The sequence below is a fragment of the Arsukibacterium ikkense genome (assembly GCF_000987775.1).
Classification (GTDB): Bacteria; Pseudomonadota; Gammaproteobacteria; order Enterobacterales; family Alteromonadaceae; genus Alishewanella; species Alishewanella ikkense.
The window spans coordinates 115,344-173,014 of record NZ_LAHO01000010.1 but is presented as its reverse complement, the minus strand read 5'-3'; the positions used below and the strand labels follow the sequence as shown (position 1 = coordinate 173,014).

Genomic DNA, 57,671 nt, shown 5'->3' with positions numbered 1-57,671 from the left:
ATACTTCACCCGGCGCCATGCCATAAATAGCCTGCATACTGTAGTGCAGGGCCACCGCATGGCCGCCATTATCCCGCACCACACCTTTGGGTTTACCGGTGGTGCCGGAGGTATATAAAATATACAGCGGATCGGTGCTTTTTACCGGCACGCAGGCCGCCGGCGCGGCGCTTTGCAGCAGGTGTTGCCAGTCGAAATCGCGCCCGGCCTGTAACTGTGCTGGTTGCTGCGGCCGCTGCCAGATAATACAACTATCAGGCTGGTGCTCTGCCAGCTTAAGCGCATTATCCAGTAGCGGTTTGTAGGCAATGATCCGGTTAACTTCAATACCGCAGGAGGCAGATACCACCACCTTTGGGCTGGCATCATCAATGCGTACTGCCAGCTCATGGGCCGCAAAGCCACCAAACACTACCGAATGCACGGCACCCAGCCGGGCTACTGCCAGCATGGCAATGACGGCCTGCGGGATCATCGGCATATAAATCACCACCCGGTCGCCTTTTGCAACCCCTTGTGCTTTTAACACTCCGGCAAACAGTGCCACTTCATCAGTGAGTTGCTGATAAGTAAATTGCTGTTTAGTTTGGGTAACGGGCGAGTCATAAATTAAGGCAATTTGCTCACCACGGCCTTGTTCTACATGGTAGTCCAGCGCCAGATAAGCGGTATTCAGTACGCCATCGGCAAACCATTGGTATTGCTCGCCTTTAATATGCAAAATTTGGCCGGGTTGCTGATACCAGGCCAGCCGGTTAGCTTTGTCGGCCCAGAATTGTTGTGGCTGCTGGCAGGCGGCCTGATATTCGGTGTGATAAGACATGCGCATGGTCCTTGTGGCTGCGGTTATGCTGTACATTACAGAAAAATTGCCACGCTGCCACTTAGACTTATGGCTAGTCAGGCCGACTGCTGCCTGTTTTTTTGATTCAGATCATGCTGCTGCTTTGCATGCATTTAACTTTGCCGCGAAGAGCAATAACGATTAGACTCGTGGCTAACAGAGTTTTTTAATTACATTTTTGCCAGACTAAGGCCCGTATTTAATGCCTGTACCAGTAAACAATAATGTGGCGTTTTTTCAGTTAATTGCAGATATCTCAACCAGCTTTGTGTTGAGCCCTGCCACAGAAGTTGATACCGCAGTAAATGATGCGCTGGCGCGGATTGGAACTTTTTTTGATGCCGATCGCAGCTATGTGTTTCAGTTTAATGCTGCCATCAGCCACGCCGACAATACCCATGAATGGTGTGCGCCCGGCATAATTGCCCAGCAAGCCATGCTGCAGCAATTAAGCGTGACCACTTTCGGTGGCTGGATGTCAGCGCTGCAATCCGGCAAGGCTGTGCAAATCAACGATATCAGTCAGTTAGACGCTAACTCGGCGGAGTACCAGTTACTGGCGGCGCAGGGGATCCAGTCGGTGCTGATGCTGCCGTTACTGGCACAAAATAGCTTACTTGGTATGTTTGGCCTGGATATTGTGCATAACAAACAGCGATGGACCGAAGAGCAGGTTGCCGCCTTAAGCCTGATTGCCGGTAACATTAGCGGCAGTTTTCTGCGCCAGCGGGCTGAGCAGCAAATTACCCAGCTGGCATTTTTTGATCAGTTGACCCAACTGCCTAACCGGCGGCTTATCCTGGACCGGTTACAACAAGCCCTTGCTAACAGTAAACGCAATAACTGCTTTGGTGCCGTATTGTTTATCGATTTAGATAACTTTAAGCACTTTAATGACAGCCACGGTTTTGAGCAAGGTGACGAATTACTGAAGCACGTCGGTAGCGCTATTCAAAACGTATTGCGGGAAGGCGACACCGTTGGCCGCTTTGCTGCTGATGAATTTGTGCTGATTTTAGAACAACTGGCCAGCAGCAGTCTGGAGGCGGTCGATGCGGTGAAAGTCGTTGCTAAGAAATTGATGCAGGCTGTGACTCAGCAATATCAACGGCAACATATTCGCTACCACAACAGTGTCAGCATTGGTGTCAGTATCTTTACCGGCTACCAGCAAAGCCCGGATATGCTGATTACTCAGGCCGATATGGCGATGTATCAGGCCAAAGCGGCGGGCCGCAATTGTATCTACTTTTTTGACCCTACCATGCAGCAAAAAGCCAGTCAGCGCACGGAGCTGGACAACGAGCTGCGCCAGGCGATTAATGAGCAACAGTTTGAACTGTTTTATCAGCTGCAGGTAGGGCGTGCCGGGCAGGCGCTGGGCGCTGAGGCACTGATCCGCTGGCGCCATCCAACGCGGGGGCTGGTTGGGCCGGATAATTTTATTGGGTTTGCCGAAGAAAGCGGCCTGATTGTGGCTATTGGTAACTGGGTGTTGTTAAGCGCCTGTAAGCAGTTGCGGCGTTGGCAGCAACAGGGGCTCACGGCAGATCTTAGCGTAGCGGTTAATATCAGTGCCAGTCAGTTCCGTCAGCCGGATTTTGTCAACACAGTACAGCAAATTCTGCAGCAAACCGGTGCTAATCCGGCAAAGCTGAAACTGGAACTGACTGAAAGCCTGCTCATCACAGATATTAACGATGTTGTTGATAAAATTCAGCAGCTAGCCGCAACAGGTATCGGTTTTGCGCTGGATGATTTTGGCACAGGCTACTCGTCACTGGCTTATTTAAAGCGCTTGCCGTTAACCCAGTTAAAAATAGACCGCAGCTTTGTCCGTGATATTTTAACCGACAGTAACGATGAGGCTATTGCCAGGATGATTGTTGCCCTGGGTAATACCCTGGGGCTGGAAGTATTGGCTGAGGGTATCGAAACCCCGAGTCAGTTTGTAGCGTTGCAACAGTTAGGCTGCTATCAGTATCAGGGTTACTTATTTGGTAAGCCATTACCTGTGGCCGAATTTAACGCCGCACTGCTAAGTTTGCCTACACCGGCTAGTTGAACTTTTCTATATTTTTCAAGACTATTATTTCATTCTGTATGCTAAGGAGTCAGCATGGCCAGCAGGCGTTCCAAACCTACATTTACGCAACTGGCCCTCGCGGGTTTGGGTTTTGCGTTGTGCTGGGCAGCGTTAACTGAAAACCGGGGGTGGTGGTTTTTTCTGCCACTGTGCGGCGTCATTTTGCTGTGGCTGTATTTGTTGAACATGCAATTGCCGGCACTTCGTTGGCGGGCCTTACCTGGCTTTATATTATTTTTTTTCAGGCAATTAGTGCTGGGTGCTGTTGATGTTGGTTGGCGGGCGCTGGCCATTAAACCGCACTTTGCACCACAGTGGCAACGTTACCCCATCCGTTTAACTGAGCCGGCCAGCCAGCGCCTGCTGGCCAGCATGATCAGCTTGTTGCCCGGTACCTGTAGCGCTCAGATTGAGCTGCATCAGCAACAAGCCAATCAGCTTCTGCTGCACGTACTGGATCAGCATGCCGACTGGCAGGCTGGGGTTATCGCGCTGGAGCAGCAACTGGCGTTGTTGCTTAAGCGGGAAACGGCAAAAGAGTACACAGTATGATGGCCCTGGCTCTGGCATTGTTATTCACCATGTTACTTGGGCTATGGCGGGTAATTAAAGGCCCTGCGTTGTTAGACCGCTTATTGTCAGTGCAATTATTTGGTACTACCGGGGTGGCACTGTGTCTGGTACTGGCGCAGGCGCTCGGCCAGCCGGCATTGCGTGATGTGGCACTGGTGCTGGCGGTACTGGCTGCGGCGGCGCCGGCTGCACTGGTGCAACGGTTAAAAAATCAATCTGCTGATAACAGTAAGCCGACAGAGGATCAGAGATGAATGCCATGAACGAACTTAGCGTATTCAATGCAGTGCTAAGCAGCCTGTTGCTGTTTATCGGCTTAATGTTTTTTGTCGCTGGCAGCCTGGGCATGTTGCGTTTTCCGGATAGTTTCAGCCGGTTACATGCCGTAACCAAAGCTGACTCGCTTGGCCTGGGCTCGGTGATCGCCGGATTAATGTTTTACAGTAACTGGTGGCAGAATCTGTTAATGCTACTTATCTGGTTGCTGGTACTGGCCTCTGGCACTGTTTCGTGTCAATTGCTGGCGCGCTTTTGTAAAGCACAGCAGGATCAGGCATGAGTTTACTGCTGTTTGATGCACTGCTGTGTTTGCTACTATTAGCCCTGGCGCTGGCCAGTATGCTCAGCCGCCAGTTGGCCCATGCAGTGATTTTATATATTGCCTTTGGTTTACTGATGGCCCTGGCCTGGGCCCGACTGGCTGCACCCGATCTGGCGCTGGCCGAAGCCGCTATTGGCGCCGGCCTTACCGGCGCCTTGTGTTTTAGCGCGCTGGCCAGACAGGGGCCGCAACTTAATATGAAGGATTTAAGCTGGCGGCAGCGGCTATGGCCGGCACTGTTTGTGGTTATCATCTTAAGCGGTTTACTGTCTGCAGTTTTGCAAATACCGCTGCAGCCTGGCCCTTTGCTGGCGGTGGCCGAGGCTGAACTGGCAGACAGCGGGGTCAGTCACCCGGTTACAGCGGTACTGCTTAATTTCCGCTCCTGGGATACTTTGCTGGAACTGCTGGTATTGCTGTTAGCATTAGTTGGCACTTTGCAGGTGGCGCCGGCCCGGGCGCATAGTGGCAGCTGGGCCCTGAGCCGCAGTTGGAGCCAGCTGCTGGCACCGCTGGTGTTATTGCTGGCCGGTTATGTACTGTGGGCGGGAGCCAGCCAGCCTGGTGGCGCCTTTCAGGCCGGCGCTTTACTGGCCGCCGGTGCCGTGGTACTGCGGTTAAATCAGCAGCTTAACTGGTTGCACTGGGGCAATGTCTGGATCAGGTTGCTGGCGGTGTCGGGGGTAGCGATGTTTACGTTGTCAGGCTTATTCGCTCTGTTGCTTAGCGGCTCTGCGGCTACTGCCATCTGGCTGCAGTGGCCGGTGGCGCTGGCAGGTAGCATTATTTTACTGATCGAGCTTTTTGCCAGCTTAGCCATTGCAATCAGCCTGACCTTGCTGGTGATGGCTGAGCAACCCGTGCCGCGGTGTATCCTTGCCGGGCCAGGCACAGGGGAGGGTGTCAAATGACTGAGCTTGGCAACCCGTTATGGTTATACGGCTGCAGCGCCTGCGTGTTAATTGCTATTGGCAGCTATGGTTTTATTATTGGCCCACAAACACTGCGCCGTATTCTGGCATTAAATATTATTGGTGCCGGCATCTTTATGCTGATGGTGGTACTGGCCTATCGTGGCATGGTGTCTGCCGCAGATACTGCTGAGGCCGTCGTCACAGATGCAGTGATGCAAACCGATGCTATTTTACATGCGCTGGTGCTGACCGGTTTGGTGGTGGCGGTCAGTGCTACGGCCTTTGCGCTGGCGTTACTGGCGCGGTTAAAGCAGCGCCTGGCAAAGGATCCGCCCGGATGATAGTACTGTTACTGGTTTTGCCGTTGCTAAGTGCCTTAGTGATGCTCGTCTGGCCCAGAATTGCGCCACTGCTGGCGCTGGCTTCGGCAGGCGTTTGCAGCATTCTGGCTGTACAACTGTTATTGCTGGTTAATGCACAGGGGAGCCAAACCCTGCTGTTAGCCGGCTGGCCCGTTGGCCTGGCTATTCGCTGGCAGGCTGACGGCCTGAGCGCTTTGCTGATCTTACTGACCGCAGTGCTGCAGTTGCTGGTGGGCTTTTATGCTTTCGCTACCCGTAAACGCGACAGCTTAGCCCAGGCCTTCTGGCCGCTTAGCGGCCTGTTGCAACTGGGGTTAACTGCGTTGTGGCTGTCCCGCGATTTATTTAACTTATATGTCTGTCTGGAACTACTGGGGCTGGTTGCCGTGGCGTTAGTCAGTTTAGCCGGTGATAAAGCCATTAAACCGGCTCTTAACTATTTGCTGTTGTCACTGTTTGGCTCGCTGTGTTATTTGCTTGGCGTTGCTATCTTGTATGGCGGCTACGGTATGCTCGATATCGATAGCCTGGCAATAAGCTGGCAGGCCGACTGGCTAAGTACAAGTGCGTTGCTGCTAATGAGCCTGGGTTTAATGTTAAAAGCCGCGATCTGGCCATTGCATGCCTGGTTGCCTCAGGCGCACGGCGCCGCGCCGGCACCGGTAAGTGCCTTACTATCGGCACTGGTGGTTAAAGGGCCGCTGTTTATTCTGTGTCTGCTCTGGCTGCAGCTGGCCAGCAGCCAGCAGGCCTTGGCGATTGCGCCGTTGTTTGCCGGCTGCGGCCTGGCGGCGCTGTTAGTTGGAGGCTGGTCAGCGCTACGAACCCCGTTTGCTAAAAATCTGGTGGCATACTCCACAGTCGCGCAACTAGGCTATGCCATGCTGGCGCTGGGCTTGCTGTTACAATTTAACCAACCGCTGTTCTTTGCGGCCTTGTGGCTGTTTGTGCTGGCGCATGCGCTGGCAAAAGCCGCCAGTTTTCTGGCGATAGGCGAGCTGAGTGCCACCCTGGGCGGTAAGCGCTTAATGGTGATAAAGGGCGCCAGCCAGACTATGCCGCTGGCGATGTTTGCCTTTGCTGTTGCCGGTGGCAGTTTAATTGGCTTACCGCCCAGTGGCGGCTTTCTGGCGAAGTGGGCCATGCTGCAAGGCTTGTGGCTGCAGGGTGGCCAGCTGCTTTGGCTGCTGGCGATTTTAGTAGCGAGTCTGTTATCAGCAGCTTACGTGTTCCGGGTGGTGGTGCTGGCGTTCGACCGCGCCGATCCGGTCGCGCCGGATTTTTCGCCGCAGCTGATACCGCAATGGCTGGCACTGTTGCCGGCACTGGCGGTGTGGGCTATGGCGCTGTTTAGCGAACCTTTGCTGCTGATGTTGCAGCAGGAGGGGCTATGAGCCCGTTCTGGTTAAACTACTTACCGCTGGCCATTATTTTAAGCTCGCTGCTGCCGGGTTTAATTATTTTCACCTTGAAAGAGCAGCAGGTAAAACTGCGGATAAGCCTGAATTTGCTGGGCGTTGGCATTAAGCTGATATTGGTACTGTTAATGTTACAGGCGGTAAAAGCAGGCCAGAGCTTTTACTTTAGCCTGCCTTTTTTGCCCGGTGCCGATTTAGTGTTGCAAGGTGATGCTCTGTCACTGTTGTTCGTCGTACTGTCGTCGGTATTGTGGCTGGCTACCACCGTTTATGCCATTGGTTATCTGGAAAACTCACCACTACGCTCCCGCTTTTTTGGTTACTTTAGTTTATGTGTCAGTGCCACGGTCGGCCTGGCGCTGGCCGGTAATCTGGTAACGTTTTTGTTGTTTTATGAGTTGCTTACCCTGGCAACCTTTCCACTGGTGGTGCACCGCGGCACGCCGCAGTCATTAGCCGCCGGCCGGCGTTATCTGGCCTATACCCTGCTGGGCGGTTTGTTATTGCTGCTGGGGGTGGCGCTGCTGCACAGCCTGGTACAAAGCCCGTTGTTTAGCCCGGGCGGTTATGTTGAGATAGCAGTAGCCGAGCATAGCACTCTGTTAAAACTGGCGTTTTGCCTGATGATAGCCGGCTTAGGGGTAAAAGCCGCTTTATTGCCATTACATGGCTGGTTGCCGCAAGCCATGGTCGCACCGGCGCCGGTCAGTGCCTTGTTGCACGCGGTGGCGGTGGTAAAGGCTGGTGCTTTTGGTATTATCCGGCTGGTGTATGACGTGTTTGGCGTGGACAGCATGCAACTGCTGCAGTTAGCCCAACCGTTAATGTGGCTGGCTGCCCTGACCATTTTATACGGCTCGTGGCGGGCGCTGGCGCAGCAGGATATTAAGCGGCGGCTGGCCTATTCCACCATTAGTCAGGTGTCTTATATTACCCTTGGGGTGGCGATGCTGGGGCCGCTGGCCGCGGTGGGGGGGCTGGTGCATCTGGTACATCAGGGCGTGATGAAAATTACTTTATTCTTTTGCGCCGGTAATTTTGCCGAAACCCTCGGTGTACATAAAATTCGTGAACTAAACGGCGCCGGCCGGCGCATGCCGCTGACCTCAATGGCCTTTACCCTCGGTGCACTAGGGATGATCGGCATTCCACCTACCGCTGGTTTTATCAGTAAATGGTATTTAGGGCAGGGCGCCGTGGCCACCGATAACAATCTGATGTTGCTGGTTTTTGTGGTTTCTGGCCTGCTGAATGCTGCGTATTTTTTGCCAATAGTTTACCGGCTGTGGTTTTTACCGCAGCGTGGCAACTGGCCGGCAGAGCAGCGCTGGTCGGCGAAGCTGGAAACACACTGGATGCTGCTGTTGCCAATGTTGTTCACCGCTCTGTTAATTGTGCTGATGGGCGTTTTTGCCAGTACCAGCTTAAGCCCGTTAAGCTGGGCTGAACTGATTGTCGAGCGGGAGTTCAGTTATGATTGATTTATCAGCCTGGCTCTGGCCCGGCGCCGGGCTGGGGTTGGCGACTGAGTTACAGCAGGTATGGTGGGCATTCAGCCTGACGTTGTGGCTGATAGCGGCGGCCTTTAGTCTGTCGTTTCTCGCCGGAACGGCACATCGTGGCCGTTACTGGCTGTTTTTTGGCTTAAGTTTTGCGGGCAATTTGCTGTTAATTGCGGCGCTGGATGCCATCAGTTTTTATCTGGGTTTCAGTTTAATGAGCCTGTCGGCCTATGGCCTGGTGGTACATAGTGGCAGTAAAAGCGCCCGTCGCGCGGGCCGTTTGTATTTACAACTGGCGATTATTGGCGAGTTATTGCTGTTTGCTGCGCTGGTGCTGCGGGCCTCTGCTGCTGACGGCCAGTTCGACTGGCAGAGCTGGCAGCAGGTGCCACTGGATCATCTGACCATTTTGCTGTTTATCACCGGTTTGGGGTTAAAAGCAGGTTTCTGGCCGCTGCACATCTGGCTACCTCAGGCGCACCCGGCAGCGCCGGCACCGGCCAGTGCCGTGCTGTCAGGCTGTATGATTAAAGCTGGTGTGCTGGGTATGCTGTTATTTTTACCCTCAGGCGATCCGTTGCTGCAAAGCTGGATCCCTTACCTGATATGTCTTGGGTTTGGCTCGGCTATTTTCGGCGTGCTGGCCAGCCTGTTATCCCGTCAACCCAAGGTAATTCTGGCCTATTCGTCAGTCAGTCAGGTTGGTTATATAGTTGTGCTGGTGGCGTTGTCCTGGGCTGGCAGCCCGGCAGCGGCAATGCTGGTGCTGCTGGCCTATGCTGCGCACCACGCCTTTGCCAAAGGCGCGCTGTTTTTGTACGCCGGGCTAAGTGCCAAACAGCGCTTGCCACGATATTGGCAGCTGTTGTTCTGGCTACCGGCACTGTCCTTAATGGCGCTGCCGCTAACCGGCGGCGCCGCGATAAAAAGCGCATTAAAAGGCCTGGTAACAGAGGTTGCTTTACCGCTTTGGCTCAATGCCAACAGCTTAACGGCCTTGCTAAGCCTGGGAGCCGTGTTAACCGCCATCTTATTTTTGCACCTGGCACAGGCATTCCAGCGCCAGCAGCGCCAGTTTACAGCAACACCTGCGCCAGGTTTGGCATTATACTGGCAAGCTGGTTGTATAGTGATATTGCTGCTGACACTGTTGTTGTTACCCTGGTTGTGGCCGCCATTGTTGGCGTTAAGCCTGCAAACGCTGGCCTGGCCAACGATCTGGGCGCTGTGCTGGCCGCTGTTGCTGGCGTTTTTAATGGTAAGTGTGGTGCGCTGGCGTCATTGGCAGTTACCCGCCAGCTGGTTAGATCGCAACAGTGTGGTATTGCTCTGGTCATTGTGGTTGAAGCGGTTATACCAGCCACAGCAGCAGTGGCAAGCGCCGGTGTATCGGCTTAACTGGCGGGCGTGGGAACGGGCGATAAACCGGGCAACACCCGGCACGGTAGTTGGCCCCAGTGCCATGGCTTTACTGGGGTTACTGCTGCTGGCCAGTGTCTTATGGTATTTTACCTGAGCCCGCTATCTGTGCGCTGCCGCTTATGTTAGCTGCGGCCCTTTTATGGTGATGTAGTCCACCATATTCTGGCGAATCGCACCCTGTAAATCAGTGGTCAGGGCCTCGTTGGCTGTTGCATAATCACAACGCAGGCCGGTAATAGCATATATCTGGTTGCGGCCGTTTACTTTACTTAAATACAGCGCCATATCAGCAATTTGCAATGCCCGCTCCCAGTTAAGCTCACTCTCATCGATTCCGGCAAACGGCAGGTGAATAAAACCGCCGCTGGTGCTCACGGCAATTGTGTTGCCATCGCATACTATCGGTTCGCTGGCAATTACTTCAAGAATACGCTGACAAAAGCCGGCTACCTGCTCGGGTATTATATTGTCCAGATACAATAAAAACTCCTCGCCGCCCCAGCGGATCACCAGATCCTGCTCGCGGCATACCTGCGTTAAGCGATCACTGAGTTGTTTTAATACTTCATCGCCAGCAGCGTGGCCATGGTTATCATTAATCTTTTTAAAATAATCGATGTCCAATAGTAAAAAGCCATTGGCGTGTGGAGTAGCATCGCTCTGTCGCCGGCCATACTTAGCCCGGCGTTGCATTTGTTCTTGCAGGGCGCGGCGGTTAAATAAACCGGTGAGGGGATCGCGCAGCGACTGAAACTCAAGTTGTTTATTGGCTTCCCTTAACTTACGGTTCGACTGGCGGACTTTACGATACAGCTGATACAGTAACACTGCAGCGAATATCAGTACTAACGCGAACAAGGCGGTTAGCTGTTGTTGCAGTTTCTGGTTGTCCAGCAGTTGCGCTTTTAAGTTGTTCTCCTGCTCTAAAATGGTGATCAGCTGGCTTTTCGCCTTAGTGTCGTATCTGTTTTGCAGCTCGTTAACGCTTTTTTCGCGTTCACTGGTAAGGATCTCCGCCCGCAACTCCAGTTGTTGCAGTAAGGTTTGCGCCTGCAGTTGATACAAACCGGCTTTTTCGTAAGCTCTGGCCAGCCATTCCAGCATGGGCTCATACTGGGCCTTGGTTTCATTGTTTTTAAAGTAGTCCAGCGCTATTAACATGTTAGCCAGGCCACTGTTATGCTCGCCAGTCATTACGTCGATATAACCCAGATTAAAGGCAATAATCTGGCCGTTATACTCATCGCTTAGCTCGCCAGCCCGGGTTGCGGCTGTCTCTAGTACCTGCTTGGCTGCATTGTAGTTTTCCTGCTGAATATAAATAGAGCCGAGATTATTTTGAAAGGTTAGCTCAACATTGGGGCGGTCATGTTCTTTGGCCGCAGCGAGGCCAAGTTGGTTAATGGTTATCGCAGCACTAAGGTCTTTTTGTTCGGCAACAATAAAACCCAGCATTAAATATAAATCAGGTAAAAAGCGGGTGAATTGATATTTTATCGCGTCAGCTATCAGTTCTTCAGTCAGCACTTTAGCTTCAGGCCATTGTTTTAAATCTGCATACACCTGGGCAATCAGGTAATTTAAAATAGAGCGGCGGCGCAGGGTAAATTGATCGTCAGTGGCGATAACGGCATCCAGCGCACTGGTAAAATGTTGCAGCGCACTTTCATACTGGCCGTCAGCTCTGAACAGCCGGCCAAGCAAATTATGGGCGTAGTACCGCACCCGCGGTAGGCTGGCTTGCTCTAAAAACATTTCAAGCCGGTCAGCTTTTATAACGGCGGCAGATATTTCGCGCTGATAAAACGTAAACTCAATTTCGGTAGCATAGATTTCGCTAAGCACATCAGGATCATTGCTGCGTTGTGCTATCAGTAGTAATTTTTTGAGCAAGGCGTCGGCTTGTGCTTGCTGTTGCTGATACAGTAGCGCGCTGGCCTGGTAAGACAACAACCTTACCTGGCTGGCTATATTGTCGCTGTCTGTCTCGTCTTTATAGTGGCTGTTAAACAGCACGTCCAGGAATTCGTCAGCCGCCTCAACATCATCACGAGCCAGTACCAGATACTTATCTAATTGTTGTTCTAACTCAGGATCAAGCGATGATTGGGCAATGGCAGGGCATAGCGTCAGGCTAAGCACTACCAGCAACAGGCAAGACAAACGGGTCAAGCTAAAACCACACAGGGCTGAGTAGAGAAACATATGCCGGTCCCAAATGACATTAATACCCTGAAGATAGCGTATTTAGCAGCTAATTACAGCTGCTAGTTGGTTTTGCCCTTACAAACAGCGTTAATAATTTCAGCCGCTTAGCACTATTAGCAGCGGATTAACCGCTTGCTAACGGCTTTACTCCTTGTTGCTAATGGCTTTGGCGGCGCCAGTTTATATTTTTGCTGGCAACGGCGGGCCCTTTATGGTGATGTAGTCCACCATATTCTGGCGAATCGCGCCTTGTAAATCATTGCTCAAGGCCTGGTTGGCCGTTGCATAATCACAGCGCAGGCCGGTAATGGCATACACCTGGTTGCGGCCATTCACTTTACTTAAATACAGCGCCATATCGGCAATTTGCAGCGCTCGTTCCCAGTTAAGCTCGGTTTCAGTAATACCGGCAAATGGCAGATGAATAAAGCCGCCACTGGCGCTTACCGTAATGAGTTTGCCATCATATAGCACCGGTTCACTGGCAATCAGCTTCAGGATGCGCAGACAAAAGCCGGTTAGCTGCTCAGCAGCGACGTTGTCAAGATATAATAAGAACTCTTCGCCACCCCAGCGCACTACCAGATCCTGCTCGCGGCAAGCCTTCGTTAAGCGCTCACTCAGTTGTTTCAGAACTTCGTCACCCGCCGCATGGCCGTAGTCATCATTAATTTTTTTAAAAAAATCGATATCCAGCAATAAAAAGCCATTTTCCCGTTCACAGATATCAGTTTGGCGCCGGCTAAAACTGACTCTGCGTTGCATCTGCTCCTGCAGGGCGCGACGATTAAACAGCCCGGTTAACGGGTCACGTAATGACTGATATTCCAGTTGTTTATTCGCTTCTTTTAAGCGGCGATTAGTTTTCCGTACTTTAAACATCAGTTGCAGCAATAAAACGGCGCCAAACAGCATCACAATTACAAACAACAAGGTTATCCGTTGTTGTAGTTGTTTATTGCGCAGTAACTGGTGCGTCAGGTCGTTGTCTTGTTGCAAAATGGTGATTTGCTGCGCTTTGGCTTTATTGTCATAGCGGCTTTGCAGATCACTGATCACTTTGTCACGGTCTGAATTCAGTATTTCTTCCCGTAGCGCCATTTGCTCAGCTAAGGTGTCTGCTCTTTCCTGATGCCTGTCAGCCAGCGCATAGGCCTTGGCCAACCAGCCAAGGGTATCCTCAAGCTGGGTTTTCAGTTTTATTTCCCGGAAATAATTGATTACCTCCAGCATCGCTGCCAGGCCCGAAGCATGATTACCTTCTGCTACATCAATATAACCAAGGTTAAACCGGATCAGATGGGTATCGCTAGGCGTTTGCATATCGGTTGCTTGTTTCAGCGCATCATTTAGTATTGTGCGTGCTTGGCCAAAGTTGCCGGCTTTAATGTAGCCGGCGCCTAAGTTATTTTTAAACACCAGTGCCAATCCAGCATGCCCTTGCCGTTGCGATTCTGCCAGGCCTTGCAGATTCACTTGCTCGGCCAGCACATCATCGTCCTGAAAACTGGCAATATAACCATAAAGCAAATAATACTCTGGCAGCTCTGTGTCTAGCTGGTAGGTTTTGGCATCAGCAATCAGGTGTTCAATCAGTTGCCGGGCTTGTGCGAAGTTTTTTAATTCAGCATGAATGCTGGCTATCATCTGATGTAAAAACATGGTTCTGCGCTGGGTACGCTGGTCCTGTGTTTCAGTGACTGCTTGCAGCGCGTCAACAAAATGTTTAAGTGCCAGTTCGTACTGGCCATCTTCTCTGAATACCCTACCCAGCAGGTTGTGCGCATAATAGCGGCTGCGGGGATTGCTGGCGCTGATGCCTTGCTGGTGCAGCAACTCTGCTTTTAGCACCGCGTCGTTAAATTGCTGGCGCAAGGCCAGTACTTCGATCTCTGTCGCCTGAGCATCGGCTAAAGCATCAGGGTCATTTGTTGCGCTGGCGAGGGAGAGCGCCTGCTGTAGCCAGGTATCGGTTTGTTGCTCATCCGTGGCGTATAAATAATGCACTGTTAAATAGCTATAAAGCCTAACCCGACTGGCAATGGAGTGTTCAGCTGAATCGTGCTCCTGCAGTTGCAACAATAACGCTGCGGCCTGCTCATAATCATCTGCAGCAAGCTGCAGATAATGATCAAGTTGTTGATCCAGCTTATCTTGTAGTGCAAAAAGTGTTGGGCTTAGCAGCAGAGCAAGCAGCATGCTGAGCATGACAATCCGCTGGCTTAGTAACCGGCAGTCATTTGACAGAGACATTATCATTATAGTTATTGCTCAGATCACTTAATTCTGTTGTTCGTTTTAATAAAATATCGTGCAAATTACCAGCGGTATTTATCGTTAAATGTACTCTATCATGTGATTTAGCATGAAATTTTTCAAATGCTTAGCGTTATTGTTGCAACAAAACCGCTATAATCAAGATCCTGAATTTAGGTCGGAAAGGCTATGAGTACCATAGAATACCTGTTTGTTATGTTGCTGCTGGTGGCTACCAGTTCGTTTTTTTCAGTATCTGAAATAGCGCTGGCGGCATCACGAAAAATGCGCTTGCGAATGATGGCCACCCAGGGCGATGTCAGCGCTGAAAAAGTATTAATGCTGCAGGAACATCCTGGCAACTTCTTTACTGTGGTGCAAATTGGCTTAAATGCGGTGGCCATTTTAGGCGGTATTCTCGGTGAGTCGGCTTTTACACCATATTTTTCGTCATTACTGGCTATGTTCACTGACGCCAGCTGGGTGCCGGCAGCGGCCTTTACCTTATCGGTATTCTTTGTAACGTCGCTGTTTATTTTGTTTGCTGACTTAATGCCCAAAAGGCTGGCGATGATTTCTCCGGAAAAAATAGCGGTGAAAATAGTCCGGCCTATGTTGCTGTTAATTGTGCTGTTAAAGCCGCTGGTCTGGCTATTTAATGGCCTGGCCAATTTGTTTTTCAGCTTGTTTAATGTGCCCACCCTACGTAAAGACGATATTACTCCTGACGATATTATGGCGATGATGGATGCCGGCGCCCAGGCGGGTGTGCTGCAACAGCATGAACACCAGCTGCTGGAAAACGTATTTGATATGGAGTCACGCACGGTAACCTCCGCCATGACGGCACGTGAGAGCCTGATTTTCTTTACCAATAACGAGTCGCAAGACAATATTAAAGCGAAAATTGCCGAGCACCCGCATGCTAAGTTTATTGTCTGTGATGAAGTGCTGGACAGGATTGTGGGCTATGTCGATACCCGTGATATTTTAATGCAGGTATTGCACGACCAGCCTATCTCACTGAAAAAAGAGGGCATAGTACGCTCACCACTGATTATCCCTGATACTTTATCGTTGTACGAAGCGCTGGAACACTTTAAATCTACCGGGGTCGATTTTGCCATTATTATGAATGAGTACGCGCTGGTGGTGGGGATTATTACTTTAAAAGATGTGATGAGCATCGTGATGGGCGAGCTGGTCAGCTCGGAAGAAGAACAAATTGTCAAACGTGATGCCAACTCCTGGTTGGTCGAGGGCTTAACGCCCTTGGCTGATGTGATGCGGGTGCTGGATATCGACAGCTTTCCCAATTCAGAAAATTACGAAACCATTGCCGGCTTTATGATGTTTACCCTGCGTAAAATACCCAAGCGCACCGACTTTGTGTTGCACGGTGGCTACAAATTTGAAGTGGTCGATATCGACAGCTACAAAATCGATCAGCTGCTGGTTACCCGCATCGATAACCTGGAGCATTAAGCTGGCAGTGTGCCTGTCAGCTAAGCTCAGGCACCGCTGGCCGGCTCAGTTTTCTTCGCCGGTGCTGCACTGGCATCCGTTGGTTGCTCAGCCAGCTCCAGCATTTTCTGCCGGAAGCTATCCAGCCCGGCCATCACTTTGGCATAGGTTTGGTCAACGCCGGCTTCTACTTCGCCCTCGTAAACTTTTAAGCCTTTCAGAATGCTTTTGGCATCAGCAAAGCCTTTTTCAATACCGCCGCCAATCACTTTTAAAAAGTTATCAAGCTGCTCTTCTTCTGAGCGACCCGGGTTCTGCTCTTTATAGCGGCTGTAAAAGCCGGTAGCAAAGGCGACAATTCGCTCTGCTGTTGCTTCTGGCGAAGTATCAATGCCTGAATCATATATTTTCTGCGCTGCATTTTCGCCAAATATGGGTTCCAGCTCAGCGTTGATGCCGTCCAGCGCCGTTTTATACAGCAAGCTTAGCGAGTCATTATTGCTGCGCAGTGATACTTGCTCGTTGGCTTTTAAAATGGCGATATTCTGCGCCTGACGGGCTTGCTCGGCATTATTGGTAATGCCCTTATTGGCAACAGCGCCATTTTCGTCGTTTTTGACGGTCTGGTTTTGTTGCGCGGCAGACGATGCAGAGCTGCTTTTCGCTACAGTGGCGGGTGTATTGGGTGAAATAGCCATAGTGATGACCTCTTGCTGAGTAATATGTTAGTTAAAATATAGCTTAACGAGAGTATCGGCGGCGTTTGCCGAAACTTTAACGTTTTTTTGCATAAAAAAACGGCGCTCTTTTATCAGGCGCCGTTTTAGATGGTTCTGCTATAACTAGCGTTTAACCGGGATGTTGCTCTGCGCTGACGACCGGCCGTTTAGTGGTGATGGAATCCAGACCATGGCTACCCGGACCTTGTTCGGTGCGCCACAGTTTATAAGAGAAATATAAACCTAACGATGCCAGGGCGGTGTAGAACCACATGCCGGGAGTGTAACCATCAATATTTTCTGGTCCTGCCAGATAAACGTCATTTAAGTAGCCCACCGCTAATGGCACTATGGCCCAGCCAATTTGCTGACAAAAGGTCATCAGGGCGTAGGCACTACCGAGGCGGCGGCTATCAACGATATAAGCAACTGACGGCCACATTACTGCCGGAATAAGTGAAAACACCATGCCCAGCAGCAAAATGACTAATAACAGGGTGAGTGGCACCACAGCGCTGCCAATAAAGGGGATCATAATGCCAACGTCCGGCCCCGCTGGTAAATAGGTTACCATTAAAAACAGCGGTAGCATCACCAGCGAGCCCACCGCCATAAACAGTGCCCGCTTGCCGACTCTGTCTACCCACAGGCCAAATAAAGGCGTGGCAATTATAGCTGCTACTGGCAATAAGCTGCTTAAAATACCTGCGGCTTCGCGGTCCAGGCCATGTGCTTGTTGAAAGTAATCTATCGCAAAACTGCGAAACGGAAACACCGTGGCATAGAACACCACACATAACGCCACTATGTACCAGTATGAGGCGCTAAACGCATACATACTTTTAAATTCCAGTTTGTCGGTGCTATCGGCTACGCCGAGATCGTAACGACCTTCGGCCCGTCGCTCTAAAATCCAGTATAAGATAGCTGCCGTCACTGAAATGCCGGCAACAGCGGTGGCCAGCCATAACGGGTCCTGCCAGTTCACATATAGCGGGCTGGCAAAGCCGGTAGACCAGTCAGCAGAAGCCGATCCGAGCCGCGAGATAGATAAGTTAATGCCAAAGGCAAAGCTTAGCTCTTTGCCTTTAAACCATTTGGCCAGCACTGTGGTAGCTGCCACGATCAGGGGTTCTGCACCCAGGCCCAGCATAAAGCGGCCGGCGAACATGGTTTCAAAGTTGGGGCTGAAGGCCGTGACTGCTGCGGCAACCAGGCATATTAACGCAAACAGGGTAATGGCTTTTTTGGTGCCCCAGCGGTCAATAATATAACCACCGAGCAGCAGCACACATAAGGCGGCAATATTGTAGGCGGTCGATAACCAGCCAATTTGCTGATAGCTGAAGTTACGCTGCTCCCGCAGTAAATCAACAATGGGCCACAGCGAGTCGTAAATATAATAGTTACCAAACATCGCCAGGCTGACAAACAATAATACCATCCATCGATAAAACGATGAGGGTTGCGGTAGCGCCGACAACGGGGTTGATATAGTGGAAGTACTCATGCAGGTTGCGTCTCGTTATTAGTCAGTGCTCTGGCACTGTAGAATTATGACGCTGACCACTCTAACCGAGGGGCAGGAGCTTAGCAATAACTTAACAAAAAGCCTGAGGTTTTTAAGCTAAGGGTGTTTGCCATAACTGACCACTTTGCCACTGGCGCCTCAGCACTATGGCCAAACTTATACTGCGCAGCGCCATAAATATCGCCAGCGCGGCCCACAGCGCATGGTTTTGCCAGCTTTGCAGCAGGTAAAAACTGCCGGCAAAGCCCAGCAGGGCGATAACCATGCTATTGCGCAGCGTCTTACCCTGAGTTGCGCCAATAAATACCCCGTCCAGCAAATAGGCCCAGCAGGCCAGTAGCGGCAGTATGATCATCCAGCCCAGATACAGCGCAGCATGCTGCTGCACCTCAGGTATGGAAGTCAGTATGCCAACAAACATATCGCCAAACAGGCCGTAGCTTGTGCTGAAAACGGCTGCCAGTATCAGGCACCACAGCGCCAGCAGGCCCAGGGTATTACCCAGCAGCCGGCTGTCGCCGGCGCCAATGGCTTTGCCCACCAGGCTTTCGGCGGCGTAAGCCAGGCCATCCAACGCATAGGATACCAGCATGAGAAAGCTGAGCAGCACCGCATTGGCGGCCAGCGTATTATCGCCATAAGCGGCACCCTGAAAGGCAATAAACACAAACACGCTTTGTAAGCACAAACTGCGCAGAAAAATATCGCGGTTCAGCGCAAATAAGCGCGTTAAGCCGGCCAGTTTTGCCAGCTCTCTGCGCATGCTTAGCCGTAAATCCCTTGCGGGCAGACGGTGCAGCAATAAATAGCCGCCCAGCAGCAAGCCCGCGTAATCGGCTACCACTGAGGCTGCAGCGATACCCGCTACCTGCCAGCCAAAGCCCAGTACAAACAGCAAGTCGAGCATAATATTAATCAGGTTGGTGAAAATCAGCATCCACATCGGGTAGCGGGCATTTTGCCGGCCTAAAAACCAGCCCATCAGCACCAGATTAACTAAAGTTGCCGGAGCACTCCAGATCCGTATGCCAAAATACAACTGGGCCTGCTGGTTTACCTCGCTGCTGGCGTTACTCACGCTAAAAGCCAGCTGGGCCAGAGGCCACTGCAGCAGTAACAGCAGGGCGGCCAGTAGCAGGGCGACGAGCAGGCTCTGGCTTAAACAGCGCAGCTGGCCGGCGTGGTCACTGGCGCCATATGCCTGGGCTGTCAGGCCGGTGGTACTCATGCGCAAAAAGCCCAGCAGAAAAAACAGCAAACTGATTAAACTTGAGCCAAGCGCCACACCGCCCAGATACCAGGCATGCGCTAAATGGCCACTGACTGCGGTATCAACCAGTGCCAGCAATGGCACTGATAAATTCGACAGCACCATCGGCAGGGCAATGGCCGCCACTTTTTTTTGCAGCGGCGCATTTAAAAATAATGACAGCAAGCCAGGTACCTGTTTGGCTGGGAGTTGAGGCAATGATACACGGCTTATGGCTTGATGCCAGAGGATAAAGTACTGACCTGGCAACTCGTAACCTTAAGGTAAAGTCAGTACAATGCGGCTTTCTGTTGGCGGATATCGCATTGTGATTGAGTATAAATCGGCCGCGTTTTATCGCAGTTGTTTTGCGCTGTGTCTGGCGGCGGTGGTAGTGTTTGCCAATTTGCATTTGCTGCAGCCACTATTGCCGCAGTTAAGCCGCGAATTTCAGCTAAGTCCGTTGCAGGCCAGCCTGAGTTATACCATTGCTACGGCGGGGCTGGGCTTGTCCTTACTGGTGTATGCATCGTTATCGGACGCCTGGGGCCGCAAGCCCTTATTGTTGTTGACCCTGCTTGGTATGACAATAAGTACCCTGGCGCTGACTCAGGTAGAAAGCTTTGGTGCTTTACTGTGCTGGCGCGCCATTCAGGGCATTTGCCTCGGTGGCCTGCCAGCGATTGCCATTGCCTGGATGGGCGAGGAGTATTCAACACCGGCGCTGGTAACGGCCGTGGGCTATTACATCAGCGCCAATTCGTTGGGTGGTATTGGCGGCCGCTTACTGGCCGGCGGTCTGGCCGATGTTGGCCACTGGCAGTGGGTATTCTGGCCCATGACGGCGCTTAGTGCGCTAAGCTGCTATTTTATATGGCGTTATTTGCCTGCTTCAAACCGCTTTACCCCACAGCGTTTTCAGTTGTGGCAGGCCTTGCAAGATCATGCTTTTCATTTGCGCCAACCACTACTGTTGCTGACCTACCTGATTGGCGGTCTGAATTTTCTGGTATTTTTAAATCAATATACTTTTATCAGTTTTGTGCTGGCGGCACCGCCTTATCTGCTTAGCAGCAGTATGTTGGGTTTACTGTTTATTACCTATTTTACCGGCACTATTGGCTCTGCATTATCCGCTAAAATTGGCCAGCGCTACTCTGCGCCGCTGGCGATGATGCTGGGTATAGTGCTGATGATGCTGGGCACGCTGGTCACCTTGCAAACGCAGCTGGTATTTATTGTCATTGGCTTTTTTATCAGTGCCTTTGGCTTTTTTCTGTGTCATTCGCTGGCCAGCAGTTGGGTAAACCAGCATGCCAAGCGGGCTAAGGCCAGTGCCAGCGCGCTGTATCTGGTGTTTTATTATGTGGGTGCCAGTATTGGTGGTTTTTACCTGCAACCGTTCTGGCACTGGCTGGGCTGGCCCGGCGTAGTGTTGGCGTCGCTGCTGATGTACAGCCTGACCCTGGCGCTGGCGTTGTGGTTATGGCGGCGCAGTAAATGTCGGTTTTAAAAAATAAGCTGCGGCATTTAAACCTTTCTGATCATCCTGTCGACTAACCTGACAATATTTAGCCAATATGGCCGGTAAATCTAACAAAGGGCAGTTATGGCAATAGAGCTGGCGCAGGTAATTGCCGCCGCCAAACTTGGTGATAAACAGGCGTTTTACCAGCTGTACCAGCAGTTTGTGGGCAGAGTGTATGCTATTTGCTGGCGCTTGCTGGCACATAAACAGCAAGCGGAAGATGCCAGCCAGGAGGTGTTTGTTAAAGTGTGGCAGCAACTGCCAGCTTTTCGTGGTGACAGCAGTTTTGCCACCTGGCTGCACAGTATTGCCACCCGCACAGCTATTGATGCATGGCGTCAGAGCAAACATTTACGCCTGACTGACAGCAGCGACCAGCTTGCTGAGAGCGCTCAGCCAGAGCTGGCAGCCGCAACGGTTGCCTGCAGTGGCGAGCAGGCACAACTGGAGCAGGCCATCTTGCGCTTACCGGCGCAGGCCAGAGCGGTATTTGTGCTGTTTGCCATTGAGGGCTATCAGCATCAGGAAATTGCCGGCTTGCTGGGCATAGCCGAAGGCAGTTCTAAAGCGCAGTACCACCGGGCCAGGCAATTATTACGGGAGTGGTTAGCCGATGAATGAGCAGCAACTTGAGCAAGCCTTGCACCAGCTGGACAACGAGATTTCGCCACAGCGTGACTTATGGCCTGGCATAGCGGCCAGGCTGCAAAACCATGTGACAGCGTGCCCTGAACAGGCGCCAGCCACACAGCGCGCCAAATCAAAATGGCAAAGCCCGGCCAGTGCTGCGGCAATAGTGTTGGTGGCGCTGCTGGGCTGGCAGTTTGCGACGTTAGCGCCGCCAGCTCAACACACTGCGGCTATGCCATCGGCCGAGCTGCAGTTACTACAAGTTTTTGAGCAGCAAAAAGCCCGCCAGCTGGCGCAAATAGTGGCGATAGCCGACGGCTTTGATAACTGGCAACAACAATTGATTATCTGGGATCAGGCCATCGCTCAGGTGCGTCAGGCCCTGCAACTTTATCCGGATGAACCGCGGCTGTTAGCGCAGCTGCAACAGTTATACCAACAGCAACTGGCGTATATCGAACGCGCCACCTTGCAACAACCGTTAGTAATAAGTTAGCTATTGAAGGAGAGTCAGATGCAAAAAATCACCCAATACTGGTTAAGTGGGCTTTGCAGTATACTGCTGCTCGGTGCCAGTCAGTTGGCCCTGGCCGATGCGCGCGAAGTGGTGAACGAAAGCCATAACGTCAGTGCCAATGAGAAGATTTATATTGAAGTGATGAGTGGTGAGATCACCATTAAAGCCGTGCCGGGCAATAAGTTCAGCGTTAGCGGTAAGCTCGATGGCAAAGCCACTGGCTATTTGCTGGAGGTGAAAGAGGGTTTTAGCCGCTTTGAAATGACCATGCCGCGCCAGGTAAATTATGGCCGCAACGACCAAAAATTTCTGGCTGAGCTGAGCTTTGAAGTGCCGGTTGGTAGTCATGTCGAATTTAAAGGCGTTAACGGCAACGTTAAGGTGTCCGGTATTCAGGGTAGCAGCCAGATAAGTTCGGTCAATGGTGAAATTAACGCCGGTGATTTAGCTAATATTGTTAAACTGACTACCGTTAACGGCGCAATAAAAGTCAGGGCAGCCAGTGGTAATGTTGAGCTGAACTCAGTAAATGGCAAAATTGACGATGAAGGGTCCAGTGGCCGGCTGCGCTACGAAGTGGTCAATGGCAAAATTAAAGGACGCAGCAGCGCGGAAGAAGTTAGCATCAGCACGGTTAATGGTGACGCTGAGCTGGATCTGACGGGTACCAGGCAATTAAAGCTCAGCACAGTAAATGGTGAAATTGCTGCCAAACTGCGCGGTGTCAGCAGTCCAAGGATCAGCGGCAGCAGTGTCAGTGGCGATATTGAGTTAACGCTTGATAGCAAGCTGTCGGCCCGTGTTGATTTAAAAGCCTCGGCTGGTGGCAAGATCAGCAATAAGCTGAGTAAGGATCAGGCGGTAAAAGCTAAATATGGCCCGGCCCGCAGCCTGCAATTTACCCTGGGCAGTGGTGATGGCAGTGTCGATATCAGCACCGTCAGCGGTGATATTAAGCTGGAAAAGCTATAATTGTTAAGTTGATGACAAGTCAGTCATTTCAGTGCAAGGCCGCGAATGCGGCCTTGGTTTTGCTGTTATCCCCATTTCTTAAGCAAACAGTGTCGGATGCTGATTAAGGAAAATACTGCGGATAATTAGTGCGGTTAAACGGTTTCAGATTGTACTGAGGCTGCAAGAAGGTGACTAAATCTACCAATTCATTAACGGTCATCAAATCATTATAATTGCGCATTAGCGATTGACCTTCTTCATCAGTGTACCCTTCACGCTTAAAGCCCGGTGCAATCTTATGGGAGGGGTTAATGACTGAGGTAACAAGCTCACCGTAAGTTTTGATCTTACTGACATCGCCGCCTAACGGCACCTTCTTCGGCAGCTGTTGCGCAATATCATTGTCTGCTACGCCCTGCAGAGTGTGGCAGGCAAGGCATTGATAAGAAATAAATACTGCTTTACCTGCTTCAGCATTACCTTCGGGCAAGCTGAAGCCTCTCGCCGATTCAGGCCCTTCTGTGCAGGCGACAAGCAGCAGGGTCAGAGGTATTAACATCAACCGGATTGTTTTCATCGTGTTCTCCATGCAAGGTGGTGAGTATCCATTTACTACTGGTTAGTTAATAACCAGCCTAGTCTATCCTGATGAAAGTTGCTTGATAGGGATCAATCTTTGTGGGTTTACTGCGCACATAACATGGGGTTATTGGCGCGTCTGTCAGGTTTGCATCGAAAGTTAAAAAATCAGCTTTTAGCGTGGAATTGTAATATTACTGCCATTAATACCTGCCACACTGGCGTTGTTACACCTTCCTTCCTGGATATTTTTCACTGAAATAGTGATGGGTCACTCAGCTAGTGATGGGAGCTTCGGCTCCCAATTTTTTTCAGGCTTTTCCAGGGCGCGCTTTAGCTACTTACTGCCAGTGACTAACCGGGTAGGGTAGCTTTGGTAAATCAGTTGCACAGTGTCACTGATAGCCTGCTGGGGGTTGGCCATTGCTTTACTGGTCAGGCGCCCTTCCAGCAACCCTTGCCACACCACCCGCTTGGCGCTGGCATCAACCACATCAATAGTTACAGTGCCGACTTTATAATCTTTTTTTTCCAGCTGATTGCCGAATAATGGCACGCCAAACATAAAACTGCTGTTTCTGCCGTAGTGACCAAAACCGGCATTAACCGAAAACGGCGAGCTGCGCACGTCGGTGCGGGTTTCAACATTGCTCATATAATTAACCAGCAGGTTGGGGTTTTGTTCGCTGTACTGATAACCGAGCGCGGCCATCTCAGCGCGGATTGCTGTTCTAAAGTGCTGGTCCAGTAAGGTGGTGTAGGCTTTAACATCTGCGTCATCCGCTGCGACTTCGCCAGTCAGTGGTTCAGTGGCAGCTCGCTGCGCTGCAGGCTCGGCCTGGTAAAAACCGTAAGTTTGATACTGCTGAAAATTAACGTTGCGGTCAAAATCTACTGTTGCCTGGCGCGGGCTGGAGCAGGCGCTAAGCGCCAGCAGTACCGTCAGCGCTGTGCCGCATACGCGAACTAAAGTATTGTTAATATTAGCCATAAATACCTCTGAAAGCCCTAATCAATTGCTTAAGTGTATAGTAACTAAGACCCAACGCTAAACAATAAGTTTAGTTAAGTTGTAATGCTAGTTGGCGATTAAACCGTATTGCTGGTCCAGTACGGCGATAATTTCAGCTTTTGGGTCGGCCGACAGCACAATTTTGCGACCAATGACTTTCTCGGCGATAGCCAGATAGGTACGCGAAATATACAGCATCACTTCGGTGGGTAGGGCGTTATTACAGGCCAATGCCGCGCGCTCTGCCATCCGGTCTTTATTCAGCAGAATATCCGGATCGGGAAAGTGGTTTAGCAGCCACTGCCGGAAACCCTCTTTTGATTGCTCGACAATGTTACCTTCTCGCCAGCTGGCGCCGTCCCAGATGCGCGAGCTGTCGGGGGTGCCCACTTCATCCATATAGATGAGTTTGCTGTTACCTGCAGCATCTTTGACATAGCCAAATTCAAATTTGGTATCAACAAACATCTGGTCCAGTTTGGCCAGTGCATCACTAATAACGCCAAAGCCTTGCTTTAACAGCGTTTCGTACAGGTCAATGTCAGCGGTTTGCTCAAAACCAAAGGCTGCACTGTGCCGTTCAATATCGGTGCGTGAAATATTGACATCATCTGCTTCTGGTACCCCGGCCAAACCGGTCAGAATGCCCTTGGTTGATGGCGTAATTAAAATCTCGGGCAGTTTTTGGTCTTTCTGCAAACCTTCGGGAAGGGTAATGCCACAAAATTCGCGTTCGCCCTTGCTGTAAGCCCGCCACATCGAGCCGGTAATATACTGGCGGGCAATGGCTTCAATTTTCAATGGCCGGGCTTTTTGGACTATCCATACCAGCGGGTGCGGTATATCCAGAATATGGCTGTCGGCCAGGTTATGCGCTTTAAACAACGAGAACCAGTGGTTTGATATCGCATTTAACGCTGCACCTTTACCGGGCACCCCATTTAAGCCATGTTCGCCATGCCAGATACAGTCGAAAGCAGAGATACGATCGCTGATAACCATAATAGCCAGCGGGGTATCGGCGGCTACCGGGTAGTTTTTCTGCCGGATAAGCCGGGCACTATCGGCAGCGGTTAACCAGTAAACGCTACGCACTTTGCCGGAGTGCACCGGTAAATCTGTACGAATTGGCAGATCGTCGTTCACCGCCAGAACCTGGGTTGCAAGAGTCATGGTTACTTCTTCTGAGGCTGGGAAAAGGCGCGCAGATTGTAGCAGATACTTTGGCGTAACTGAATCGGTCTGCGCGCTTGTTTACCAAGCCATTTGGCCACTTAAAAGCGATAGTTTGCCTGCACAGCCAGCAACTGCCCTTTATTACTGTACTGGCCCTGATAGCCACTGTGATATAGCGGCTGATCCTGTACATTATACTCGCGCTCGTTTACCGAGACATCGCCGCTAAACATATAGCCATAAGCCAGATCCAGGCTGAGTTTGTCGTTTACCTGCCAGTTGGCGCCGACAGTAAGCCATACCCTGTCATCGGTCGGGATCCGGGCAGATTTGTGATGTTGACTAATGGGGTTTTGGTCAAATGCCACCCCGGTTTTTAGCGTCAAATCTGGGCGATACGCATAGGTTGCTCCGACTGCGAGCGACCAGCTATTGCGCCAATACTGCGGAATATAGCCAATGTAGCCGCCACTGTTCAGGTTAGCACTTTGCTGGGTACTGAGCGAAATGCTGGGGTTGGCATCAGTACTAATAATATCGATGCTTTGAAATTTGCTCCACTGTGTCCAGGCTGCACTAAATTGTACCGACCAGGCCGCCGTTAACTGCTGATCCAGACTAAAGGCCGCGCTGGCTGGAGTGGTAAGCGCCAGTTGGCTGGCTTCAACCAGCGAGTTGTTCGCCGCCAGTTTGCCGGTGTTTAAATCAATAGCCGGTAGGTTGGGGGCGACAACCAAATAATTCGGATTACCCGCGACACTGGCCCCGGTGATTGGCGTATTACTGATAACCGAGTTGCCTTTTAAGGTGTAACGGACGGCTGAGTGCCAGGTAAGTGCCAGCCGGGTGCCTGGCAGTGGCTCACCATGGATACCCAGAGTGTAACCAAAGGCAATATCACTACCTGCCACCTCGAAGTGGCTGTTGCAGTAAGCACCGTTATATATCGCTGCGCCAAATATGGCATTGGTGCTTGCTGCACCAAGTTCACATAAGCCGCTGTGATCTTTATACTTTGATAAGGTACCTTCAGCATGATTAATCGAAATGCCGGCACCAACAGACCATCGCTCATTCAGCTGATAGCCAATAGCCGGTTGCAGGCTTAGTACCTGCACTGCCGTTTCATCAGCGAAGTAGCGACCGACAAAATCGTCCTGGTAATCAGACGATAAACCAAAGGGTACATAGAAACCGATGCCCCAACTTAGTTGCTCAGACAGCTGATTGGCGTAAAACACAAAAGGCACCAGCTCATTTAAACTATTTGCCCCTTCGGTTCGTCCAACTACCGACTGACCATTGGCACTTTGCGCGCTGGCATGGCGATAATTGGTTTTGGCGCTGATGAGGTTTAACCCGCCAACGACTTGGGCGCCATCAAGGGCGGTCAGTGCGGCAGGATTAGAATAGACCAGAGTGGCATCGGTAATTTGAGCGCCCCGGCCAGCATAAGCATTGCCCATGCTACTGACTGATTGTTCAAACAATTTGTAACCTTCGGCAGAAACACCGGCACTGCTGATAGCCAGCACTATAGCCAGGCTCAGGCGGTTTTTTGGTAACGTCATGCGCTTACTCCGTTGTTAACGTTAGCGCATTATAAAGAGGTCTGACCTTAGAGTATATGCACTACTTGTCGCTCAATGGCCCATTTGCTGCAATAAGCGTTGGTTTTTCGCTAATTTTTAGCGTATCTCGCCACCTGCTGAGAACGGGTAATATTTAATTACATATTAGTAGAATTTAACTGATTGAAATTAAATAATAAAAATATAAAATTCAGCATGGCATAGCCTCTGCATTAGTCGCCACCAGTAGTATTATTAAATTTGCAATGCCGTTGGCCTGTGGACTGGCGGCAACGATATAAAAGGATGATATAAAATGAAAAAATTAGCTTTGGTTGTGGCGATGGTGGGGGTGGCAATATTTTTGACGGGCTGCAATCAGGCCAAAAGCAGCACCAATACCGATACGGCAGAAGTAATAGCGATCCCGGTGGAAGCCGCCTTGGCGCGCCATGGTGAAATAAGCAGCAGCTACCATACCAATACCACCCTGGCTGCCCGTGCCGAAACCGATGTCATTAGCAAAAGCAGCGGCATAGTGCAGCAAGTGCTGGTGGAAGAGGGCGACTATGTGCTGGCCGGCCAGTTGCTGGCGGTGCTGGAAAACGAGCGGCAGCGTTTTATGCTGGCCAAAGAGCAGGCGGAATTAAGCCGGTTGGACAGCGAGCTGCAACGTATGGCTGAAATGTACCAACGCAAGTTAATCAGTGCCGATGTCTATGAAAAACTTCGCTGGCAGCATGATGCAGTAAAAGCCTCAGTGGATTTAGCAGAGTTAAGTGTTCGCGAAACGGAAATTCGTGCACCCATTGCCGGGATAGTAGCCCGTCGCTACGTGAAAACCGGTCAGCTGATCAGCCAGATGGCGCCGCAATCCTTATATCACCTGGTGGCGAATGCCGAGCTGGAAGCAGTAGTGCATATCCCTGAGCAACAACTGGCCCAGGCCAAAGCGGGCCAGGCCGCCATTTTACGTTTTGCCGGTATGTTGCCGGTTCAAGCCAATGTCAGCCGTATCTCACCGGTGGTGGATGCCCAGTCTGGCACCGTGCGCACCACCTTAATCATTGATAACAGTAAAGGTGAGTTACGCCCTGGTATGTTTGCCCAGGTTGAACTGAAATTTGATGTAAAACCCGAGGCATTACTGCTGCCAAAGCGGGCCATTGTCACCATTGATAACCAGCATAGTGTGTTTGTTGTAGACACCGAAGGCAAGGTAAGCCGCAAGCCGGTGCATTTGGGCTACAGCTCTGATACGACTGTCGAGATTATGGAAGGTGTGGCTGAGGGCGAGCAGGTGGTAATTGCCGGTCAGGGCGCATTGAAAGAACAAAGCCTGGTAAAAGTGGTCAGCACCCGCGAATTTTAAGCCATAATGCCCGGTTTGGCCGGGCCAGTTATCACAGTAACGAATAAATAATAATAAAATGCTGAAAAGGAACGATTATGAAACTGGTTGATGTCGCGGTCGCGCGCCCGGTCACAATATGGATGTTTACCTTCGGGATCCTGTTGTTTGGTTTAGTGTCTGCCGGGCGACTGGCTGTTAATTTACTGCCTGATTTATCTTACCCCAGCTTAACCATTCGCACAGAATACCTTGGCGCCGCGCCGGTTGAGGTGGAGCAGCTGGTCAGCAAACCTATCGAAGAGGCGCTTGGCATCGTTAAAGGTGTACACAAGGTACAATCGGTGTCTCGCTCTGGCCGCTCTGATGTGGTGCTGGAATTTGACTGGGGTACCGATATGGATCTGGCTATGCTGGAAGTGCGGGAAAAACTCGACGTACTGATGCTGCCGCTTGATATTGAAAAACCCTTGTTACTGCGTTTTAACCCCAATTTAGATCCTGTGGTTCGCCTGGCACTAAGCCGCGAGGGCGGTATGCGCAACGAGCGTGATCTGGTGTCATTGCGTACCTATGCCGAGGAAGATTTACGTCGCAAACTGGAGGCCATGCCCGGTATCGCCGCTGTGCGGCCCGACGGTGGCTTAAACCAGGAAATTCAGGTGCTGGTTGACCCAAACAAGCTAAGCCAGCTGCAACTGGATATTGGTTTAATCAGCAGCCGGCTGGCGCAGGAGAATATTAATTTAGCCGGTGGCCGGCTGGAAACGCCAGGCTACGATTTTCTGGTGCGCACCATTAACCAGTTCGCCGATTTAGCCGCTATTGAAAACCTGTACCTGGCAACAGTGGGTAACTCACATATTCGTTTAAAAGATGTGGCAACTGTGGTTGATGCCTTTGCTGATCGCAAAAGTGTCACTTACGTTAATGGTAGCGAAGCGATCGAGGTCGCCATTTATAAAGAGGGCGATGCCAATACGGTTAAAGTCGCGGAAGATTTACTGGCGCAGCTGCCTGCCCTGCGCAAAGGGTTGCCGCAGGATTACAGCCTGACGCTGGTGTATGACCAGTCGGCGTTTATTAAGCAAGCTATTAATGAAGTAAAATCAGCCGGTATTATCGGCGGTTTACTGGCGATGCTGGTGCTGTACTTATTCCTGCGTAATGTCTGGGCGACCGTAATTATTTCGGTATCTATTCCGGTATCGATTATTGCCACTTTTAATCTGATGTACGGTCAGGGTATTACTTTAAATATGATGAGCCTGGGCGGTATTGCGCTGGCGGTAGGCCTGCTGGTTGATAACGCTATCGTCGTGCTGGAAAATATTGCCCGCCACAAAGAGCAGGGTAAGTCTGCTGCTGAAGCGGCCAGAACCGGTACTGGTGAAGTGGCCATGGCCATTACCGCGTCAACCCTGACCACGGTAGCGGTATTTTTCCCGCTGGTATTTGTCGAAGGCATTGCCGGCCAGCTGTTTAAAGATCAGGCGCTTACCGTTACCTTTGCCCTGTTGGTATCGCTGGTGGTGGCGCTGACGCTTATTCCTACCATGGCAGCCCGCCAGCGTCGGCAGAACATGGTTGCTGATGCTGAACCTGCAATAGCCCGGGTAAAAGGCAGCCGCTGGTACCACATGCTGGGCCGCGGCATAGTGTGGGTCCCTAAAATGATTGGCAAAGGCCTGTATTTTATGTTGCTGGGCCTGGTAAGCCTGTTTACTTTGCTGTGGCGTGCCATCAGCCGGGTATTAGGGTTGCTGTTTAAACCGTTATTGTATGTGGTAAAAGCCAGTCTGGATGGGTTGACCCGTGCTTACCGGCGTTTTCTCAGTGCTGCGCTGCAAGCCAAAACACTGACTATCGGCACCACCTTATTGCTGGCGGGCTTATGTTACAGCTTATTACCACGCTTGGGCGCCGACGTGATCCCCGAGCTGAGCCAGGGGGAGTTTTACGTCGAAATTCAGCTGCCAATAGGCAGTGCCATAGAACAAACCGATGCGGCAATAAAACAGCTGGCGGCTGTTGCGATGCCGCTGGCTAATGTGGCCCGCAGTTATGGCCAGGTTGGCACTGGCGCTCAGATGACTGTCGATCCGGCCATTGGCGGCAGCCACTGGGGCCGGCTGAATATAGTGATGCAGCCTGGCAGCGATCAGCAGGCCGAGCAGCAGGTGATGGATGTGCTGCGCCAGCATATTGCCGGTATGGCCGGGGTAAAAGCCCATTTCGACCGGCCAGAACTGTTTAGTTTTGCTACGCCGCTGGAAATAGAACTGACCGGTTATGAGCTGCCAGACTTAAAACTGGCGGCAGATCAACTGGTGGCCAGCCTGGCGGCAGAACCGCGCTTTACCGATGTAAAAACCAGCTTACGGCCCGGCCAGCCGGAAATAACCCTGTATTTTGACCATGCCCGCCTGGCGCAACTGGGCATGACTGCCCAGCAGGTTGCCAAGCGGGTGGCAGTGTATGTGGGTGGTGAAGTGGCCGGTCAGTATTCGGTTAACGACCGGAAAATTGATATCCGGGTGCGGCTGGCCGAACAGTTCCGGCAAAGTGAGCAGCAACTGGCTGCATTAATTATTAACCCCGGCAGTGCCCAGCCGCTGCCACTTTCCGCGGTGGCCGATATCCGGCGCGAACTGGGCCCCAGTGAAATTACCCGGGTGGCGCAGCAACGGGTGGCGATTGTCAGCGCTAACCTGGCCTTTGGTGACTTAGAACAGGCCACTAACAGTGCCAGGGCTATTGTCGCCGCGCAGAATCTGCCGTTTGGGGTCAGTGCGGTGGTCGCCGGGCAAAGTGAAGAAATGCAGCGGGCTTTCAGTTCGCTCACCATGGCACTGTTACTGGCGGTATTTCTGGTGTACTTAGTGATGGCGTCGCAGTTCGAAAACCTGCTGCAACCGCTGTTAATTCTGTTTACCGTGCCGCTGGCTGGCGCCGGCGCAGTACTGGGGCTATGGCTAACCGATACCCGGTTATCAGTTATCGTATTTATTGGCCTTATTATGCTGGCCGGTATAGTGGTCAATAACGCCATTGTGCTGATAGACCGGATCAACCAGCTGCGCCAAAGTGGTGTTGCGTTAACCGATGCCATTATTGAAGGTGGCGCCAGCCGTTTGCGGCCGGTGCTGATGACCACCCTGACCACGGTGCTGGGGTTGTTACCGATGGCACTGGGCGGCGGCGATGGCAGCGAGATCCGTGCGCCAATGGCAGTGACAGTGATTTTCGGTTTGCTGTTATCTACCCTGTTAACCCTGGTGTTTATTCCGGTGTTATATGGCCTGGTAAGCCGCCAGCAAGCCACTGTGGCTACTGCGGTTAATCCTGAACCGCAGGAGGCCGTATGACTGAGCAGCCCTTAGCCATTACCCGTCTGGCACTAAGCCGGCCGGTTACTGTTACCATGTTATTTATTTCACTGCTGTTATTCGGTGGCCTGGCCAGCCGCCTATTGCCGCTGGAAATGTTCCCCGGTATTGATATTCCACAGCTGTACGTCAATGTGCCTTATAACAATGCCAGCCCGGCTGAGGTAGAGCGGCTGATCACCCGGCCGCTGGAAGAAGCGTTGGCTACCGTTAGCGGCATTAAACAAATGCGCAGTTTCTCCAATGAAAACAGCGGTGAAGTGTCGCTGGAATTTAACTGGAGCGAAAATATCAGCAGTAAAAGCCTGGAAGTGCGCGAACGGATAGACACGGTGCGTCACCTGCTGCCGGCCGATGTTGAGCGGGTACTGGTATTTCAGTTTAATACCGATGATATGCCAATATTTCAGCTGCGGATATCATCGGAGCGTGACCTGGCCATGGCGTACGATTTACTGGAGCAACAAATCAAGCGGCCGCTGGAGCGGGTGCAGGGTGTGTCTAAAGTGGAGCTGTACGGCGTGGAAAAACGCCAGGTGATTATCCGGCTCGATCCTGACAAGTTAAAGGCGTTAAATGTCGACGCCAATGCCCTACTGGCGCAGCTTAGAGGCAGTAATTTTGCCCTGACAGCCGGTGAGCTGCGCAACAGTGAGCAAAGTATTTTAGTTAAGCCGCTGGGTGAGTATCGTCAGCTGGCGGAAATTGAGCGCTTGCCGGTACGGCCGGGTTTAATGCTGCGTGATGTGGCGAGTATTGGGCTGGAGTTACCTAAACGCACTGACGGCCGCCATTTAGACCAGACGTACGCCGTGGGCATGAATGTGTTTAAAGAATCAGGCGCTAACCTGGTTGATGTGGCAAAAGCGGCAATGGCGGTAGTGGCTGCGGCGGACACTAACCCGGCGTTTAATGGTATTAGCCTGTATGTGATGGACGATGTGGCCGATGGCGTGACCAAGTCGCTGAAAGACTTACTGGCAGCTGGCGCTATTGGTGCGCTGTTGTCTTTTATCGTGCTGTATTTATTTTTGCGCCATCTTACCACTACCCTGGTTGTGGTGCTGTCGGTACCCAGCGCTATTATTATTGCCCTGGGTGCCATGTACTTTATGGGCTATAGCCTGAATATTTTAAGCATGATGGGCTTAATGCTGGCCATTGGTATGCTGGTAGATAACGCCGTGGTGGTCACCGAAAGTATCTTTCGGGAGCGGGCAGCCGGTGGTGATGTTAAAGCCGCTACTGAGCGCGGCGTGCGGCGGGTTAGTTTAGCGGTGCTGGCCGGTACCGCGACTACCGCCATTGTATTCTTACCCAATATTATTGGCCAGAAGATGCAACTGACCATCTTTTTAGAGCATGTGGCCATTGCCATCTGCTTATGTCTGGCCATTTCGTTGCTGATGGCGTTAAGTTTAATTCCGCTGTTAAGTACTAAATTAAAGGTCGCACCTGTTACCCATAGTAAAGGCAGTAAGCTTGATCGCCTGTATAAACGTTGTCTGCAAGCGATAATGAACTGGCCAAAACTATCAGCGCTGGGGGCCTTGTTGGTACTGGTTAGTATCTTCGTGCCCATGGGCTTGATGGGATCGGCCAATGAAGACAATGGTGATAACGCCCGGCTGTTTGTCAATTACCATATTCAGGGTAATTACAGCCTGGAAGAAGTGCGCGCTGAAGTAAGCAAGATGGAGGCTTACCTGTACAGCCGGCAGGACGAGCTGTATATCGACTCAGTGTACAGTTATTACACCCCCGGCTATGCCATGTCGACTATTTTGCTGCGCGATGACCAACCGTTAGCGCTGGAACAGCTGAAAGACAAAATTCGCAGTGACTGGCCGGCCTTAGTGCGGGCAAGGCCTGCCTTTGGCTGGGGCAGTGGTGGTGGCATGCAGTTGCATTTACTGGGCAACTCGACCGAAGTGCTGATGGAACTGTCGGAAATGCTGCAACCGATGTTGCAGGCACTGCCAAGCCTGGAAGATGTGACTTCCGACCTGGCCCGCGGCCAGCAGGAAGTGCAAATTTTACTGAACCATCAGCAACTGGAGCGCTACGGCATCAGTGCAGAGCAGGTTGCGCAACGTGTGGCGCTGGCGCTGCGTGGTGTCAACTTACGTACCTTCCGCAGCCCCGAGCAGGGTGAGTTATTATTGCGTTTAATCTATGATGAAAAAATCAGCCAGTCGCTGGCCGAGTTAGAACAACTGCCGGTAACCGAGGCTGATGGCGTTGCGATTACCCTGGCGCAACTGGCGCAGCTGAAGGTGGTGCCCCGCCTGACATCAATTCGCCGCTTTGACCGTGCCACCGGTATTGCTATCCGGATGAACCCGGCAAAAGACATTGGCATGGATAAAGCACGTGCTGATATTGAGCAGCTGATGAAGAGTGTGGCACTGCCTGAAGGGTATCGCTGGTCGTTTCGTGGTAGCTTTCAGCGCCAGGACGAAGAACAACAGGTTATGATAGTCAACATGCTGCTGGCGGTGGCGATGATTTATATCGTAATGGCGGCCTTGTTTGAGTCTTTGCTGTTACCTACCGCAGTGATTGGCTCGCTGCTGTTTTCGCTGGTCGGGGTGTTCTGGACCTTCCTGCTAACCGGCACCGGTATGGGCGTGATGGGCATGATTGGCATGCTGGTACTGATGGGTATAGTGGTCAACAATGGCATTGTGCTGGTCGACCGGATTAATCAGGACCGGGTATTGCTGCCCCTGCAGGATTTAAAAACCACTATTATTCATGCCTGTGAAGCGCGCTTAAAGCCGATTTTAATGACCGTATCGACTACAGTGCTGGGCTTATTGCCGCTGGCCATGGGCGGCACCCAGATTGGTGGCAATGGCCCGAGCTATGCGCCAATGGCCATTGCCATTATAGGTGGCCTGTTATTTTCCACCCTGACCAGTTTGTTGCTGGTACCCTTAACCTATTACGGTTTACTGAAATTACGCGGTGCCTGCGGCCGTCTGGTTAGCCGCAGCCGGGTGCTTAGCGACAAAGTGTTGCTGGCCGCTAAACCCGGCCAGCCACCCCAGGCGTAATTTGGTATTGCAGCCGGCGGGCAAACCTCATACAATGCCCGCCGTCCTTAAGGGAGTAATCGGCCTCGCTGTTACAGCGGGTGATTTGGTCAACATACTTGTGCCACCTGCACATGGCCCTATCTTAAACGATGAGACTTAAGACATAATCAGAGCCCAAAGCGGGAGCTGTGGTTATGTCTTATGTTATTCCCGCTGAGAGTTGTAATGGACGCCTTACTTTCCTCTTTTACTGCAGTCGCTATCGCCGAAATTGGCGATAAAACTCAATTATTATCCTTATTTTTAGCCGCACGTTTTCGTAATAAAACGGCGATTATTGCCGGCATTCTGCTGGCAACTCTGTTAAACCACGCAGCGTCGGCCTGGCTGGGCGTCTGGCTGGCGCAATTTATCGCGCCGGCAATTGGCCCCTGGCTGCTGGGGGGCTCCTTTATTGTGGTTGGCCTCTGGCTGCTTATCCCCGATAAAGATGACAGTAATGAAACCGGCGTACTGAAATACGGTGCCTTTACGGCCAGTTGTATTTTGTTTTTTCTGGCCGAAATTGGCGATAAAACCCAGATCGCCACGGTGATTCTGGCGGCTGCCTTTGAAGAGTCGGTATGGATGGTGATCTGGGGTACCACTCTGGGGATGCTGGCAGCTAACGTGCCGGTAGTGTATGCCGGCAGCTGGCTGCTGCAAAAAGTGTCGCTGGACTGGGCACGGCGTATCGCATGCTCAGTGTTTATTTTACTGGGGGTGATAACCATTATTACGGCATAAGCAACGTAACCGGTTACTATCAGCCAGGGTTCAGCCAGGATCGGTTCTGATAGCATGCTGTATTACAGCAATAACGCCATACCACTTGTTGCAATAAGCAAAAGTGCTTTACTTAGCAGCAACCACAGAGGTCGATAATGATAAAGTCAATACTATTTACGGTGGGAGTATTCGCGCTGCTACCCGCTTTGCTGCAGGCGGATACCGTGCTAACCGAGCAAAATCTTAGCCGGCTGGAAGCGGCCTTACCCAAACTGGCGAAAATTAAGCAGGATGATGTCAGCGCTTTGCATAACGTCAGGTTGCAGCGCCACTGCGACTGGCCGCGCCATGCCAACGAGGTGCGGGCCCAACAGCAGGGTAAAAGCTACCTGGCCGAGGTAGATAAAATACTGGCTGAGCATCAGTTAACGCCACCATTATTTGTTGAGCTTACGGCCAAAGGCAGCTGGCCCTTGCTGCAAACCCTGCAGCCGGCGCTGGCGATTACCCGCCAAACCTTACCCTTTTTACCGCAAACCCAGCGCCAGCAAGCGCAGCAACTGTTGGCGCAAACTGATAATATGACTCAGGTGGTGCAGTCTTGTTTAACTGACGCTGATAATGCGGCCCTGCGCCAACATCAGCAGCGCTTAATTAACCTTGCAGGCAAATTACCAGGTAGTATTATGCCAAACCCGGCCGAACTGCTGGCCACACCCGAATAAGCTATTTTCTATCGTATCAGAGTTAAGGAGCCGGATGAGCAGCGTAACCATTTTGGTTGATGTACAGAACATCTACTACACCAGCCGCCAGGCCTATGGCAAAAGCTTTGATTACAATAAATTCTGGGCTGAGGTAACCGCCGGGCGCACAGTGGATAAAGCCATTGCTTATGCCATTGACCGCGGTGATGAAAAGCAGCGTCAGTTTCAGAATATTCTGCGGGCCATTGGCTTTGAGGTAAAGCTAAAACCCTTTATTCAACGCGCCGATGGCTCGGCCAAAGGCGACTGGGATGTGGGTATTACCCTGGATGCGATTGAATACGGCCAGCATAGCGATGTTTTGGTGCTGGCCTCTGGCGATGGCGATTTTGCCCTGCTGGCTGAGCGTTTAATTAGCAAATATCAGACTGAGGTTGAAGTATACGGCGTACCCAGCCTGACGGCGCAGGCGCTGGTCAATGCCGCCAGCCGTTTTCTGCCGATTGGCCCGGAATTATTGCTGGGTTAATATTCTGTTTGTTTAAGATAAATACCGTGCCTGAACCGCTACAGTTATAACTGTGCTGAGCGGTAGGCTATGCTTAAGGCAGTTCAGATCAAGGCTGTAATGCTAACGGAGGTATTTTGACAAACGGTGTGGCTAACTTGCTGGGTTCCTGGCCTGAATGGTGTGCGCTGGCACTGGAGATCCTGGGGATCAGCATCATTACTGTTGTTGCAATATACTCATTACTACATGGTGCAATTCGGCTGCTAAAACGCGACTCACCGCGCGCTATTTACCAGGAAATACGCCAGCGGCTGGGCCGCGGAATTTTACTGGGGCTGGAGTTTTTAATTGCTGCCGATATTATTAATACCGTCGCGGTCGAGCTGACATTAACGAATGTTGGGGTATTAGCGCTGATAGTGTTAATCCGCACTTTCTTAAGTTTTACGCTGGAAGTCGAGCTTACCGGTAAATGGCCTTGGCAACATCCAAGCTCTGAGCTGTCAGACAAGTAGTGCCGGGCCACAGCTGAGCAAAACCCAAGCAGCCGCTTAACAGCTACTTAGGCCAGGAATTTACGCTACACTGCTTATGGCATCCCGGGCGCTGCGATAAAGTGCTACCAGGGTTTTATCAAATACCCAGCGAATAAACCGGAATGATAATTCTGTTACGGTGGTAACGGCCTGGCGGGCAAACACCAGCATATGGCCAAGCAAGCCTCTGGCTTGCTCGGCAAAATGGGTTGATGCTTTGGCAATACTTTCCAGCGAGCGGGCCAGTAAATCGTAAAATGTTAAGCCGGTGCCAATGGCTGCCTGCGCCATCACCGCGGTATAGTAACCGGCATCTTTTAGCAGAGTGATCAGTGCGCCACTGATTTTATCTGCCCAATAGGTAGAGAATGACGCCTGATTACGATTTTCATATTTCAGTCTTACTTGTTCTAAGTTCAGCGAAGAGCGCTGATTCAGCGCTTGCCAGCTGCGGCTGTTGGCGGTATTCAGATAACCAGGGGCTTTGTTTTCCGCCATGCCATGGGCTTCAACACTGATGCCAGAACCGCTATCAAGCCGATACTCGGTGCCAGCATAGGGGGCGTGCACAAAAGGCCACAGCGGGATCATCGGCACCGGATCGGCGCCATGGGTGCAGCGATATATGGCGTTCAGAGTACCGGTATGCTTTTTCGAAAAGGCATGCATACCCACCCGTGGGGCACCAAAGGTATATAAATTGACATTGCACTTATAATTGTTCTTTAACCAGTCTGCGGTTAATGAGGCTAAGGCGCCACCTAAACTATGGCCAACGCAGTGTACCGTTGCGCTGGCATTACCTGACAGCAGCGGTGCTAAGATTTTTTCCAACGCCTTTTTCATCGAGTTAAAGGCTTTGTTAAAGCCAGCATGCACCATAGTGTTGTTATCGCCGCCCGTCAGGCCAATATTGCCGTTGGTAAGCCAGTCGCGGTTAATATGGGTGCCACGAATGGTGACAACATAGTCATTCGCGAATTGATTAATTCCTTTGCCAACCAAGGCAAAACCGGTGGTTTTATTAAATAAACTGAATAAACTACCGCCGGAAACGCCACGCACCGGGCCTTCTGATAAATCGAAATTAAAGCAATTGCGCACTTCATAGTTAGCCATATTCAGGCGATATATGCCGGAAGCAGAAGGGCGTTCAATCTGATATACAATATCTGCCAGTTCAGCAGCCACACGAGGGGTTAATGCAGACACAAATCATCTCCTTATTCAGAGCGTTGAGTAAGTGGTTCGTCGTTCCAGCGACAAATACTAAATGTGCTGTGAGGGAAATCAGGTTTTTCTATATTGGGAAATACTTGTTCCAACTCTTCATTGTTCAAATCGCAATGTAATGCTGAAAGCTTTTGCACGATGGCCTGCTGCGGCTGAATACTGGAAGTGGTCAGATACCACAACAGGTACTGCTTATCGTTATAACGTACGCTCACCACTTGCCGGGTACGCATTTCAGCCAAACCACCTGGCTTGCGGGAGCGAATTTGTTTCGGTGGGAAGGCAAAGCTGCCGTCGGCACCGGTCAGCGCTTTGTCGATAAAGTCGGTATCGTACGTTAATTCACGCCATACCTCAGCGCCGGCAACAGGCTTACCATCCTGGGTAACCATGCCATGTATGGCCGGTGATAAATGCACATCATATTTCTTTAGCCAACTAAACATATCTGCCATAACCTGTTGTGAGAATATCATCGACGCTGTCAAGCCCAAAGCTATTGCCAGCACTGGCAAAGGTTTGCGCCAGAATTTTACGATAGCCATTTTTGCTCCGGCCAAAACTACGTTGCTAAAATATAACAAATAGCAATTTTTTGTAAACTTATTATTTGTTAAAGTTTTAATTGGCCCCGCTTTAATGATATCGGTGACTGAGGATCATTGCGGCTTTTGGCCAAATGCTGGTGTTTATTAGTAAACACGATAATACTGATATCTTAAAGCAATGCAGCAAAATGGTGTTCAGATGAAGCCTCGACTCGGCCTGCTGAGTGTTTGTTTATGGAGTATTAGCCTTGCTGGTGCTGGTGCTGGCGAGCAGGAGGCAGCTAAGCCCGCTGCGTTATCGGTACTAACTGAATACGTAAGTAATATCAGCTACCGGGATAGGGCTGGTAAGCCCGCCGGGCCAACGACTGAGCTTATCCGGTTACTGGCAGAGCGATTAGGCCAACCAATAGATGTTGAAATAATGCCCTGGGCCCGGGCATTGTATACTGCGACAAATGAGGCGAATACTGCCTTGTTTGAAACCGCCATGACGAGCGACCGGCAAGCCAGGTTTAAATGGGTGGGGCCACTGAAAATTTACCCGCTGGCGTTATATGGCCGGAAAAATACTATTAACCCGGCGATACCGCTCGCCAGGTTGGGTTATCGTTACAGTGCTTGTGAAGCCAGAGACTCCGCCTATTTGCAGCATTGGCAGCAATATGGCTTTGGCAACACATCGCGCCTGACGCTTACTGTGCAGAAAAGTCAGTGCCGGGATATGTTTTTGCAGCAACGGGCTGATCTTATTATCTGGAACGAGTATTTTAATCAGGTGCTAAGCCAGCAGCTGGCTGCGCAAGGCACAGAACTGATTAAACTGGCCACCGTTGATGAAGTGCGGTTGTACCTGGCATTTTCGCCAGAGCATAGCGATGAGTATATCGCCCGCTGGCAAGCAGCGCTGGAGCAGAGTTATCTCGATGGCAGCATGCGCCAGCTTTACCAATCGGTATTTCCGGAAGCGCTAATCAGCCAACTGGAACAGTTTGCCCGCCAAAAGCAAGCGTTGCCAACCTACCCCAAACCTTTTTAGCGAGTATTCGAGTTTGAAGCGGCCAGGTTGCTGCGTTAACATTATGGCTTACAGGGCGCTAGTACCTATATCCTGTTTAGCATAGCAACAAGGAAAACTATGATATCACGCAGCGTTATGGCGAAATGCCTGGAGCCCTCCACAGAGTATGATAAACGCTATTTGTGGGTAGATACCCTGCTAATTTTACTTATTGGTCTGAATGTTATTGCGTTAGTGCTGCACTCTATCGAAGCCATCGAGCAGGTTTATTATCAGCATTTTATTTATTTTGAACTGCTTTCGATTGCCATTTTTACGGTGGAATACGCAGCCAGGATCTGGAGTTGTGTCGATACACCGTATTACCAGCAGCAAGCAGGCAGTAATATGCAAAAGCGTTTGCATTATATTCGCTCACCACTAGCCATTATCGATTTACTGGCTATTCTGCCGTTTTATCTGGGCTTCTTTATTCAAACCGATTTACGTTATCTGCGGGTGTTCCGGTTATTACGGGTATTTAAACTCAGCCGTTATTCACGAGCAATGCAGCTACTGTTAAATGTGTTTAAAGAAGAACGCTACTCATTATTTGCGGCGTTTTCAGTGCTGTTTATTATTATGCTGGTTGCCGCCTGTGCGATGTATACCCTGGAAAAAGACATTCAACCGGAGCATTTCAGCTCTATTCCACAAGCCATGTGGTGGTCGCTGGTGACATTAACCACAGTAGGCTATGGCGATGTCACGCCGGTAACCGGTTTGGGCCGCTTGTTTGGTGGTTTAATTACGATTGTCGGTATTGGCATGGTAGCGTTGCCGGCCGGTATTCTGGCGTCGGGTTTTTCCGAACAATTGTCGCGTCGTCGGCAATTTTTCCAACTGGCGTTGGATCAGGCGTTTAAAGATGGCAAATTTGCCGAAGAAACCGAGCCGCTATTAAAGCGGCTGCGGGCTGAGTTAGGTATTAGCCATACTGAAGCGGCAATAATGCGCGAGTTGATGGAGAAGCGCTATCAAACTTTGCACTTTAACGATACAGCCGGCCGCTAACGTTGCTTACTTAACTTGCTGTTGGCATTGATAAAAAAGCCTTTTCCGGCTGGTTGGCCCGAATTGCGGTCGAGCCTGCAGCGTTGAGTATGGCGCTACTGGCTGGCAAGCTGTTTTGTAGCCAGCTCATTATTCGTTAGCTGGGTTAACCAGTAAGCTACCGGTTGTGGCCTGGAAAAATAGTAACCCTGCATCAGTTGTGCGCCCAGAGACTGCAAAAAACGGCGTTGAATGTCGGTTTCCACCCCTTCAATAATAAGCGCCAGTTTTAAGGTTTTGGCCATTTGCATGACCGACTGGATCAGCTGAGTCTGACGCTGATCGGCCGGGATATTTTGCAAAAAAGTTCTATCCAGTTTAACAGTACTGACCGACAGCTGGCTTAAGGTACTGAGTGACGCCTGACCGGTACCAAAATCGTCAAGCGCAATGTCGTAGCCTAAGCGGGTTAGTACCAATAGCTTATTAAACAGCGGCTGTTGATGGCGCACCACGCTGTTTTCTGTCAATTCCAGGCTAAGCATCTGTAATAACTGTGGCTGGTGGGTGGCAATATCAATCAGGGTATTGTAAAACTCGTCAGACAGCAGATCAGAACCGGTCAGGTTAATGGCAACAGGGTAGTGAATATTAAGTTGGTTAAATTGCTTAATAATTGCCATAGCCTTAGCCAGCACGCAAAGAGACAACTGCACCATAAAGCCATAACGCTCGGCCAATGCCACCAGGCTGTCGGGTGCAATGTGGTTGCCCTCGTTATCCTGCCAGCGCAGTAAGGCTTCAAAACTAACGATAGTACCATCGGGTTGAACTTTAGGTTGCAGCCACAACACGGGCGTATCAAGTTGTAAGCCCATTCTAAATTCGGCCAGCAATTTCAATTGCTGGTTTTGTTGTTCCAGAACATCGGCCTGATAATATGATAAAGGTCTGGTGTAAGCATCGGCAGTTTCCAGGGCGGCTTCACATTGCTCCAGCATCAGTTCTGGGGCCGGGATGGTTTCATTACAAATACTGACACCGATTTCATACATTGTCTGCAGCTTACCGCTACTGAGGCTAAGCAGTTTAGGCAGGGTTCGCTGGATGTTATGTACTTCATCCGTAAAAGAGGTGCTGTGTTCCGGCATGGCGTACCATAAAATAAACTTTACCCCACGCAATCTGGCCGACAACACTTTGTCAGGTAAGGCTTGCTGAAATTCTGTCGCAAACAGGGTCAGTAGTTCATCTCCTGCCTGATAACTGTGCGCATGATTAAAGGCTTTAACATTACACAATCGCACGATCATCATCAGGCTGCCTGCTTTACATTCACCAAACTGTTTAATCAACTGCAGAAAAAAGCTGTGCTCAGGCAACGACGTCAGTGAGTCATAGTGGCGCCATAAATTCTGTTTTTGATCGCTGGAGGTGAGTTTCTGATGCAATTGTTTTAAAGGGGTGATGTTATCAAGCTGCACTAAGTGGTGTTGGTGTTGGGTGCGGCACAGGTGGTTAAGCAGTAAATACGTCGACGGGTTTGCTTTAAGACAGCATTCGGTTTCGTGGCCAAGCCAAAAATTGTGCTGCTCTGTGGACGCTTTTAGCAGTGCTTTAATATTGCCCTGTTCAGCATTATCAAGCTTAAGCAGTGTTTGTGCTTTGTCGTTAGCTTTTAATATTTCACCGTCGCTGCTTAACAGCAGGGTAGCTTTGCTTTGCTGATTAAACATGTCCTGATACAGAGTATTACTTTGGCTGATAATGAGGTTTTGTTGCTGTAACGCAGTAGAATTGCGCTTTAACGTGCTGATAACCCGCATTACTGCCAGAGGTATACACAGATTAAAAAACAAAAACAGCAAGCTGTGTAAATAGGCCGGCGTTGCCGGCAGCGTAATAGAGATATTAAACAGATTGATGGGCCCAGTGCCAAACATCAGATACAGATAGGGTATAAAATTTAACAGCATAACGACTAATGTCATACTGCGGGAGAAAAACAGCATGGCAATTACCGGCGCTATGTAGACAAAGATTACGCCCAGCTTGGACAGTTCAAAATTATCAATAAACAACAGCATGCATAAGCCCGCGCTAAATACCGTGAACAGCAGCAGCGTTTTACTGAGAAGCAAAGATTTGGCAGAGAAATACAGTGCCAGCAGTAAAACCAGATAAAAACCTGAAGTAATAGCAATAATGTAGCTGGCATTGGCCTGATAGGCCTGCCATGAACTGTGAACAGCGATAGCTAGCACCAGTAACAAGCCGGAGCTGAGTATTATTCGTAACGTGCTTTGTTGCAGCTTTTGTACTGAGGTAGAGCTAAGATCGGATTCAGTTAACAACAGCAGCTGTTTTATGCGGTTTAACATAGTATTTCCGTTAAAAGCAAACCACGGCTACATCCATGCGTGGGCTGTACAGGTAAAGTTGTTAACATTTTCCGTGTTTGTATTCGCTATGTTAACGAATGCGGGTTGGTAAGGCAATGCAGCACGATAAAATTTGTACCATATATGGAACCCATCGTCTTTAACGTTATTCTGGTTGCGGTAGTGGCAACCTAAGCTGCTAAAATAAATCGGAAATAACCGATAGACTTAAAAATACACTTTGCTGGCAGCGATACCGTTTGTCAGAAAAGCTAACCTTTTATCGGTGATGCGTATGAAAAAGCAGCAAGGGCTGCATATACTAAAACTGGCCACGGTTTGAATCAGGCCAAAATAAGGTTGATAAAGAATCTGTCAACCCGACATAGTGTTCGTCATATCAAAAAAGGTGTGTACCTAATGCAAACTGCACTTGTTGAAAGGCGCCAGTCGACTAGGGAAATACAACCGTTCTGGGATGAGCTTAATCTGGCACAAAAATTTTCTGTGGCCGAACTGCAACACTTTGGTTACCAGCTGGCTTTTGTTCGCCACACCCCTGCTGGCAATCTGGCCGTTTTACGAGCCGGTGATCGGTTTGCCGCCATCGATCAAGAGGGTGAAATCGATACGGCTCCCAACATCACCATACGTCATTAAGTAACAAGGCGCAGTTGCCGGCCGTTACTTGGGTTTATTCAGCAAGGCTTTGAGATCGGCAAAAGGGTTATGGGTTGCGGCGGCCACTTTTTGCTCGGTGGTGCCACCGTACAGCACAAATTCGTGGAATTTATTGTGTTCATTGTCGTGGCAATAAATACAGAGTAATTCCCAGTTGCTGCCATCGCTGGGGTTATTGCTGTGGTTGTGATCAACATGATGCACCGTCAGTTCACGCAAATTAGAGTGCACAAACTCGCGGGCACAACGGCCACATACCCAGGGATACATTTTTAATGCTTTGTCGCGATAGCCCTGTTCCTGCTGCTGATAGGCCTGTGCACCACCACTGTTTTTACTCATCACTGTCCTGCTTAATTCTGATTGCTTAGCTTAAGGATACCTCAGGCTGCAACTTGCCACACTGGTTTTGTGCCGGCCTAATTCTGCCGGTAGTCTTTTGTTATTGTGCCAAACAAACCTATTTCTGCTTCATGGCTCGGTTCACGCCAGCTTTCCAGTAATGCGGCCTGGTACCAGGCCTGCATGGCAGGTAACGCCAGTAGTTGTTTAACATAGGCCATGGCATTGGCGCTTAATTTAAGATCAAAACTTTGCACCCGAAATGCCACGGGTGCAAAAAACGCATCAACCGCCGTAAAGTCGGGCCCTGCCAGAAAAGGCCCGCCAAATTGGTTTAAGCCTTGCTGCCATAATTCATCTAATCGAGAAAGTTCTTGTGCCAGCGCCGGCGGTGGATTAACCAGCTGTGCCCGCACCCCGCAGTTCATGGTGCAGACATTGCGCAGGGTACTAAAACCGGCATGCATTTCACTGGCTGCGCAGCGGGCATAGTTGCGCGCTGCTGCATCTGCCGGCCAGACCCCGGCATGGCGCTCAGCCAGATATTCCACTATCGCCAGCGATTCCCACACCACGGTGTTACCATCATGCAGACAGGGCACCTTAGCGGTGGGTGAAAACCTGCGGAAATTATCATAGTTATCAACCTGAAATTGCTGCAGCTTTTCTGCAAACGGAATATTCAGTTGCTGTAACAGTAACCAGGGCCGCAGCGACCAGGAAGAGTAGTTTTTATTGGCTATATATAGTTGATACACGGCAAGCTCCCTGGCACTTAGAATCGTTTAACGATAGAAGGCTTCAACCGTGCCTTTAACGGTCATTAATAATGGCTGGCCACGGCGGTCCAGCGCTTTGGCGGCGGCAACTTTTACCCAACCTTCACTAATGCAATATTCTTCAACATCAAAACGCTCTTTGCCATTTAAGCGGATACCGACGTCGTGGTTAAAAATTTCGGCGACATAATGTTTGCTGCGCGGATTGACACAAAGCCTGTCGGGTAAGGCTGGCCGGGCGGTGGTGTCAGTTGTGGTGCTGTCATTTGTGGTGATGTCGTTCATGGCTATGCTCTGTGGTAACTATAATAAGCGCCATTGTAGGCAAAGCGGCCATTGTGCTCAAGCGCGATCTGGCTAAACCAATAAAAATGGGAAATGTCTGCCAATTATTATTGTTGCTGAAATATACTGAGATATTAGTTCGTCGCTTTTAACTAACCTGAGGTTAATTCATGCTGGCCAGAGTGGTTTTTTTTGCTTTGCTGTTATTGGGCAGTTATTTGCTGTTATCAGCCTGGTCTGGAGTAACCGGGCCGGTGCCGCAGGTGCTTAAGCAGGGCGCAGAGCAAGCGCTGCAACGCCAGTTATGCCAAACGCCGGTGCTGTGGCGTATTGGCCAGCTAGATCCGGCCTTTGTGTTAAGCGCTGAGCAGGCCGAACAGGCTGCTCATAATGCTGCCGCACAGTGGAATACGGCTTTTGATCAGGAGTTATTTCGCTATGACAGCCTGGACGGTTTTCCCATTAATTTTCGTTATGACGAGCGCCAGCAGCAGTTGCTGCAACAAGCACTTTTACAGCGCAATATTCAGCGTTACGACAGCAACATCGATCAACGTGCTGCAAATCTGGTGCAGCAAAGCGAGCAATTGCAACGGCGCCAGCGTGAATTTGCAGTGCAAAACCAGCAGTTTGCCGCCGATATTGCCGAGTTTAATCAGCAAGCGGCCAATGCTAATCAGCGTAATCTAACCAGCCTGCGCCAGCAACAACAGCATTTACAACAGCGCGAGCAACAACTGCAACAACAGGCGCAGCGTTTAAATGAGCAACAGGCGCAATTACAGCGCGAGCATCAGTATCTGAATGATACGGTGGCTGATCGCAATGCCATGCTGGCGGATCAACAGCCACTGCTGGCGGCCGAAGTAGGCTTAATGGAAATAAGTAATGGTAAGCGCAGCATGACTATTTTCGCCTACAGCACCCCTGCTGCCCTGCAGTTAACGCTGGCGCATGAATTTGGCCACGCCCTGGGGCTGGGCCACACCGACAGCAGCACTTCGGTAATGCATTACACCCTAAACCCGCAGCAGCAAAGCCTGACCGCTGAAGATATCGATGCGCTGCGCCTGCAGTGTGGGTTTTGATGGCTTCTACTACACATTAAAAGAAGGCTGCGCTTGGTCTGTTTGTTGTGAATTTAGAACAATTGCTGTCGATGTTTTCTTTTAGCTGAAAGGATAAAATCTCAGCTACCTTGAAGACAATGCAGACAGATAAGGATATTAGGGTGTTAAGAAAATGGACGGGCGGCACTGAGCTGCTTAACGCGGTTTTTGCTGTGGTGCTAATTTACTTTCTGTTTAAAGTAACCTTGATTATCACCTTATTTCCGGAAGATCAGCAGCTGTGTCTGAGTCATGTCTGGAGTGGTAAAGACGATGGGGCGTTGACGCCCTTTTTTGCATTTTTACTAGCCGCCATGGCCAGTGCAGTCTGGTTTTTCACGCACTGTGCCAGAAGTTATCGCACGATAGGCAAAGCTATCTCTCTGCTAGCTGGCGTTGGCTTGATATTTTTCTATTACTGGTTTAAAGGCTTCTATGGCTTTTGGCAATTACTGGAATATGAAAAAGATAATATTACGCTTGAGCAGTTTATCAGTAACACCGGCGGCAGTGAGTTGTATAAATATTACAAAACTAATAATGCCGCAAAAGTGCTGTGTAATCCAAACTATAAGCCGTTTGCTGAGTTCGAGCCTGAAGCTTTGCCCTAGGCCTGTTCTGCACTGTGCAATGTGTTAATGGCTGGCTTTTACCAGCCAAAGGCCAGTACGGTTTTATTAATGACGTTATCGTTAAACAGCACCTTTACCGGGCTGCCTTTGGCGGCGCCAAAGCAAACATGTAAAGGTAGCAGGTGTTCTTCGCGCGGGTGCATTAAACGGGCGTAAGGTGCCTGCTGCCAGTGAGTCAGAAGCGTTGCCTGTTCCTGGTAGCTGAGCTCAGGCTGCAGGCTGTCGATAAGGTATTGATTAAAATCTGCTACTTGAGTATCAGTGACGATATCATCCCGGAAAAACGCCTGCATATTGTGAAAGCTCATGCCCGAGCCAATAATTAACACGTTTTGCGCCCGCAAAAAGCTTATCGCTTCGCCAAGTGCAATATGTGTTTTTGGATCAAGCCCCTGTAACAGCGACAATTGCAGCAGCGGAATATCTGCCTGCGGCCGCAATAGCATTAACGGCACAAACACGCCATGATCCAGCCCGCGGTCAGGGTTCAGCGCTGCCGCAAAGCCCGCTTGCTGCAGTTTTGCTGCTATTTGTGATGCCAGTTCGGGCGCGCCGGCTACCGGGTAATTTAACTGATAACTTGCTGGCGGGAAGCCAGAATAATCATAAAACAGGCTGGGCTGTGCCGCTGAGCTAAGCGTAGGCTCTGCTGTTTCCCAGTGAGCACTGATAACCAGTAACGCTGCGGGTTTGCTGTTGTGCTCAATACTGTGGCTCAGCTCGCTAAGAAACCGGATAAGGGGGCTGTGCTGGGGGTCATTCAGTAATGGTAGCGGGCCGCCACCATGCGGCAGATACCATACCGGTGCCAGGGCTTGGTTCATAAAGTGCTGCTCCTGTTCTAAATCAGCCTTCAGGCTACGCCGGCTAACCTTACTAAGCAATAGCAGCAATATTGCGAAATATCGCTATGTCTTAGCAGAAAAATCGAATGGTAGATAAGCATAGAAGACTACTAATACTGGCAGAGGAAAAACCGGAGGTTGTTGCTCCAGCAATATAACAGGTGGCTGAAATCCTGCATAAAGTAGATCCTGAGTTAGCGGCATATGAAGGTCAGGCACTGATAGATATTGTCAAAGCCAGACTAGCCGAGCCGCAACAGGATAATAAAGTTGAGCAGTAGGCCAATCAATCATAATAGGGAGCACATTGCGCTCTCAGTTTTCCAGTATTATTTACTTGGATAATTAATTATCAAGGTGTACTATGTACGCCTGCAATGACTTACAAGGAGGTAGGTTTTGACATGGCATGCTATCGAGTTTATCGAAACATCGCTGTTTACCAAGCAGATCAAGCAAATTGCTACTGATGATGAGCTAAGGGTACTGCAGCAAGAGCTCATTGCCCAGCCGATGAAAGGCGATCTGATCACTGGTACTGGTGGGCTTCGCAAGGTGCGGATGGCAACTGACGGGCAGGGTAAAAGCGGTAGTGCCAGAGTCATCTATTTTTTGGCAACGGCAGAAATTATCTATTTGTTGCTAGCCTATGCCAAAAACGAGAAAGATAGCCTGACCGCAGCTGAAAAAGCTGAGTTAAAACAGTTAACCAAGTTACTAAAAGACGAGGTGTAGAATGAGTATCTTTAATGAATTAAAAGATTCTCTGGCCGAAGCGGTGGATATTAAGCAAGAGCTTAAACAAGCAAGCCGGGTAACCCGCTATGAAGTGGCAGATGTTAAAGCCCTGCGCGAAAGTTTAGCCATTACTCAGGCGCAGTTAGCACAAGCACTGGGTACTAGTGTCGATACCATTAAAAGCTGGGAGAGCAAACGCCGAAACCCAACCGGTTTGGCCGCCAAAGTGCTGGCCACTATCCAGGATAACCCCGAGTTCTATCACCAGTTGGCTTCACACTAAACTTACCACTCCACCAAATGAAAGTAGGGGCGCATTATTGCACCCTTAGCTTTCGCAGCAAATATCTCCTTGACCAAGTTCATTTATTCGGTAAATCTAACTGTTAGTGTTTGCTGAGCGAAGCTGCTTTGTTGACGGTGAAGAGCCAGTTGCAAAAGCAAGCCTGACACCCATGCTCATTAAGGCTAAAGAGTAAAACCCGTCACTTGAGATAGGCTCCATTCGCCTTTCCCCTTTACTCCCTGTATAATACGCACCCTTGCTACACTCAGGTGCTTAATTTATGTCCACTGTTGCTACTGCTGTCTCCCGCAAATCTGCTCCTGTAGCGCGGATGGCCCCTGAGCGCGATTTATTTTCTTACCCCAAATACTGGGCCGAGTGCTATGGCACGGCGCCGTTTTTACCTATGTCACGCAAGGAAATGGACCAGCTTGGCTGGGACAGTTGCGATGTGATTCTGGTAGTGGGCGATGCTTACGTAGACCACCCCAGCTTTGGTATGGCGGTAGTAGGGCGCATGTTAGAAGCGCAGGGCTATAGAGTGGGCATGATTTGCCAGCCTGATTGGCACAGCAAAACCGATTTTATGCAGCTGGGCAAGCCGAACCTGTTTTTTGGGGTGTCGGCCGGCAATATGGACTCGATGATTAACCGTTATACCGCCGATAAGAAGCTGCGCCACGACGATGCCTACACTGCCGGGGATATTGGCGGCAAGCGGCCGGATCGGGCGGTTACCGTTTACACCCAGCGCTGTAAAGAAGCCTATAAAGAAGTGCCGGTCATTATTGGCGGTATTGAAGCCAGCTTGCGGCGCATTGCCCATTACGACTACTGGTCAGAAAAAGTGCGTAGATCAGTTATTTTTGATGCCAAGGCCGATATTCTGATTTACGGCAATGCCGAGCGGCCACTTATAGAAGTGGCGCACCGCATTGCCTCTGGCGTGCCGATAAGCGACATTCAGGATGTGCGCGGCACCGCCGTTATCCGCAAAGAGCCGCTGCCAGGCTGGCGTGGTGTCGATTCCACCGCCATTGATAAAATTGGCAAAATTGACCCGATATTCAACCCCTATGGCGCCGATGATGTGGGCTGCAGCAGCTATTCAGAATTTGCTAAAGCCGGCATTGATTTATCAAAGCCAGCTGAAGTAGAAGCCAAACCCATCATGGTGCAGCCGGCACGGCAAAAGCCGTGGGAGCAAACCTACGTTAAGCTGCCGGCCTTTGAGCAGGTTAGTGTGAATAAGCCGTTATACGCCCATGCTTCGCGCATTTTGCACCAGGAAACCAACCCCGGCTGCGCTCGCGCGATTATGCAGCGCCATGGCGACCGGCATATCTGGGTTAATCCGCCGGCGTTTCCGTTGTCGACAGAAGAAATGGATTTAGTGTTTGGCCTGCCGTATCAGCGGGTGCCGCACCCGGTATATGGCAACGCCAAAATTCCGGCCTACGAGATGATTAAAACCTCGGTTAACGTCATGCGTGGCTGTTTTGGTGGCTGCTCGTTCTGCTCTATTACCGAGCATGAAGGCCGCATTATTCAAAGTCGCTCGAAAGAATCGATCATGCAGGAAATTGCGGATATCCGCGATAAAGTGCCGGGCTTTACCGGAGTTATTTCTGATTTGGGCGGCCCCACCGCCAACATGTATAAACTGCGCTGTCAGAACCCGAAGGCCGAGCAAACCTGCCGCCGGCCCAGTTGTGTGTACCCGACCATTTGCGAACATATGGACACCGATCAAAGCCCGACGGTAGAGCTGTACCGCGAGGCGCGCGCTTTACCCGGCATTAAAAAGGTGTTGATCGCCTCAGGGGTACGCTACGACTTAGCGGTAGAAGACCCCAACTATGTGCGCGAGCTGGTGCAGCACCATGTTGGCGGCTATTTAAAAATAGCGCCTGAACACACTGAAAACGGCCCATTGTCGAAAATGATGAAGCCGGGCATGGGCGCTTATGACAAATTTAAAGAAATGTTCGACCGCTTCAGTAAAGAAGCCGGCAAAGAGCAGTACCTGATCCCGTATTTTATTGCTGCCCACCCGGGCACCACCGATCTGGATATGGTGAATTTAGCACTGTGGTTAAAAGAGCGTGATTTTAAACTGGATCAGGTGCAAAACTTTTACCCCAGCCCAATGGCCAATGCGACGACCATTTACCACACCGAAATGAACTCGCTGAAAAACATTAATAAAGCCAATGCCGAAGTGGTTGCGGTGCCTAAAGGTGAGCGCCAGCGCCGCTTGCACAAAGCCATATTGCGCTACCATGACCCTAAAGGCTGGCCGCAAATTCGCGAAGCCTTAATAAAAATGGGTTTAAAGCATTTAATTGGCCGCAGTAAAGGCTGCCTGGTGCCGGAAGAGAGCAAAGACGAGCAGTTTAAAAAGCCGTTAAAAGGCGGTAAGCCGGCGCTAAGCCGCCATACCGGCTTAAACCCGGCCGCCAAGGCTATTGCCAAAACAGCGAAAAAGCCTTTTAGTGCCAGTGCGGCTAACACGGCTGGCAGCAAGCCCAAGGCTAAGGGCAGCAGCAAAAACACCCAGCGCGTAAAAGGCTAGCGGGAAAAGGCAGCAACCTGGCGGGTTGCTGCCTGACTACTAAAGTCAGCTGCGGCTAGCATTTCGCAACGGTTTAACCTTCGATATAACAACTCTTTACCACATCTCAATTAAGTGTTTTAGTACAAACTGCTATAGTTCATCAGTGATTAATTTTCGCCGGTTATACTCGGCAACATACCCCTGATACAGCCCCGTTAACAAGGATTGGTTATGCCCGCCTCTGCTTCTGGTTTTCGCAATATGTTTCGTCACCTATTTGGTTCGGTAAACTGGACAGCGCCGCTCTGGCTTAGCCGCTTATGCCACAGCGCCAAAGCCCGCCCCGGCCGCTTTTGGGGCCTGCTGCTATTGCTAGTAGCATTGCTGGCTGCGCTGGTGGCCGGTTATTGCTACTACCAGCAATTGCCCAAACCCTTGCAAGTGCAGGCAAAGGTGATTACACCGCCACTGGGCCATTATCAGGACGATGTGGAGCAGCCTACGGCGCTGTTGCTGCAATTTAGTTATGATTTAACGGGTGTTGCAGCGCCGCCGGCACCGCCCGGCATTGCCAGAACCTCAATGCCAGCGCCTATGCTATCGGCCGCCAGGTTGGATCTGATTGGTGAGGTGCTAAGCGAAGGGGTCAGTATCAGCCCGGCCATAGCCGGTAAATGGTTGTGGCAGGATGACAATACCTTAAGTTTTACTCCGGAGCAGGCCTGGCCGGCAGCCCAGCAATATAGTGTTAAGCTGGAAAAACGCATTTTTAACCCTGATATCAAACTGGCGCAGCAGCAATACCGGTTTGCAACCCAACCATTAACGGTAGCCATTGAGCGGCTGCGTTTTTATCAGAACCCAAATGAGCCTGCCAGCCGCCAGGTAGTGGCAACCCTTAACTTCAGCCATCCGGTAACGCTGGCAAGCGTCGAGCGCCAGCTGAGTATGCTGATGCGCGCCGATGGGGCTGCAACCAGCCAGCAGCCGCAAGCTTTGCCGTTTACCCTGAACGCCGATAAAACCGGCCGGCTGCTGTATCTGCAATCTGACAATATTACCTTACCGGCTCATGAGCAGTATCTAACCCTGCAGCTTAACGCCGGGGTAACTGCAGTCAGCGGCGAGGCTAAAACACAGGACAGTGCCAGTGCCAGGTTACTGGTACCAGACAGCGGCAGCTTTTTAAAAGTCAGCGAGCTGCGTGCCCAGATTATCCGAGGCTCTGAGCAACAGCTCGAACAAGATCCCGAGCAAATGCTGCTGTTAAGCTTTACCGATCGGATTAACCGCACTGAGCTGCAGCATAAATTAAAGTTGTATGTGCTGCCTAAACACCCCAGACGTAATTCCAATTACTGGGCACCGGGCGAGGTAAACAGTAGTGTATTACAACAAGCTAAGGCCGTTAACTTTGAGCTTATGCCCACAGCAATGGCGCATGACAATGCCTTTAGTATTAAGCTGGATTTGCCACCCGGGCAAAGTGTGTTTGTCAGTGTACCGGTTGGTCTGGTATCGGTAAGTGACTTTACGCTTGCCAACGAATACCGGGCGGTGGTGCAGGCGCCGGCTTATCCCAAAGAAGCCAAAATAGTGGGTGAGGGCGCAGTGTTAACCTTAAGCGGTGAGCAAAAGCTGCAACTACTCAGCCGTGGCGTGAAAGGGGTGCGGGTTAAGCTGCATAAGTTGTTGCCTGAGCAACTGAACCATTTAATTACCCAAACCGGTGGCGATATCAGCCAGCCGTATTTTCATAATTACAATTTTAATCAAAGCAATATCACCAGTATGCAGCAGCATACCTTTACGATAAATAATGTTGCGCCAAAACAAGCCAGCTATCAGGCACTGGCCTTAACGCCTTATTTGCAGCAAGCCGGCATGGGGCTGTTTTTTATTGAACTCAGTGAGTTTGACCCGGCGCGGCCGGATAATGAAGGCCAGCAGCTGGATAAGCGGCTGGTACTGGTTACCGATTTAGGTTTACTGGTCAAGCATAATAGCGACAGCAGCCAGCAGCTGTTTGTGTTATCGCTGGCCGATGGTAAGCCAGTGGCCGCTGCCGAGGTGGCCTTGCTGGGGCGCAACGGTGTGGCGCTGTTTGAGGGCAAAACCGATGCACAGGGCAGCGTGAGTTTTGGCAAAGTAGGCCAGTTCAGCCGCGAGCGCCAGCCGGTGGTATACCGGGTAAACCGCAGCCGGGACGGGGTGGTGGATACCAGCTTTATCCCGTTTGAACGTTATAGCCGCCAGCTGGATTACTCCAAATTTAATACCAGTGGCCAGTATCAAAGTGAAGATCAGGCGAAAAGCCTCAGTGCTTATATGTTTAGTGATCGGGGCATTTACCGGCCGGGCGAGCAGGTGCAACTGGCGGCGATTATCCGCCATGCCGATTTAAGCGCAGCCGCCAGCGGTTTGCCGTTAAAAGTGCAGGTGCAGGGGCCGCGCGGCAACACCTTCTGGCAGCAAAACTTCAGCCTGGGCGGGCGTGGTTTACATAATTTCAGCCTGAACACCCAGGCGCACAGCGATACCGGTAATTACCATGCCAATATCAGCTTGCTCGACAGCAAAGGCAACACCCAGCGTCATTTAGGCTCGGTCAGTTTTGTGGTAGAAGAATTTCAGCCGGATACCATGAAAATCAGCAGCCGCTTTCAGCAAGGTACCCGCGCGGCTAAAGCCAGTGGCTGGTTAAACCCCACTGATTTAACGGTGCAGGTGCAGCTCGATAACCTGTTTGGTACACCGGCACAGCAGCGGCGGGTGAGTGCCAGGCTGGAACTGATCCCCAGAAGTTTCAGTTTTAGTGAATATCCGGACTATCAGGTGCTTAGCCCGCAGCACGCTGGCGTGAAGGCAGAGCGGGTACAGCAAAATCTGGATGATCAGCAAACCGATGCTGATGGTAAAGCGGAGTTTGCGCTCGGCCTGAGCCAGTATAGTGCCGGTACCTATCAGCTTATTGTTACCACAGAAGGCTTTGATGCCGGCGGCGGGCGCAGTGTGCAGCATCGGCTCAGCAGCTTGTTAACGCCACTGCAGCAGCTGGTGGCGGTAAAAGCCGATGGCGAGTTAGGTTATCTGAAACGCCAGCAACAACGCAGCGTAAATTTTATTGCCATTGATAATAGCCTTGGCCAAATTGCCTTACCCGATTTGCAATTGCAGCTGATTGAAAAACGGCCCGTTACCAGCCTGGTGAAGCAGGACGATGGTACTTATCAGTATCAGAGTATCGTGCAGGATATTGCGCTTAACCAAACAGCCTTTAGTATTGCCCAGGGCGGCACCGACTATAGCTTGCCTACCGATACCCCGGGTGATTTTGAACTGCAGTTAACCGACCACAGCGGCACTGTGCTGGGTAATCTGGCTTTTAGCGTGGTGGGGGCAGGCAATGTCGCTGCCATGCTGGAAAAAAATGCCGCCTTAACGGTGAAGCTGGATAAAAGCGACTATAAAGCCGGTGACTGGATAGAGCTGAATATTACTGCGCCCTATACCGGTAGCGGCTTAATCAGCATTGAAAGTGATAAGGTACATGCCTTTAGCTGGTTTAGCGCCAGCAGCACCAGCAGCATGCAGCGCATTCGTTTGCCTGAGGGGCTGGAAGGCAATGCTTATATCAACGTTAGCTTTGTGCGGGCCGCTGATTCAGACGCGCTCTTCGTCAGCCCGTTAAGCTATGCGGTGGTGCCTTTTAATATTGACCGCAGCAGCCGCCAGCTGACTATCAGCCTTACCGCCCCGGCGGAGGTTCGGCCTGGCAAGCCTTTTACCGTCAGTTATCAGGCTAATCAAGCCGCGGATATGCTGATCTATGGCGTGGACGAAGGTATTCTGCAGGTAGCCGCGTATCAGCTGCCTGATCCGCTGGGCCACTTTTTGCAAAAGCGGGCGCTGCAGGTGCGCAGTATGCAAATGCTCGATTTACTGTTGCCTGAATTCAGTCTGCTGCAACGTCAGCTGGCCGGGGTGGGCGGTGATGACAGGGCGCGTATGGCCATGGCGGCTGAGATGATGCTGGCAAAAAACCTCAACCCCTTTGCCCGCCGTGCCGAGCAACCGGGTGTGTTCTGGTTAGGCCTGGTTAAAGCCGGGCCACAAATGCAGCAACAACAGGTACAGGTGCCAGCCAGTTTCAGTGGTAATTTAAAACTGATGGCAGTGGCGGTCAGTGATACTGCGCTGGGCGCACACAGTTCTGATGTGCAGGTGCGTGGCCCCTTTGTGTTAACCCCTGAAGTACTGAGCAGTGCCGCACCGGGCGATGAGTTTGAAGTTAATATTTCGGTTGCCAATGGTGTCAAAGGCTCGGGTGACAATGCCGATATTAAAATTAGCCTGGCATTGCCGGCGGGGCTGAGCGCGATAAGCCCGCTGCAGCAAACTGTGCAAATTAACGAGGGCAGTGAACAAAGTGCCCGCTTCCGTTTAAAAGCCGGGGCCGAGCCGGGTGCGCTTGATATCCGCTTTAGCGCAAGCTATCAGCAGGGCGCGTTGCTGGAAGAAAGCAGCCGCGAGGTTAGCCTGAGCATCCGCCCGGCCAGCCATTATCAAACTACCCTGAATGCCGGCTATGCCCGCAAAACGCCGCTAACCCTAAGCACCCGCTACCCGCTGCATAAAGCTTTTGCTGAGCTGAATGTTGCGGCCTCAGCTAATCCGTTAGTGCTGGCAGAGAGCTTTACCGATTATCTGGCAAACTATCCGCATGGTTGTACCGAGCAAGCGGTATCACGGGTGTTCCCCTGGATAGGCCTGGTACAGCAACCCGGCTATCAGACGCGCTTACCCCTGGTGCAGCAACAATTTGCGGTGTTAATTCAGAAACTGGCTGAGCGTCAGCAAAGCGACGGTGGCTTTAGTTTCTGGCCCGGTGGTTATGATAGCGCCGATTTCCCCAGTATTTATGTGATGCACTTTTTAATGGCAGCACGCGAGCAGGGGCTGGCGGTGCCAGATTACCTGTACCAGCAGGGCTTAAGCTACTTGCGCAATGTTGCCAGGGTAAGCGGTGCTAATTTGTATCAGGCCCGGCTACGCGCCAACGCCATTTACCTGCTAACCCGCAGCGGCGAAGTTACCACCAACTATCTGGTGGAATTGCACGAGCGGCTGGGGCAACAGCATCAGCAAGCCTGGCAAACCGATATTACCGCCATTTATATGGCCGCCAGCTATCAGTTGCTGCAAAAGCCCGAGGTGGCACGCGGCTTACTTGGCAGCTACCGGCTGGGTAAAAGCTCCAGCATGCAACAGGCCTACTTGCAACTTAGGGATGGGCAACGTATCGCCAACCCGCTGCCGCCCTTTGCTAATCCGGCGTTTCAGTCACAGTTAAGCCTGGATGCGCAGTATGTCTATTTGCTATCGCGCCATTTTAGCGAGCAGGCCAAAGCCCTGGACGGCGAGCAAATTGTCAAATTGCTGCAACCAGTATTTGATGGCCAGTACAATACCATTGGCTCGGCCTATGCGGTGCTGGCGCTGGCGGCATATGGTCAGCTGCAAACGGCCGCTACTGATACCCCGCCACGCTTTTATCAGCTGACAGCCTCAGGTGAGCGCACCGAGCTTACTGCGGCTGATAACCGTCAGGCCTTACCCCGGCGCGCTTTTGGCAGTGAGGCCAGCCAGTTATTGGTGGAAAGCACCGGCCCGCTGTTTTATGCACTAAGCGAAGCCGGTTTTGCCGTAACGCCGCCGGCTAAAGCCGCCGCTCAGCAGTTAGAAGTGGTACGGGACTATCTGAACAGCGAGGGCCAGGTAGT

47 protein-coding genes (2 of these 47 cut by a window edge) are annotated in these 57,671 nt (G+C 51.0%); 30 read left to right on the top strand and 17 right to left on the bottom strand.

Features of this window, described 5'->3' with window-relative positions; translation table 11 throughout:
- On the bottom strand, positions 1-904 hold the beginning of the coding sequence (locus tag WG68_RS11590; RefSeq protein WP_268753167.1) for a propionyl-CoA synthetase. 1,067 nt of this gene lie to the left of the window's left edge; the window shows 904 of its 1,971 coding nt (coding positions 1-904); it begins with the start codon at positions 902-904; the stop codon falls past the left edge of the window.
- 142 nt (positions 905-1,046) lie between these two features.
- Between WG68_RS11590 and WG68_RS11585 the strand changes: the two genes are divergently transcribed.
- The 9 genes from WG68_RS11585 to WG68_RS11545 are packed head-to-tail and all read left to right on the top strand — an operon-like array spanning position 1,047 to position 9,816.
- The gene (locus WG68_RS11585) at positions 1,047-2,909 is read left to right on the top strand and encodes a putative bifunctional diguanylate cyclase/phosphodiesterase (protein ID WP_046557847.1); all 1,863 of its coding nucleotides are present in this window, start codon (positions 1,047-1,049) and stop codon (positions 2,907-2,909) included.
- Positions 2,910-2,963: 54 nt separating this feature from the next.
- Positions 2,964-3,482, top strand: coding sequence for a Na+/H+ antiporter subunit E (locus tag WG68_RS11580; RefSeq protein ID WP_046557846.1), 519 nt, complete (start codon positions 2,964-2,966; stop codon positions 3,480-3,482).
- Positions 3,479-3,757 carry a monovalent cation/H+ antiporter complex subunit F gene (locus WG68_RS11575; protein ID WP_046557845.1) on the top strand — a complete coding sequence of 93 codons (279 nt, stop codon included), beginning with the start codon at positions 3,479-3,481 and terminating at the stop codon, positions 3,755-3,757. The genes WG68_RS11580 and WG68_RS11575 overlap by 4 nt, the downstream gene beginning before the upstream one ends.
- Positions 3,754-4,062: a cation:proton antiporter gene (locus tag WG68_RS11570; protein WP_200897581.1), complete on the top strand. Its 309-nt coding sequence runs from the start codon at positions 3,754-3,756 to the stop codon at positions 4,060-4,062. Before WG68_RS11575 ends, WG68_RS11570 begins: the two co-directional genes overlap by 4 nt.
- Entirely contained in the window at positions 4,059-5,015 is a 957-nt protein-coding gene (locus WG68_RS11565) for a hydrogenase subunit MbhD domain-containing protein (protein ID WP_046557844.1), read from the top strand. Before WG68_RS11570 ends, WG68_RS11565 begins: the two co-directional genes overlap by 4 nt.
- Positions 5,012-5,359 carry an NADH-quinone oxidoreductase subunit K gene (locus tag WG68_RS11560; RefSeq protein ID WP_046557843.1) on the top strand — a complete coding sequence of 116 codons (348 nt, stop codon included), beginning with the start codon at positions 5,012-5,014 and terminating at the stop codon, positions 5,357-5,359. The genes WG68_RS11565 and WG68_RS11560 overlap by 4 nt, the downstream gene beginning before the upstream one ends.
- Positions 5,356-6,774, top strand: coding sequence for a complex I subunit 5 family protein (locus tag WG68_RS11555; RefSeq protein WP_046557842.1), 1,419 nt, complete (start codon positions 5,356-5,358; stop codon positions 6,772-6,774). Before WG68_RS11560 ends, WG68_RS11555 begins: the two co-directional genes overlap by 4 nt.
- Positions 6,771-8,279, top strand: coding sequence for a proton-conducting transporter transmembrane domain-containing protein (locus WG68_RS11550; protein WP_046557841.1), 1,509 nt, complete (start codon positions 6,771-6,773; stop codon positions 8,277-8,279). Before WG68_RS11555 ends, WG68_RS11550 begins: the two co-directional genes overlap by 4 nt.
- Positions 8,272-9,816 carry a proton-conducting transporter transmembrane domain-containing protein gene (locus WG68_RS11545; protein ID WP_046557840.1) on the top strand — a complete coding sequence of 515 codons (1,545 nt, stop codon included), beginning with the start codon at positions 8,272-8,274 and terminating at the stop codon, positions 9,814-9,816. The genes WG68_RS11550 and WG68_RS11545 overlap by 8 nt, the downstream gene beginning before the upstream one ends.
- Positions 9,817-9,839: 23 nt before the next feature.
- On the opposite strand, the gene WG68_RS11540 is transcribed toward WG68_RS11545, so the two are convergent.
- Together WG68_RS11540 and WG68_RS11535 are read right to left on the bottom strand one after the other, a co-directional pair.
- Entirely contained in the window at positions 9,840-11,927 is a 2,088-nt protein-coding gene (locus tag WG68_RS11540; RefSeq protein WP_046557839.1) for a tetratricopeptide repeat-containing diguanylate cyclase, read from the bottom strand.
- Between the two features lie 183 nt (positions 11,928-12,110).
- A complete protein-coding gene (locus tag WG68_RS11535) occupies positions 12,111-14,189 on the bottom strand; it encodes a tetratricopeptide repeat-containing diguanylate cyclase (RefSeq protein WP_235357723.1) in 2,079 nt (692 codons plus the stop codon).
- Between the two features lie 186 nt (positions 14,190-14,375).
- Here WG68_RS11535 and WG68_RS11530 point away from each other — a divergent pair, with 186 nt between their 5' ends.
- A complete protein-coding gene (locus WG68_RS11530; protein WP_046557838.1) occupies positions 14,376-15,671 on the top strand; it encodes a hemolysin family protein in 1,296 nt (431 codons plus the stop codon).
- Between the two features lie 26 nt (positions 15,672-15,697).
- On the opposite strand, the gene WG68_RS11525 is transcribed toward WG68_RS11530, so the two are convergent.
- The 3 genes from WG68_RS11525 to dinF all read right to left on the bottom strand — a co-directional run bounded on the left by WG68_RS11525 (position 15,698) and on the right by dinF (position 19,335).
- Positions 15,698-16,348, bottom strand: coding sequence for a DUF5610 domain-containing protein (locus WG68_RS11525; protein WP_046557837.1), 651 nt, complete (start codon positions 16,346-16,348; stop codon positions 15,698-15,700).
- Positions 16,349-16,499: 151 nt separating this feature from the next.
- Entirely contained in the window at positions 16,500-17,879 is a 1,380-nt protein-coding gene (locus tag WG68_RS11520) for an MFS transporter (RefSeq protein ID WP_046557836.1), read from the bottom strand.
- A gap of 112 nt (positions 17,880-17,991) precedes the next feature.
- The gene (gene dinF, locus WG68_RS11515) at positions 17,992-19,335 is read right to left on the bottom strand and encodes an MATE family efflux transporter DinF (protein ID WP_046557867.1); all 1,344 of its coding nucleotides are present in this window, start codon (positions 19,333-19,335) and stop codon (positions 17,992-17,994) included.
- A 142-nt stretch (positions 19,336-19,477) separates the two neighbouring features.
- Here dinF and WG68_RS11510 point away from each other — a divergent pair, with 142 nt between their 5' ends.
- From WG68_RS11510 to WG68_RS11495, 4 genes are all read left to right on the top strand, one after another.
- Positions 19,478-20,662: an MFS transporter gene (locus WG68_RS11510; protein WP_046557866.1), complete on the top strand. Its 1,185-nt coding sequence runs from the start codon at positions 19,478-19,480 to the stop codon at positions 20,660-20,662.
- A 96-nt stretch (positions 20,663-20,758) separates the two neighbouring features.
- The gene (locus WG68_RS11505) at positions 20,759-21,298 is read left to right on the top strand and encodes an RNA polymerase sigma factor (protein WP_046557835.1); all 540 of its coding nucleotides are present in this window, start codon (positions 20,759-20,761) and stop codon (positions 21,296-21,298) included.
- A complete protein-coding gene (locus tag WG68_RS11500) occupies positions 21,291-21,803 on the top strand; it encodes a hypothetical protein (protein ID WP_046557834.1) in 513 nt (170 codons plus the stop codon). The genes WG68_RS11505 and WG68_RS11500 overlap by 8 nt, the downstream gene beginning before the upstream one ends.
- Before the next feature lie 18 nt (positions 21,804-21,821).
- Positions 21,822-22,796, top strand: coding sequence for a DUF4097 family beta strand repeat-containing protein (locus WG68_RS11495; protein WP_046557833.1), 975 nt, complete (start codon positions 21,822-21,824; stop codon positions 22,794-22,796).
- A 103-nt stretch (positions 22,797-22,899) separates the two neighbouring features.
- Here WG68_RS11495 and WG68_RS11490 read toward each other — a convergent pair whose 3' ends face one another.
- From WG68_RS11490 to WG68_RS11475, 4 genes are all read right to left on the bottom strand, one after another.
- Complete coding sequence (locus WG68_RS11490) at positions 22,900-23,355, bottom strand: c-type cytochrome (protein ID WP_046557832.1); 456 nt, start codon at positions 23,353-23,355, stop codon at positions 22,900-22,902.
- Between the two features lie 339 nt (positions 23,356-23,694).
- Entirely contained in the window at positions 23,695-24,348 is a 654-nt protein-coding gene (locus WG68_RS11485; protein WP_046557831.1) for a DUF4136 domain-containing protein, read from the bottom strand.
- An 87-nt stretch (positions 24,349-24,435) separates the two neighbouring features.
- Positions 24,436-25,542 carry a phosphoribosylaminoimidazolesuccinocarboxamide synthase gene (locus WG68_RS11480; RefSeq protein WP_046557830.1) on the bottom strand — a complete coding sequence of 369 codons (1,107 nt, stop codon included), beginning with the start codon at positions 25,540-25,542 and terminating at the stop codon, positions 24,436-24,438.
- 101 nt (positions 25,543-25,643) lie between these two features.
- The gene (locus tag WG68_RS11475) at positions 25,644-27,116 is read right to left on the bottom strand and encodes an OmpP1/FadL family transporter (RefSeq protein WP_046557829.1); all 1,473 of its coding nucleotides are present in this window, start codon (positions 27,114-27,116) and stop codon (positions 25,644-25,646) included.
- Positions 27,117-27,432: 316 nt separating this feature from the next.
- On the opposite strand from WG68_RS11475, the gene WG68_RS11470 reads away from it, so the two are divergent.
- From WG68_RS11470 to WG68_RS11440, 7 genes are all read left to right on the top strand, one after another.
- The gene (locus WG68_RS11470; RefSeq protein WP_046557828.1) at positions 27,433-28,488 is read left to right on the top strand and encodes an efflux RND transporter periplasmic adaptor subunit; all 1,056 of its coding nucleotides are present in this window, start codon (positions 27,433-27,435) and stop codon (positions 28,486-28,488) included.
- Between the two features lie 77 nt (positions 28,489-28,565).
- Complete coding sequence (locus tag WG68_RS11465; RefSeq protein WP_046557827.1) at positions 28,566-31,835, top strand: efflux RND transporter permease subunit; 3,270 nt, start codon at positions 28,566-28,568, stop codon at positions 31,833-31,835.
- Positions 31,832-34,915: an efflux RND transporter permease subunit gene (locus tag WG68_RS11460; RefSeq protein ID WP_046557826.1), complete on the top strand. Its 3,084-nt coding sequence runs from the start codon at positions 31,832-31,834 to the stop codon at positions 34,913-34,915. Before WG68_RS11465 ends, WG68_RS11460 begins: the two co-directional genes overlap by 4 nt.
- 207 nt (positions 34,916-35,122) lie before the next feature.
- Positions 35,123-35,683, top strand: a complete 561-nt coding sequence (locus WG68_RS11455) for a TMEM165/GDT1 family protein (RefSeq protein ID WP_046557825.1) — start codon at positions 35,123-35,125, stop codon at positions 35,681-35,683.
- A gap of 137 nt (positions 35,684-35,820) precedes the next feature.
- Positions 35,821-36,390, top strand: a complete 570-nt coding sequence (locus WG68_RS11450) for a hypothetical protein (RefSeq protein ID WP_046557824.1) — start codon at positions 35,821-35,823, stop codon at positions 36,388-36,390.
- Positions 36,391-36,424: 34 nt separating this feature from the next.
- The gene (locus tag WG68_RS11445; protein ID WP_046557823.1) at positions 36,425-36,901 is read left to right on the top strand and encodes an NYN domain-containing protein; all 477 of its coding nucleotides are present in this window, start codon (positions 36,425-36,427) and stop codon (positions 36,899-36,901) included.
- 116 nt (positions 36,902-37,017) lie between these two features.
- Positions 37,018-37,398: a DUF1622 domain-containing protein gene (locus tag WG68_RS11440; protein ID WP_083981870.1), complete on the top strand. Its 381-nt coding sequence runs from the start codon at positions 37,018-37,020 to the stop codon at positions 37,396-37,398.
- Positions 37,399-37,458: 60 nt separating this feature from the next.
- Here the strand turns inward: WG68_RS11440 and WG68_RS11435 are convergent, their stop codons facing one another.
- On the bottom strand, positions 37,459-38,631 hold the full coding sequence (locus WG68_RS11435; protein ID WP_046557822.1) for a lipase family protein: 1,173 nt from the start codon (positions 38,629-38,631) through the stop codon (positions 37,459-37,461).
- 11 nt (positions 38,632-38,642) lie between these two features.
- Positions 38,643-39,197 (bottom strand): carboxypeptidase-like regulatory domain-containing protein, encoded by a 555-nt coding sequence (locus WG68_RS11430; RefSeq protein WP_052749061.1) that lies wholly within the window; start codon positions 39,195-39,197, stop codon positions 38,643-38,645.
- A 202-nt stretch (positions 39,198-39,399) separates the two neighbouring features.
- Between WG68_RS11430 and WG68_RS11425 the strand changes: the two genes are divergently transcribed.
- Both WG68_RS11425 and WG68_RS11420 read left to right on the top strand, forming a co-directional pair.
- Entirely contained in the window at positions 39,400-40,239 is an 840-nt protein-coding gene (locus WG68_RS11425) for a substrate-binding periplasmic protein (RefSeq protein WP_046557821.1), read from the top strand.
- A 99-nt stretch (positions 40,240-40,338) separates the two neighbouring features.
- Entirely contained in the window at positions 40,339-41,274 is a 936-nt protein-coding gene (locus tag WG68_RS11420) for an ion transporter (RefSeq protein WP_200897580.1), read from the top strand.
- Between the two features lie 95 nt (positions 41,275-41,369).
- On the opposite strand, the gene WG68_RS11415 is transcribed toward WG68_RS11420, so the two are convergent.
- Positions 41,370-43,634, bottom strand: a complete 2,265-nt coding sequence (locus tag WG68_RS11415) for an EAL domain-containing protein (protein ID WP_046557820.1) — start codon at positions 43,632-43,634, stop codon at positions 41,370-41,372.
- Positions 43,635-44,054: 420 nt separating this feature from the next.
- On the opposite strand from WG68_RS11415, the gene WG68_RS11410 reads away from it, so the two are divergent.
- Positions 44,055-44,294, top strand: a complete 240-nt coding sequence (locus WG68_RS11410; RefSeq protein ID WP_046557819.1) for a hypothetical protein — start codon at positions 44,055-44,057, stop codon at positions 44,292-44,294.
- Positions 44,295-44,318: 24 nt separating this feature from the next.
- Here WG68_RS11410 and WG68_RS11405 read toward each other — a convergent pair whose 3' ends face one another.
- The 3 genes from WG68_RS11405 to WG68_RS11395 form a co-directional block, all read right to left on the bottom strand.
- A complete protein-coding gene (locus WG68_RS11405; RefSeq protein ID WP_046557818.1) occupies positions 44,319-44,657 on the bottom strand; it encodes a YajD family HNH nuclease in 339 nt (112 codons plus the stop codon).
- Positions 44,658-44,734: 77 nt separating this feature from the next.
- Positions 44,735-45,415 (bottom strand): glutathione S-transferase family protein, encoded by a 681-nt coding sequence (locus tag WG68_RS11400; RefSeq protein ID WP_046557817.1) that lies wholly within the window; start codon positions 45,413-45,415, stop codon positions 44,735-44,737.
- 27 nt (positions 45,416-45,442) lie between these two features.
- On the bottom strand, positions 45,443-45,721 hold the full coding sequence (locus tag WG68_RS11395) for a DUF3297 family protein (protein WP_046557816.1): 279 nt from the start codon (positions 45,719-45,721) through the stop codon (positions 45,443-45,445).
- Between the two features lie 170 nt (positions 45,722-45,891).
- On the opposite strand from WG68_RS11395, the gene WG68_RS11390 reads away from it, so the two are divergent.
- Both WG68_RS11390 and WG68_RS11385 read left to right on the top strand, forming a co-directional pair.
- Positions 45,892-46,809, top strand: a complete 918-nt coding sequence (locus WG68_RS11390) for a matrixin family metalloprotease (RefSeq protein ID WP_046557815.1) — start codon at positions 45,892-45,894, stop codon at positions 46,807-46,809.
- Between the two features lie 143 nt (positions 46,810-46,952).
- Positions 46,953-47,441 (top strand): hypothetical protein, encoded by a 489-nt coding sequence (locus tag WG68_RS11385; RefSeq protein ID WP_152663082.1) that lies wholly within the window; start codon positions 46,953-46,955, stop codon positions 47,439-47,441.
- Positions 47,442-47,479: 38 nt separating this feature from the next.
- Here the strand turns inward: WG68_RS11385 and WG68_RS11380 are convergent, their stop codons facing one another.
- Positions 47,480-48,286 carry a DODA-type extradiol aromatic ring-opening family dioxygenase gene (locus WG68_RS11380; RefSeq protein WP_046557862.1) on the bottom strand — a complete coding sequence of 269 codons (807 nt, stop codon included), beginning with the start codon at positions 48,284-48,286 and terminating at the stop codon, positions 47,480-47,482.
- Positions 48,287-48,706: 420 nt separating this feature from the next.
- Between WG68_RS11380 and WG68_RS11375 the strand changes: the two genes are divergently transcribed.
- The 4 genes from WG68_RS11375 to WG68_RS11360 all read left to right on the top strand — a co-directional run.
- Positions 48,707-49,042 (top strand): type II toxin-antitoxin system RelE/ParE family toxin, encoded by a 336-nt coding sequence (locus WG68_RS11375; RefSeq protein ID WP_046557813.1) that lies wholly within the window; start codon positions 48,707-48,709, stop codon positions 49,040-49,042.
- Between the two features lies 1 nt (position 49,043).
- The gene (gene nadS / locus WG68_RS11370; RefSeq protein ID WP_046557812.1) at positions 49,044-49,328 is read left to right on the top strand and encodes a NadS family protein; all 285 of its coding nucleotides are present in this window, start codon (positions 49,044-49,046) and stop codon (positions 49,326-49,328) included.
- Between the two features lie 283 nt (positions 49,329-49,611).
- A complete protein-coding gene (locus tag WG68_RS11365; protein WP_200897579.1) occupies positions 49,612-51,906 on the top strand; it encodes a YgiQ family radical SAM protein in 2,295 nt (764 codons plus the stop codon).
- A gap of 213 nt (positions 51,907-52,119) precedes the next feature.
- On the top strand, positions 52,120-57,671 hold the 5' portion of the coding sequence (locus WG68_RS11360) for an alpha-2-macroglobulin family protein (protein ID WP_046557810.1). Its footprint extends 355 nt past the window's final position; 5,552 of the gene's 5,907 nt are visible here — the first part of the coding sequence; the start codon lies at positions 52,120-52,122; its stop codon lies off the right edge, out of view.

Coding starts and splice junctions, on each gene's coding strand:
- WG68_RS11495 (WP_046557833.1), top strand. CDS start 21,822: ATGCAAAAAATCACCCAATACTGGTTAAGTGGGCTTTGCAGTATACTG.
- WG68_RS11505 (WP_046557835.1), top strand. CDS start 20,759: ATGGCAATAGAGCTGGCGCAGGTAATTGCCGCCGCCAAACTTGGTGAT.
- WG68_RS11520 (WP_046557836.1), bottom strand. CDS start 17,879: ATGAGTACTTCCACTATATCAACCCCGTTGTCGGCGCTACCGCAACCC.
- WG68_RS11395 (WP_046557816.1), bottom strand. CDS start 45,721: ATGAACGACATCACCACAAATGACAGCACCACAACTGACACCACCGCC.
- WG68_RS11485 (WP_046557831.1), bottom strand. CDS start 24,348: ATGGCTAATATTAACAATACTTTAGTTCGCGTATGCGGCACAGCGCTG.
- WG68_RS11560 (WP_046557843.1), top strand. CDS start 5,012: ATGACTGAGCTTGGCAACCCGTTATGGTTATACGGCTGCAGCGCCTGC.
- WG68_RS11425 (WP_046557821.1), top strand. CDS start 39,400: ATGAAGCCTCGACTCGGCCTGCTGAGTGTTTGTTTATGGAGTATTAGC.
- nadS (WP_046557812.1), top strand. CDS start 49,044: ATGAGTATCTTTAATGAATTAAAAGATTCTCTGGCCGAAGCGGTGGAT.
- WG68_RS11465 (WP_046557827.1), top strand. CDS start 28,566: ATGAAACTGGTTGATGTCGCGGTCGCGCGCCCGGTCACAATATGGATG.
- WG68_RS11475 (WP_046557829.1), bottom strand. CDS start 27,116: ATGACGTTACCAAAAAACCGCCTGAGCCTGGCTATAGTGCTGGCTATC.
- WG68_RS11575 (WP_046557845.1), top strand. CDS start 3,479: ATGATGGCCCTGGCTCTGGCATTGTTATTCACCATGTTACTTGGGCTA.
- WG68_RS11450 (WP_046557824.1), top strand. CDS start 35,821: ATGATAAAGTCAATACTATTTACGGTGGGAGTATTCGCGCTGCTACCC.
- WG68_RS11455 (WP_046557825.1), top strand. CDS start 35,123: ATGGACGCCTTACTTTCCTCTTTTACTGCAGTCGCTATCGCCGAAATT.
- WG68_RS11445 (WP_046557823.1), top strand. CDS start 36,425: ATGAGCAGCGTAACCATTTTGGTTGATGTACAGAACATCTACTACACC.
- WG68_RS11390 (WP_046557815.1), top strand. CDS start 45,892: ATGCTGGCCAGAGTGGTTTTTTTTGCTTTGCTGTTATTGGGCAGTTAT.
- WG68_RS11550 (WP_046557841.1), top strand. CDS start 6,771: ATGAGCCCGTTCTGGTTAAACTACTTACCGCTGGCCATTATTTTAAGC.
- WG68_RS11585 (WP_046557847.1), top strand. CDS start 1,047: ATGCCTGTACCAGTAAACAATAATGTGGCGTTTTTTCAGTTAATTGCA.
- WG68_RS11420 (WP_200897580.1), top strand. CDS start 40,339: ATGATATCACGCAGCGTTATGGCGAAATGCCTGGAGCCCTCCACAGAG.
- WG68_RS11490 (WP_046557832.1), bottom strand. CDS start 23,355: ATGAAAACAATCCGGTTGATGTTAATACCTCTGACCCTGCTGCTTGTC.
- WG68_RS11415 (WP_046557820.1), bottom strand. CDS start 43,634: ATGTTAAACCGCATAAAACAGCTGCTGTTGTTAACTGAATCCGATCTT.
- WG68_RS11405 (WP_046557818.1), bottom strand. CDS start 44,657: ATGAGTAAAAACAGTGGTGGTGCACAGGCCTATCAGCAGCAGGAACAG.
- WG68_RS11525 (WP_046557837.1), bottom strand. CDS start 16,348: ATGGCTATTTCACCCAATACACCCGCCACTGTAGCGAAAAGCAGCTCT.
- WG68_RS11555 (WP_046557842.1), top strand. CDS start 5,356: ATGATAGTACTGTTACTGGTTTTGCCGTTGCTAAGTGCCTTAGTGATG.
- WG68_RS11580 (WP_046557846.1), top strand. CDS start 2,964: ATGGCCAGCAGGCGTTCCAAACCTACATTTACGCAACTGGCCCTCGCG.
- WG68_RS11535 (WP_235357723.1), bottom strand. CDS start 14,189: ATGATAATGTCTCTGTCAAATGACTGCCGGTTACTAAGCCAGCGGATT.
- WG68_RS11545 (WP_046557840.1), top strand. CDS start 8,272: ATGATTGATTTATCAGCCTGGCTCTGGCCCGGCGCCGGGCTGGGGTTG.
- WG68_RS11500 (WP_046557834.1), top strand. CDS start 21,291: ATGAATGAGCAGCAACTTGAGCAAGCCTTGCACCAGCTGGACAACGAG.
- WG68_RS11470 (WP_046557828.1), top strand. CDS start 27,433: ATGAAAAAATTAGCTTTGGTTGTGGCGATGGTGGGGGTGGCAATATTT.
- WG68_RS11565 (WP_046557844.1), top strand. CDS start 4,059: ATGAGTTTACTGCTGTTTGATGCACTGCTGTGTTTGCTACTATTAGCC.
- WG68_RS11365 (WP_200897579.1), top strand. CDS start 49,612: ATGTCCACTGTTGCTACTGCTGTCTCCCGCAAATCTGCTCCTGTAGCG.
- WG68_RS11460 (WP_046557826.1), top strand. CDS start 31,832: ATGACTGAGCAGCCCTTAGCCATTACCCGTCTGGCACTAAGCCGGCCG.
- WG68_RS11530 (WP_046557838.1), top strand. CDS start 14,376: ATGAGTACCATAGAATACCTGTTTGTTATGTTGCTGCTGGTGGCTACC.
- WG68_RS11480 (WP_046557830.1), bottom strand. CDS start 25,542: ATGACTCTTGCAACCCAGGTTCTGGCGGTGAACGACGATCTGCCAATT.
- WG68_RS11540 (WP_046557839.1), bottom strand. CDS start 11,927: ATGTTTCTCTACTCAGCCCTGTGTGGTTTTAGCTTGACCCGTTTGTCT.
- WG68_RS11570 (WP_200897581.1), top strand. CDS start 3,754: ATGAATGCCATGAACGAACTTAGCGTATTCAATGCAGTGCTAAGCAGC.
- WG68_RS11430 (WP_052749061.1), bottom strand. CDS start 39,197: ATGGCTATCGTAAAATTCTGGCGCAAACCTTTGCCAGTGCTGGCAATA.
- WG68_RS11380 (WP_046557862.1), bottom strand. CDS start 48,286: ATGAACCAAGCCCTGGCACCGGTATGGTATCTGCCGCATGGTGGCGGC.
- WG68_RS11410 (WP_046557819.1), top strand. CDS start 44,055: ATGCAAACTGCACTTGTTGAAAGGCGCCAGTCGACTAGGGAAATACAA.